The organism is Hoylesella timonensis 4401737 = DSM 22865 = JCM 15640 (assembly GCF_000455445.1).
In the GTDB taxonomy this organism is placed as follows: Bacteria; Bacteroidota; Bacteroidia; order Bacteroidales; family Bacteroidaceae; genus Prevotella; species Prevotella timonensis.
This window is the reverse complement of the sequence record NZ_HG417096.1, coordinates 70,269-127,939: the sequence shown is the minus strand read 5'-3', so window position 1 is coordinate 127,939 and position 57,671 is coordinate 70,269. Positions and strand designations below refer to the sequence as shown.

53 protein-coding genes and 1 riboswitch (1 of these 54 only partly in view) are annotated in these 57,671 nt (G+C 42.5%); of the genes, 15 read left to right on the top strand and 38 right to left on the bottom strand.

The features are described 5' to 3' along the window. Positions 1–180 precede the first annotated feature (180 nt). Complete coding sequence (locus BN35_RS08125; RefSeq protein WP_025071656.1) at positions 181–585, bottom strand: (deoxy)nucleoside triphosphate pyrophosphohydrolase; 405 nt, start codon at positions 583–585, stop codon at positions 181–183. 220 nt (positions 586–805) lie between these two features. Here BN35_RS08125 and coaW point away from each other — a divergent pair, with 220 nt between their 5' ends. Beyond that, complete coding sequence (coaW, locus tag BN35_RS08120) at positions 806–1,639, top strand: type II pantothenate kinase (RefSeq protein WP_025071655.1); 834 nt, start codon at positions 806–808, stop codon at positions 1,637–1,639. A gap of 108 nt (positions 1,640–1,747) precedes the next feature. On the opposite strand, the gene BN35_RS08115 is transcribed toward coaW, so the two are convergent. Beyond that, positions 1,748–2,593: a patatin-like phospholipase family protein gene (locus BN35_RS08115; protein ID WP_028900766.1), complete on the bottom strand. Its 846-nt coding sequence runs from the start codon at positions 2,591–2,593 to the stop codon at positions 1,748–1,750. Positions 2,594–2,810: 217 nt separating this feature from the next. Here BN35_RS08115 and BN35_RS08105 point away from each other — a divergent pair, with 217 nt between their 5' ends. From BN35_RS08105 to BN35_RS08090, 4 genes are all read left to right on the top strand, one after another. Then, positions 2,811–4,220: an aminopeptidase P family protein gene (locus BN35_RS08105; RefSeq protein ID WP_025071653.1), complete on the top strand. Its 1,410-nt coding sequence runs from the start codon at positions 2,811–2,813 to the stop codon at positions 4,218–4,220. A 23-nt stretch (positions 4,221–4,243) separates the two neighbouring features. Then, positions 4,244–5,446: a C1 family peptidase gene (locus BN35_RS08100; protein WP_025071652.1), complete on the top strand. Its 1,203-nt coding sequence runs from the start codon at positions 4,244–4,246 to the stop codon at positions 5,444–5,446. A 354-nt stretch (positions 5,447–5,800) separates the two neighbouring features. After that, positions 5,801–7,537, top strand: a complete 1,737-nt coding sequence (gene recJ / locus BN35_RS08095; RefSeq protein WP_028900767.1) for a single-stranded-DNA-specific exonuclease RecJ — start codon at positions 5,801–5,803, stop codon at positions 7,535–7,537. Between the two features lie 4 nt (positions 7,538–7,541). Beyond that, a complete protein-coding gene (locus BN35_RS08090) occupies positions 7,542–9,458 on the top strand; it encodes a RecQ family ATP-dependent DNA helicase (protein WP_025071651.1) in 1,917 nt (638 codons plus the stop codon). Positions 9,459–9,586: 128 nt separating this feature from the next. On the opposite strand, the gene BN35_RS08085 is transcribed toward BN35_RS08090, so the two are convergent. The 6 genes from BN35_RS08085 to BN35_RS08060 all read right to left on the bottom strand — a co-directional run bounded on the left by BN35_RS08085 (position 9,587) and on the right by BN35_RS08060 (position 16,143). Next, positions 9,587–10,339 (bottom strand): HAD family hydrolase, encoded by a 753-nt coding sequence (locus BN35_RS08085; protein WP_028900768.1) that lies wholly within the window; start codon positions 10,337–10,339, stop codon positions 9,587–9,589. Next, positions 10,336–11,283, bottom strand: a complete 948-nt coding sequence (locus BN35_RS08080) for a CDP-alcohol phosphatidyltransferase family protein (RefSeq protein ID WP_025071649.1) — start codon at positions 11,281–11,283, stop codon at positions 10,336–10,338. Before BN35_RS08080 ends, BN35_RS08085 begins: the two co-directional genes overlap by 4 nt. Further along, positions 11,259–12,029 (bottom strand): ATP-grasp domain-containing protein, encoded by a 771-nt coding sequence (locus BN35_RS08075; protein WP_025071648.1) that lies wholly within the window; start codon positions 12,027–12,029, stop codon positions 11,259–11,261. Before BN35_RS08075 ends, BN35_RS08080 begins: the two co-directional genes overlap by 25 nt. A 39-nt stretch (positions 12,030–12,068) precedes the next feature. Then, positions 12,069–12,818 carry a nucleotidyltransferase family protein gene (locus tag BN35_RS08070; RefSeq protein WP_025071647.1) on the bottom strand — a complete coding sequence of 250 codons (750 nt, stop codon included), beginning with the start codon at positions 12,816–12,818 and terminating at the stop codon, positions 12,069–12,071. A gap of 139 nt (positions 12,819–12,957) precedes the next feature. After that, a complete protein-coding gene (locus tag BN35_RS08065) occupies positions 12,958–13,659 on the bottom strand; it encodes a GIN domain-containing protein (protein WP_025071646.1) in 702 nt (233 codons plus the stop codon). A 162-nt stretch (positions 13,660–13,821) separates the two neighbouring features. Beyond that, a complete protein-coding gene (locus BN35_RS08060) occupies positions 13,822–16,143 on the bottom strand; it encodes a glycoside hydrolase family 20 protein (RefSeq protein WP_025071645.1) in 2,322 nt (773 codons plus the stop codon). A 71-nt stretch (positions 16,144–16,214) separates the two neighbouring features. On the opposite strand from BN35_RS08060, the gene BN35_RS08055 reads away from it, so the two are divergent. Beyond that, positions 16,215–16,403, top strand: a complete 189-nt coding sequence (locus tag BN35_RS08055; protein WP_028900769.1) for a hypothetical protein — start codon at positions 16,215–16,217, stop codon at positions 16,401–16,403. 2 nt (positions 16,404–16,405) lie between these two features. Here the strand turns inward: BN35_RS08055 and BN35_RS08050 are convergent, their stop codons facing one another. From BN35_RS08050 to BN35_RS07995, 12 genes are all read right to left on the bottom strand, one after another. Further along, positions 16,406–17,518, bottom strand: a complete 1,113-nt coding sequence (locus BN35_RS08050) for a YncE family protein (protein ID WP_028900770.1) — start codon at positions 17,516–17,518, stop codon at positions 16,406–16,408. Positions 17,519–17,528: 10 nt separating this feature from the next. Next, the gene (locus BN35_RS08045; protein ID WP_025071643.1) at positions 17,529–19,508 is read right to left on the bottom strand and encodes a TonB-dependent receptor plug domain-containing protein; all 1,980 of its coding nucleotides are present in this window, start codon (positions 19,506–19,508) and stop codon (positions 17,529–17,531) included. A 49-nt stretch (positions 19,509–19,557) separates the two neighbouring features. Continuing rightward, positions 19,558–19,746, bottom strand: a riboswitch (cobalamin riboswitch). A gap of 486 nt (positions 19,747–20,232) precedes the next feature. Further along, positions 20,233–21,021: an acyl-[acyl-carrier-protein] thioesterase gene (locus tag BN35_RS08040; RefSeq protein WP_025071642.1), complete on the bottom strand. Its 789-nt coding sequence runs from the start codon at positions 21,019–21,021 to the stop codon at positions 20,233–20,235. A 164-nt stretch (positions 21,022–21,185) separates the two neighbouring features. Continuing rightward, positions 21,186–22,334 carry an OmpA family protein gene (locus tag BN35_RS08035; protein ID WP_028900771.1) on the bottom strand — a complete coding sequence of 383 codons (1,149 nt, stop codon included), beginning with the start codon at positions 22,332–22,334 and terminating at the stop codon, positions 21,186–21,188. Between the two features lie 293 nt (positions 22,335–22,627). Further along, a complete protein-coding gene (gene folD, locus BN35_RS08030; RefSeq protein ID WP_028900772.1) occupies positions 22,628–23,506 on the bottom strand; it encodes a bifunctional methylenetetrahydrofolate dehydrogenase/methenyltetrahydrofolate cyclohydrolase FolD in 879 nt (292 codons plus the stop codon). A 32-nt stretch (positions 23,507–23,538) separates the two neighbouring features. After that, entirely contained in the window at positions 23,539–24,873 is a 1,335-nt protein-coding gene (ffh, locus tag BN35_RS08025) for a signal recognition particle protein (RefSeq protein ID WP_025071641.1), read from the bottom strand. 218 nt (positions 24,874–25,091) lie between these two features. Next, on the bottom strand, positions 25,092–26,042 hold the full coding sequence (locus BN35_RS08020; protein WP_028900773.1) for an endonuclease/exonuclease/phosphatase family protein: 951 nt from the start codon (positions 26,040–26,042) through the stop codon (positions 25,092–25,094). A gap of 10 nt (positions 26,043–26,052) precedes the next feature. After that, positions 26,053–26,943 carry a DMT family transporter gene (locus tag BN35_RS08015; RefSeq protein WP_025071637.1) on the bottom strand — a complete coding sequence of 297 codons (891 nt, stop codon included), beginning with the start codon at positions 26,941–26,943 and terminating at the stop codon, positions 26,053–26,055. A 44-nt stretch (positions 26,944–26,987) separates the two neighbouring features. Further along, positions 26,988–27,770 (bottom strand): prephenate dehydrogenase/arogenate dehydrogenase family protein, encoded by a 783-nt coding sequence (locus tag BN35_RS08010; protein ID WP_025071636.1) that lies wholly within the window; start codon positions 27,768–27,770, stop codon positions 26,988–26,990. A gap of 154 nt (positions 27,771–27,924) precedes the next feature. After that, on the bottom strand, positions 27,925–28,989 hold the full coding sequence (locus BN35_RS08005; RefSeq protein WP_028900774.1) for a bifunctional 3-deoxy-7-phosphoheptulonate synthase/chorismate mutase type II: 1,065 nt from the start codon (positions 28,987–28,989) through the stop codon (positions 27,925–27,927). 132 nt (positions 28,990–29,121) lie between these two features. Then, complete coding sequence (locus BN35_RS08000; RefSeq protein ID WP_025071635.1) at positions 29,122–30,291, bottom strand: pyridoxal phosphate-dependent aminotransferase; 1,170 nt, start codon at positions 30,289–30,291, stop codon at positions 29,122–29,124. Between the two features lie 502 nt (positions 30,292–30,793). Further along, complete coding sequence (locus BN35_RS07995) at positions 30,794–31,384, bottom strand: hypothetical protein (protein WP_025071634.1); 591 nt, start codon at positions 31,382–31,384, stop codon at positions 30,794–30,796. 132 nt (positions 31,385–31,516) lie between these two features. Here BN35_RS07995 and BN35_RS07990 point away from each other — a divergent pair, with 132 nt between their 5' ends. Continuing rightward, positions 31,517–32,248, top strand: coding sequence for a hypothetical protein (locus BN35_RS07990; protein ID WP_025071633.1), 732 nt, complete (start codon positions 31,517–31,519; stop codon positions 32,246–32,248). A gap of 22 nt (positions 32,249–32,270) precedes the next feature. Here the strand turns inward: BN35_RS07990 and BN35_RS07985 are convergent, their stop codons facing one another. The 9 genes from BN35_RS07985 to BN35_RS07940 form a co-directional block, all read right to left on the bottom strand. After that, on the bottom strand, positions 32,271–34,193 hold the full coding sequence (locus BN35_RS07985) for a heavy metal translocating P-type ATPase (protein WP_028900777.1): 1,923 nt from the start codon (positions 34,191–34,193) through the stop codon (positions 32,271–32,273). Between the two features lie 273 nt (positions 34,194–34,466). Then, positions 34,467–34,676 carry a heavy-metal-associated domain-containing protein gene (locus BN35_RS07980; RefSeq protein WP_025071632.1) on the bottom strand — a complete coding sequence of 70 codons (210 nt, stop codon included), beginning with the start codon at positions 34,674–34,676 and terminating at the stop codon, positions 34,467–34,469. 92 nt (positions 34,677–34,768) lie between these two features. Next, on the bottom strand, positions 34,769–35,386 hold the full coding sequence (locus BN35_RS07975; RefSeq protein ID WP_025071631.1) for a helix-turn-helix domain-containing protein: 618 nt from the start codon (positions 35,384–35,386) through the stop codon (positions 34,769–34,771). A 510-nt stretch (positions 35,387–35,896) separates the two neighbouring features. Further along, positions 35,897–37,267 (bottom strand): MATE family efflux transporter, encoded by a 1,371-nt coding sequence (locus BN35_RS07970; RefSeq protein ID WP_028900779.1) that lies wholly within the window; start codon positions 37,265–37,267, stop codon positions 35,897–35,899. Between the two features lie 129 nt (positions 37,268–37,396). After that, entirely contained in the window at positions 37,397–38,170 is a 774-nt protein-coding gene (locus tag BN35_RS07965; protein WP_028900780.1) for an SDR family oxidoreductase, read from the bottom strand. 77 nt (positions 38,171–38,247) lie between these two features. Next, positions 38,248–39,339: a non-hydrolyzing UDP-N-acetylglucosamine 2-epimerase gene (gene wecB / locus BN35_RS07960; protein ID WP_025071630.1), complete on the bottom strand. Its 1,092-nt coding sequence runs from the start codon at positions 39,337–39,339 to the stop codon at positions 38,248–38,250. Positions 39,340–40,018: 679 nt separating this feature from the next. Further along, positions 40,019–40,969 carry an SPFH domain-containing protein gene (locus BN35_RS07950; RefSeq protein WP_025071628.1) on the bottom strand — a complete coding sequence of 317 codons (951 nt, stop codon included), beginning with the start codon at positions 40,967–40,969 and terminating at the stop codon, positions 40,019–40,021. A 32-nt stretch (positions 40,970–41,001) separates the two neighbouring features. Continuing rightward, positions 41,002–41,454, bottom strand: coding sequence for an NfeD family protein (locus BN35_RS07945; protein ID WP_025071627.1), 453 nt, complete (start codon positions 41,452–41,454; stop codon positions 41,002–41,004). A gap of 423 nt (positions 41,455–41,877) precedes the next feature. After that, entirely contained in the window at positions 41,878–42,798 is a 921-nt protein-coding gene (locus tag BN35_RS07940) for a M48 family metallopeptidase (protein ID WP_028900782.1), read from the bottom strand. Between the two features lie 258 nt (positions 42,799–43,056). On the opposite strand from BN35_RS07940, the gene BN35_RS13725 reads away from it, so the two are divergent. The 3 genes from BN35_RS13725 (at position 43,057) to BN35_RS07930 (ending at position 44,341) form a co-directional block, all read left to right on the top strand. Further along, entirely contained in the window at positions 43,057–43,206 is a 150-nt protein-coding gene (locus tag BN35_RS13725) for a hypothetical protein (protein WP_154653943.1), read from the top strand. 224 nt (positions 43,207–43,430) lie between these two features. After that, positions 43,431–44,057, top strand: coding sequence for a hypothetical protein (locus tag BN35_RS07935; protein ID WP_025071626.1), 627 nt, complete (start codon positions 43,431–43,433; stop codon positions 44,055–44,057). Further along, positions 44,054–44,341 carry a winged helix-turn-helix domain-containing protein gene (locus BN35_RS07930; protein ID WP_025071625.1) on the top strand — a complete coding sequence of 96 codons (288 nt, stop codon included), beginning with the start codon at positions 44,054–44,056 and terminating at the stop codon, positions 44,339–44,341. Before BN35_RS07935 ends, BN35_RS07930 begins: the two co-directional genes overlap by 4 nt. Positions 44,342–44,484: 143 nt before the next feature. Here the strand turns inward: BN35_RS07930 and BN35_RS07925 are convergent, their stop codons facing one another. From BN35_RS07925 to holA, 5 genes are all read right to left on the bottom strand, one after another. Next, a complete protein-coding gene (locus BN35_RS07925) occupies positions 44,485–44,811 on the bottom strand; it encodes a hypothetical protein (RefSeq protein WP_025071624.1) in 327 nt (108 codons plus the stop codon). Between the two features lie 65 nt (positions 44,812–44,876). Continuing rightward, positions 44,877–45,788 (bottom strand): dihydroorotate dehydrogenase, encoded by a 912-nt coding sequence (locus tag BN35_RS07920; protein ID WP_025071623.1) that lies wholly within the window; start codon positions 45,786–45,788, stop codon positions 44,877–44,879. Further along, complete coding sequence (locus BN35_RS07915; RefSeq protein ID WP_028900783.1) at positions 45,776–46,552, bottom strand: dihydroorotate dehydrogenase electron transfer subunit; 777 nt, start codon at positions 46,550–46,552, stop codon at positions 45,776–45,778. The genes BN35_RS07920 and BN35_RS07915 overlap by 13 nt, the downstream gene beginning before the upstream one ends. 261 nt (positions 46,553–46,813) lie before the next feature. Next, positions 46,814–47,281, bottom strand: coding sequence for a helix-turn-helix domain-containing protein (locus BN35_RS07910; protein ID WP_025071622.1), 468 nt, complete (start codon positions 47,279–47,281; stop codon positions 46,814–46,816). Between the two features lie 771 nt (positions 47,282–48,052). Continuing rightward, entirely contained in the window at positions 48,053–49,081 is a 1,029-nt protein-coding gene (gene holA, locus BN35_RS07905; RefSeq protein ID WP_025071621.1) for a DNA polymerase III subunit delta, read from the bottom strand. A 149-nt stretch (positions 49,082–49,230) separates the two neighbouring features. Between holA and BN35_RS07900 the strand changes: the two genes are divergently transcribed. From BN35_RS07900 to BN35_RS07890, 3 genes are all read left to right on the top strand, one after another. Next, positions 49,231–49,680 carry a type I restriction enzyme HsdR N-terminal domain-containing protein gene (locus BN35_RS07900; RefSeq protein WP_025071620.1) on the top strand — a complete coding sequence of 150 codons (450 nt, stop codon included), beginning with the start codon at positions 49,231–49,233 and terminating at the stop codon, positions 49,678–49,680. Between the two features lie 111 nt (positions 49,681–49,791). Beyond that, positions 49,792–51,030 (top strand): sialidase family protein, encoded by a 1,239-nt coding sequence (locus tag BN35_RS07895; RefSeq protein WP_025071619.1) that lies wholly within the window; start codon positions 49,792–49,794, stop codon positions 51,028–51,030. A 68-nt stretch (positions 51,031–51,098) separates the two neighbouring features. Then, entirely contained in the window at positions 51,099–51,914 is an 816-nt protein-coding gene (locus tag BN35_RS07890; RefSeq protein WP_028900784.1) for a DnaJ domain-containing protein, read from the top strand. 277 nt (positions 51,915–52,191) lie between these two features. Here BN35_RS07890 and BN35_RS07885 read toward each other — a convergent pair whose 3' ends face one another. The 4 genes from BN35_RS07885 to BN35_RS07870 form a co-directional block, all read right to left on the bottom strand. Continuing rightward, entirely contained in the window at positions 52,192–53,022 is an 831-nt protein-coding gene (locus tag BN35_RS07885) for a zinc ribbon domain-containing protein (RefSeq protein WP_028900785.1), read from the bottom strand. An 84-nt stretch (positions 53,023–53,106) separates the two neighbouring features. Further along, the gene (locus BN35_RS07880; protein ID WP_025071618.1) at positions 53,107–53,895 is read right to left on the bottom strand and encodes a Nif3-like dinuclear metal center hexameric protein; all 789 of its coding nucleotides are present in this window, start codon (positions 53,893–53,895) and stop codon (positions 53,107–53,109) included. 241 nt (positions 53,896–54,136) lie between these two features. Further along, complete coding sequence (locus BN35_RS07875; protein ID WP_025071617.1) at positions 54,137–54,925, bottom strand: ABC transporter permease; 789 nt, start codon at positions 54,923–54,925, stop codon at positions 54,137–54,139. A 4-nt stretch (positions 54,926–54,929) separates the two neighbouring features. Beyond that, positions 54,930–55,553: an ATP-binding cassette domain-containing protein gene (locus BN35_RS07870; RefSeq protein ID WP_028900786.1), complete on the bottom strand. Its 624-nt coding sequence runs from the start codon at positions 55,551–55,553 to the stop codon at positions 54,930–54,932. A gap of 686 nt (positions 55,554–56,239) precedes the next feature. Here BN35_RS07870 and BN35_RS07865 point away from each other — a divergent pair. Further along, a complete protein-coding gene (locus tag BN35_RS07865) occupies positions 56,240–57,289 on the top strand; it encodes an agmatine deiminase family protein (RefSeq protein ID WP_025071615.1) in 1,050 nt (349 codons plus the stop codon). A gap of 127 nt (positions 57,290–57,416) precedes the next feature. Further along, positions 57,417–57,671 carry the 5' end (the start) of a carbon-nitrogen hydrolase gene (locus BN35_RS07860; RefSeq protein WP_025071614.1) on the top strand. Its footprint extends 633 nt past the window's final position, so only the first 255 of its 888 coding nucleotides appear in the window; it begins with the start codon at positions 57,417–57,419; its stop codon lies off the right edge, out of view.

Sequence of the window (57,671 nt, the reverse complement as noted above, 5' to 3'; positions counted from 1 at the left end):
AATATCACCTCTATCTCCAAGCATCAGCAAAGCAACAAACTTCATTTGCAGAATTATTGCTTACAGAACAACCTAAACAAGGGCGATTACAGAATTTGCAATACCCCAAAAAGAGTGTTGCAACAAAAGAGACTAAAGCGCCCTACCCCAAAGGATTGTGCAGGAGTGTTGAGGTATCATCTATTCCTTTTCTGACAGAAATCGCTCAATCAGCACACGGTCTGCCTCGGTCCAGTTGAGTGATTCCAGTTGGTCGAGGGGTAGCCATTTGTCATCCAGATGCTCCAATAATTTGTAGTCCTCATCGCCTCCTTTGCAGAGATAGGCTGTAATAGAGACTTTGAAATCAGGATAAGCATGCGTCACCTCTCCAATTTTTCGTCCTACAAATACATCCCAATCCATTTCTTCCTTGATTTCTCTAACCAATGCCTCGTGATCTGATTCGCCCTCTTCGACCTTTCCACCAGGGAATTCCCAGTGTTCGGAAAGATAAGAATATTGTGAACGACCTCTTTGCATACATAGATAGCGCTTGCCACGTTGGACGACAGCAGCCACTACATGCGTAACTTCTGTTTTCATGTGATTCATTTTATTATGATTCAAAATTACAAATAATTATTGATAATGTTGTATATTTGCAGAAGATTCGCTTCGCCTCAACATAGAAAGTAAACTTTCTCTGTCTTCGGCTTGCGCAATCTTTGCAGAAGGTTGGCTTCGCCTCAACATAGAAAGTAAACTTTCTTTGTGTTCGGCTTGCGCAATCTTTGCAATAAATTAGTACCAATAATAGAAGAAAATGGCAATAGTTATAGGCATTGACGTGGGGATTAGCACCACCAAGATTGTAGGTATCAATGACGACGGAACAGTAGTAGCTCCTATTCGCATCAAGGCTACCGACCCCGTGACGTCGCTTTATGGCGCATTTGGTAAGTATTTACATGACAACAATATACAACTGAACGATGTTGAGCAGGTGATGTTGACAGGTGTGGGTGCTGCCTATGTCGACAGCTCCGTTTACGGTTTGCCGACAGCCAAGGCAGAAGAGTTTATCTGCAACGGTTTGGGAGCCCGATTTGAGACCGACTTGGAGGACATGATTGTTGTGAGCATGGGTACAGGAACCAGTCTTATACAATGTAAGGGCAATGACATTAGACACATAGGCGGAGTGGGTATTGGGGGTGGAACGCTCATCGGCCTGTCACGCATTATGTTGAAAACGGATGATATCCGACAAGTTTCCTCGCTCGCCATGCGAGGCGACGCCTCAAATATCGATGTTCGTATCGGTGATATCAGTCCTGAACCGCTCCCCAATCTACCCAAAACGGCTACTGCTTCCCTCTTTGGAAATGCCAAGAGCAACGCTTCGCGTGAGGACATTGCATTGGGCATCATCACCATGGTGTTACAGACCATTGGCAGCAGCACGATTTTAGCATCTTTGGGGTCGGGTATCAAAGATTATGTACTCATTGGTAACCTTACTTTACTCCCTCAATGTAAGATGGTGTTCAGTGGGTTAGAGAAAATGTATGGCGTGAACTTTATCAATCCCAAATACAGTGAATTCTGTACAGCGATTGGGGCTGCACTGTTTTATCTAAGCGAAAAAGAGAAATAGACAAGTGCGCAGCTTTCTTCCATGAGATGAGGTTGTCATTACAAAGAATGACTCATGACGTTTACAGTAGAACCTTTGGCGAGGCATGGGCGACGTGTCGCTTCATTTTTAACTAATCTGAGATTGACAGAAGTCGTCTCCTAACATATATCCCTCTTGATATAACCGCTCCAGTTTGGCTGTATCTTTTTCCATACGTCCTACCTCCACTGGGTCTTGTGGACGTATGCAGACAATTTGTCCAGCTGCTTCCAACTGATCGACTAACTCCAACTGTTCGTTATATGCCGCTACTCTACGACTAAGAGCCACGCGAAGACGCGGGTATTTCTTGTAAATGAAATGGGGAATCTTTCTATCTCGCTCACTACTGCGATAGCCTTTGTGACGCGTTAGAATGACAACGTTTTTATGATGACCTGTCTCCATGGAGCGAATCACAGGGATAGAATCTGTGATTCCACCATCAAGCATGGGGATTTGGTCTATCTCTACAATCTTACTTACAAAGGGTAAACTACTCGAAGCGCGCACAATATCCAATGCTCGTTGCTTATTTTGTAGTTCTGTCAAGTAAGCTGGTAAACCCGTTAAGCAATTTGTTGTGACCATTTCGAAGGTAGAAGGAGAAGAGAAATAAGTATCAAAATCGAATGGGACATACTCATTTGGAAATTTATCGTACAAGAGTTTTTGATCAAAAATACACCCCTGAGTCACCAAATGGCGCAATCCTATGTAATCATATTTGGACAACAAATCGATATTAGAGAAGCGCGCGCGACGTGGTTGTTTACTGATATAAGACATACCATTACAAGCTCCCGCCGACACAGCAACAACATACTGAAAATACAAATCATGCTTCATAAAGGCATCCAAGACACCACAGGTAAACACTCCACGCATCCCTCCACCTTCGAGTACTAATCCTGTATTTCTATCAATTTGCATAAATTACTCATTAATTGAGACAAAGTTATATATTTTTCATCACTTTTTATTATCTTTGCAAGAAATAGTGGAAACCAAGCACAAACAGATTTGAGCTGTTTACCTTGGAATCCCATATACATCATCATCATGATTGCTGCTAACTGACTATGACTGACACATTTACAAACAGTATTCAGCATGATTAGAAACGATTAATTCTATAAAACATTATTATATGTTCGACAAACAAACTTATATAAGACGCCGCACACAACTTAAAAAAGAAGTTGGTCATGGCATCATCATTCTCTTCGGTAACAACAACTCCCCTGCCAATGGTCCGTACAATGGGTATCATCCTTTTAGGCAAGACTCCTCTTTCTTGTACTATTTTGGACAAAACAGAGACGGCTTGGTGGGTGTCATTGATATCGATAATGATCAAGAAAAACTGATTGGAGACGATATAGACATTGAAGATGTCGTTTGGTTCGGGTCAGTTGATAGTGTCAAAGATATGGCTGCGCAGGTTGGAATACAGCAGACAGCACCCATGAAGGAACTCTCTACTATCTGTAAGCGTGCACAGGAGAAGCAACAAAAGATACATTTCCTCCCACCGTATCGGCATGACATCAAACTCCAAATATACGACTTGTTGGGCATTCATCCCAGTCAACAGCAAGAAAAGTCGTCCCTCGACCTTATTCATGCGGTTGTCAAGATGCGCTCTGTCAAAGAAGAACAAGAAATAGAAGAGCTGGAACGTGCTGCCAAGATAGGCTATCTCATGCATACCACAGCAATGCGCCTTACCAAACCGGGTGTAACAGAAAAGTTTGTGGGTGGACAAGTGGACGGCATTGCCAACTCTTACGGAGCCATGGTGAGCTTCCCAACCATCTTTACCCAACATGGAGAGATCATGCATGGCAGTCCTTCGCTCAACTTACTGGAGTCTGGAAGGTTGGCATTGTGTGACGCTGGGGCTGAAACTGTGAACAATTATTGTTCTGACAACACCCGAACATATCCCGTTAGTGGCAAATTTACACAACGACAATTAGAGATTTATAGCATTGTTGAGGAATGTCATGACCACGCTCTCGAAGTTGCAAAGCCAGGAGTGAAATACATGGACGTACATTTCTCTGTATGCAAGCTCATGACGGAGCGACTCAAAGAAATTGGACTCATGAAAGGTGACACAGAAGAGGCTGTGCGTGCAGGAGCACATGCCATGTTCTTACCTCACGGACTGGGACACATGATGGGAATGGATGTTCACGACATGGAGGCTTTGGGACAAATCCACGTAGGCTTTGACAAAGAGACACGACCTATCCTTGACCAATTTGGCACCAATGCCCTGCGCATGGGACGGCGCTTAGAAGAGGGATTTGTGGTGACGGACGAACCTGGTATTTACTTTATTCCTGCCCTCATCGATGACTGGAGAGCATCTGGACACTGTAAAGAGTTCTTGAATTTTGAACTTTTGGAAACCTACAAAGATTTTGGAGGTATTCGTATTGAAGACGATATCCTAATTACTAAAAACGGATGTCGCTTCATTGGTGAGCAGCGCATACCATACCATCCCAAAGATGTAGAAGCATTTATGGCTAACAATTCAACTAAATAATTTATTAAAAACTATTCAAAAACATGAAGAAAATTTTGATGTTCGCCCTCTTGGCCATCATGGCAACGGGCGTACAGGCAGGTAAGAAAAAGACTGCCGCTAAAAGCAACAAGCCAGTATTTACTGTTGTAAAGCAAAACAAGATTACAAGTGTTAAAGACCAAAACCGTAGCGGTACGTGTTGGGCTTACTCTACATTGAGTTTCTTGGAAAGTGAAATCTTAAAAAAGACAGGGAAAACGTACGACCTATGTGAGATGTTCGTAGCACACAAAACATACCAAGACCGAGCTGAAAAGGCTGTACGCATGCACGGTGATGTTAGTTTTGCACAAGGAGGTAGCGCATACGACCCCATCTATTGTTGGCAACACTATGGCATGGTTCCCGAAACAGCAATGCCATTGCCTGGCACGATGACAGGTGACTCGCTGGCTAACTTTGGCGAATTCTTTGAACTTCTGACACCTTATGTTGAAACGATAGCAAAAAGTAAGCAAAAGAAAATTTCTTCTACATGGAAAAAAGGAATGGTAGGAATTCTTGATGCTTACCTTGGCAAAACTCCTGACACATTTACATACGAAGGAAAAACCTATACACCACAATCGTTTGCGGCAAGTCTTGGACTGGACATGAACGACTATGTACACTTCACCAGCTACACACATCATCCTTTCTGGACACAATTTGCTGTTGAAGTACAGGACAACTGGCGTTGGCCTTTGAGCTGGAACGTTCCTATTGAAGAGATTTGCAACATCATTGACAACGCTATCAACAATGGTTATACCGTAGCATGGGGCGGAGATGTTTCTGAAGATGGATTTACACGCAATGGTTTAGGTATTGCTTACGATTTGAAGAAAGCACGCGATTTGTCTGGAACAGATGCTGACCGTTGGGTTAAGATGTCTAAATCCTCAAAGAAAGCCAAAGCAGATTCATTAGGTATCAATGCGCCTGAAGTTGTTCCTACACAAGAGATGCGCCAAGAAGCATTCGATAATTGGGAGACAACCGATGACCACGGCATGCACATCTTTGGTATTGCCAAGGACCAAAACGGGAAAGAATATTACATGGTAAAGAACTCTTGGGGCGAAAGTGGCAAGTACAAAGGTATTTGGTACATGACAAAAGCTTTTGTAGCTTACAAGACGATGGATTTCATGGTAAACAAGAACGCTGTTCCTGCAAATATCCGTAAGAAATTAAATATCTAAATAACGCTTCAAGTTGATCTTGAAACCACGATAAGAAAGACTGTTTTTCCACATAGGAAGAATGGTCTTTCTTTTTTATGACAATACCTCAACTCATGGACAGGCAACTAATTTCTTCAGTAAACACATGAGGCGAAAAGGACAAAGCAGAAAAGTTAGATTGAAGAAGAATGCGCATGACCAGACACTTTTTGAAGAATTGCTGGGGAATGATGCAAATTATTTGTGACATTTACGATGCATTATGGTAAATTATTTGTAACTTTACACACAAATAAGTCTTCATTTTTATGAAGACCATTACTCGTATGACCGCATGCGAGTACGACTCGACAAAAATAAAAAACAATATAAATGCATTTCAAATGGAATTATGTACCACCTACATCAGAAGAAACAAAGGCAGCTAAGGAGTTAGGAGATAAATTAAATATCAACACCATACTCGCTTTGTTGCTCATCCGCCGAGGCATTACCACTGAGTCTGCGGCAAAAAGGTTCTTTCGTCCACAACTGGCGGACCTTATTAATCCTTTCTTGATGAAAGATATGGACGTGGCGGTAGACAGACTCAACGATGCTATGGGGCGCAAAGAACGCATTTTGGTGTATGGCGATTACGACGTAGATGGTTGTACATCTGTAGCATTGGTGTACAAGTTTCTCCAACAGTTCTATTCTAATATAGACTATTACATCCCAGATCGATACGACGAGGGTTATGGTGTCAGCAAAAAGAGTTTAGAATATGCACGAGAAACAGGTGTCAAACTGATTATTATTTTAGATTGTGGAATTAAAGCAACGGACGAGATTGCGTATGCAAAAAGTTTAGGTATTGACTTTATCATTTGCGATCACCACGTACCAGACGAAGTAATGCCACCTGCTGTGGCTATTCTCAATCCCAAAAGACCCGATGACACCTACCCCTTTAAGCATCTCTCTGGATGTGGAGTGGGCTTTAAGCTCATGCAGGCGTTTGCCAAAAACAACAACATTCCTTTCTCTCGGCTCATCCCGCTGCTTGACTTTTGTGCAGTAAGTATATCAGCTGACATTGTACCTGTGGTGGATGAAAATCGTATCTTGGCTTTTCATGGATTGAAACAACTCAACCAAAACCCGAGTGTTGGGCTGAAAGCCATTATAGATATCTGCAATTTAGGCAACAGAGACATCTCCATGAGCGATATTGTCTTCAAGATAGGACCGCGCATCAATGCCTCTGGACGCATGGAGAATGGAAAGGAGAGCGTTGACTTGCTGGTGGAAAAGGATATTGCGAGTGCCATACGACAAGCCAAACACATTGACGAATATAACGAGCAACGAAAAGATATCGATAAGCAAATGACCGAAGAAGCTAACCTTATCGTCTCTAAATTAGAAAGCCAAAAGCATCATTCCTCCATTGTTCTCTACGATGAGAACTGGAAGAAGGGCGTTATTGGAATTGTAGCTTCACGATTGACAGAAATTTATTTTCGACCTACCGTCGTTCTTACACGTGATGGAGAGTTCGCAACAGGGTCTGCGCGCAGCGTAACAGGCTTCGATATCTATGCTGCTATCAAGAGTTGTCGTGACTTGTTGGTGAACTTTGGAGGACACACCTATGCGGCAGGACTGACCTTACGTTGGGATGATATCAAAACATTCCGCACTCGTTTTCAAAAATATGTAGATGAACACATTCGTCCCGAACAGACTGAACCAATTATAGATATTGATGCTATCATTGATTTTAAGGATATTACCAAACGTCTACATCAAGAATTAAAGAAATTCTCACCTTTTGGACCTGGCAATCCCAAACCCATGTTTAGTACAATCGGTGTGTACGATTATGGTACAAGTAAGGTGGTAGGGCGCGAACAAGAGCATATTAAACTGGAACTGGTCGACTCCAAATCGAGCAATGTTGTTAATGGCATTGCCTTTGGACAAAGTGCATCGGCACGATACATCAAATCTAAACGCAGTTTTGACATTGCCTATACACTGGAGGACAACGTCTTTAAGCGTAACGCCGTGCAGTTGCAGATAGAAGACATACGACCTACCGAAGGAGAAGATTATCAAACATGACGCCATGCCTGTTCATGACAAATACTTAAGCATTCTGCAGCAATACTGGGGATACAAAGATTTCCGCGGTATTCAGCGTGAAATCATTGAGAGCATTGGTCAACAACGTGACACCTTAGGTCTTATGCCCACTGGTGGAGGCAAGTCTATCACCTTTCAAGTTCCAGCCTTAGCACAACCAGGGATATGTTTGGTCATCACGCCGCTCATTGCCTTAATGAAAGACCAAGTGCAACATCTCAAAGAAAAGGGGATTACAGCGGCAGCGATCTTTTCGGGCATGACAAGAAGAGAGATTCTCAAAACCTTAGACAACTGTATCTTTGGTGACATCAAACTCTTATATATCTCTCCAGAACGCATAGGTTCGGAGCTTTTCTTGATGAAACTTCGTCGAATGAACGTCAGTTTCATTACCGTCGACGAAGCGCATTGTATCAGTCAATGGGGGTATGATTTTCGTCCAGCTTACCTGAACATTGCCGATATTCGAAAAGAAAAGCCAGCAGCTCCCCTATTGGCACTCACTGCAACAGCCACACCCGAGGTAGTTGAGGACATTCAACAACAATTGGGCTTCAAAGAGAAGAATGTCTTCCAAATGAGCTTTGAACGTTCAAACCTCACATACGTGGTGCGAACAGCACAAGACAAGAATCAAGAAATCCTACATATCCTGCAATCACTCCCTGGTTGTGCTATTATTTATGTACGGAGTAGAAAACGCACAAAGGAGGTTGCAACACTGCTCAACGCTTGTGATATTCCTGCCACTTATTATCATGCTGGGTTAGAACACAGCGTGAAAGATGAACGGCAACGTGCATGGCAAACGGATCAGATACGGGTCATGGTGGCTACCAATGCTTTTGGAATGGGCATTGACAAGCCCGATGTGCGTGTGGTGATACACATCGACTGTCCCGACTCGTTAGAAGCTTACTTTCAAGAGGCAGGGCGTGCGGGGCGTGATGGACAGCGTTCCTACGCTGTCTTGTTGTATAACACCAGTGATAAGCATAAACTCAACAAGCGAATCGAAGACAATTTTCCTGAAAAAGACTATATTAAAGATGTGTATCAGCACTTAGCTTATTATTTTGAAATAGGCTTAGGAAGCGGAAGTGGGCACACCTTTACTTTCGACATTGGGAAGTTTTGTGCCATCTTCCATTATTTTCCCATTCCTGTGAACTCCGCTTTGCTCATTCTGTCACGTGCGGGCTACTTGGAATATGATACAGATCCTGACTCCAATGCTCGAGTAATGTTTCTTCTTGATAGAAACGAATTATACAAACTCAATCAGGTTTCCCCACTACAAGAAAAGGTAATCACCTGTCTGTTACGTACATACGGGGGTCTTTTCACTGACTATGTGTACATTGACGAGGCACTTTTGGCTCAACAAACGGGTATCACTCGCGAACAGTTGTACCTTATCTTAAAAGGATTGACGCAAAGAAGAATCCTCCACTTTATTCCTCAACGAAAGATGCCCTTTATCACTTATGCGAAAGACCGCGAGGCAATTGAAAACATGGTAATACCAAAAGCGGTCTACGAAGAGCGTAAAGAACAGTTCTCCAAGCGCATCAAGTCTGTAATTCGTTATGCGGAAAACAATGAAGTATGTCGAAGCAAACAGCTATTGCGCTATTTTGGTGAAGTACAAGCAAAAGACTGCTTGAAATGCGATGTTTGTTTGGATCAAGGTTTACAGCGAAATAACACCGTCACAACAAACGAAATCAAACAAACGATTCTTCATGGACTGGAAGATAAGGAAAGACATCATATCACCGAGCTTGACAAATTAGCGTTTCCTGAAAAACTCTTAGATCAAGTTTTAGAACAGTTGGTTGCCGAAGAAATCATCGTCTTAGAGGGAAGCTATATTTATCTCGCCAACAAGGGATAAAGCCAAAATAAATAGAGTTAACTCCTTTATTTCTAAATAAATACAGTCTGTTTTGTCAACTCATTGAAAAAACCACAGAAAGCAAACACCGCTGAGGTCATTCGGCACTCAAATTACAACCACAAGAATCAGCGTTTTGTTGTAGATGCATCATCCACAATAGATACCATCTCCGACAAAGAAGTTAAGATATAAGTTGGAAGGGTTTCATCGTACTGCTTTTCTATCCATCCCTCACCTTTGAGCCAAGCCGTTTGACACCCTAACTTCGAAGCTGGTTCTACATCTTTATAAAAGCTATCACCAATCACTAACACTTGTTCAGCAGGCAGTTGGAGAGCATCAAGTGCCAGCTTAAAGATGCGTACATCAGGCTTGCGTATATTTACTGCAGCCGATTCTATCACTGTTTCAAATATATCGCCCAAAGAAAATTCCTGCAACACCGTATTCATGTTACCGTAAAAATTCGTTACCAAACCCATTGGAAATCTTTCTTTCAAACACTGTAACATCTTCCGATGTTGCTCTATGATCTGCGTTACATGTTGATAAATTTCTGATAATAGCAACTCTTGGGTGTGCAGCAGTTCCGCTTCGTCCACATCCCACACTCCCATCATGCACAGTTGTTCCAATTCTAATCGTAACTTCACTTCTATTGTCCTACGCAATGTATCCGTTGGCTTCACCAAAGGACTTTTCTCTAACATTCGTTCTCCGTAGACATACGCTTTACGAAAATCATCCTCACACACGGGAACACCTACTTTTTGATACATCTGCCATAACATTTTTCCCCAATGTTGACCATTCGTATCAATAGTTCCACCAAAATCAAAGAGTAAACCGTGAATAGGAGACATAGCAGCTGTTATCATAATTGGTTAGTTTGTTGCGATATTGCAGATTTTGAAAGTAATGTAATCATCTCTGTGCACAATTTTTCGTGCCGCTGATGCATATAAATATAAATCAATTGTAACACCGTAATTTCAAAAATAAAATACAGCCACGGACAGTTCAACAGACAAGTAACGTACAAACAGATAGCTCGTGTGTTGAAGGTTAGAATGTTGGTGTACGGCATAAGAGGTCTGCTACCTTCTAAGAATTGCTGCCTTACAGTGTTATTTGGATATAACTTAAAACGCTGAAAGAACTTTTGAAATGCAGGAGTTCTTCGCTCTTGACTTCGACAATAAGACGTATAGTTGAGATAAAAGAGACGTTTCAGCCAATCACCCTTATCCAAATGCTTATATATAAGGTATTGCTGTTTGGAGTGCCCCAGTTCGCTACCCTCTTTACCTTTAAGGAAATACAAGTGTATCTGTCGGTAATAATCGCCCAATGAGCTTTGTGTAGTATGACACAGCACGCCTGCCACGAGCGCTAATGTCCATATTCCAGCACCCCATGGCACTGTCGTACCAGGCATCAAATGGTGTTGCATCCGTAAGGCAAGTGCCACATAGATGCCCACAAACCATAGACCACTGGCAAAACCATCCAACATACGACCGATAAAAGTGTGCTTCCCCGTGAGTCGTGCCAACTGCCCATCGGTGCTATCGCAAAAGTTGGCTAACATGAGTAACAACACTCCGCACACATTATGCCACACATCTACGAAATAAAAACAATAAGCTGCTCCAATTCCAAGAAAGATAGAGAGAATAGTCACAGCGTTAGGATGCACACCAAGGCGTTTCCATAGCAATGCAAAGACCAATCCTATGGGGCGTGTAAAGTGCACATCGAGCCACTCTTCGGTATCTTTCGACTTCATCGAAGCCTTTAACAATTCCTTAAATCTTCCCATTTCTGCTTTACTAATCGTGCGATGGCCTGCGCTGCCTCTTCTTTACAAGCGGCAAAACTTGGCCAATCGTTAAAGTCGATAATACTAATTTCTCCTTCTCGGTTCACGACACAGTCGCCTCCATACACATCAATGCCGATGATGCGAGCAAGTCTAACAGCTTCGGCCTGCAACAGGTTTGCATCAAAATCATAGCCCCCTGTCTTGATACTGCGATAAAACCATTTGAAAAAATGCTGCCCTATCCCGTAGAATTTGATTAAGTCGCCTTCTACATGTGCGCTTTCTATGCTCGAACAAATACCTCGTTGTCGCCATTCTTCTTTTCTGACAGCCAATTCGTTTTCATCTTTGCAATACACCACATCACTATCCAATTGAGCTTTTGAGTCACCCCTTTTGAGCCAATAGCCATGCTTTCCTCGCTGCGGTGGCATAGGTATATGGTTTTCTCGCATAACCTGCGCCACTTTTTTCCGCGAACACAACTCCACTGCATCGGGACAGTTAATGACAAGAGCGCCACGCTCTTCACACGCACGAAGTAATGCCAATGTGGCTGGATGACGTCCCATGCTTAGGTAAATATCAGCCTCATCCTGCACTGTGAGTTTCAATTCATCAACCATTCGTATGTCCTCACCAAGCTGTTGCATCACTGCAACAAGGATATCTCTATCCTTCTGTTCTGCTTCAAGCGAATAAATGTAATCTCGACGAATAGTTATGATATGCTGATGCTTCATTGTTGTTCAAAATCTTTTTCAAATCTACCTATCCAACTCTTAATATTTATCCTTTGTTTGGCTTGTTGATTTCCGAAGAAACGCCTCAGCTTTTGCAATATCCGATAAATGGTCGATGTCCAAAACCTGCCCCATATCATGCGCCATTACAGTACATTGCTCGGCTATGAGTGCTCGTTGAAAATTACGCATGCGTTGTTCGCCGCGCTGAATGCAACGTTGTAAGATGTCGAAGATATGAGGATGTAGTCCGTAAACGCCTGCCGAAACATATTTGTAATGAACACTATCCTCATCATGAAAGCCCAATACACGCATTGACTCATCAGTTTCTACAAACAAAGGCTTCTCATCGTCCACAAATTTAGTCACACCCATATAGGCATCCATACCTTGTTGCAAGGCTTTCTTAAACTCCTGAACATAGGTCATAAATGCATCTTCTTCGAAAATGGTATCTACTGTAGTTAAACAAAAGGGCGCATCTTTTAACAAAGGGCGCAATGCTGCCAAACTGTGCATAGAACTTGGTGTACTTCTAACCACCATTTTCAGCACTATAGGCTCACCATTTAGTCCTTTTTGTTGTATCGCTTGTAAATGAGTTTGCACGTTGGTCATCTCCTCGTTGCAAATCACGATGATTTCGTCCGCATGGTTTGCTACAAAGATACGTAGCAGTCGGTCTATCAAACATTCGTTTCCCACCTTAACGAGAGGCTTAGGCAAGGACACACCCTCACTACTTAACCTTGACCCTTGACCTGCTGCTATGATAGCATATTTCATTATTTTCTATTTTAATACATGTACAGAAAAAGCTTACTTTCTTTGTTGAGGCGCAGCCTATCTTATGCAAAGGTAAGATATATAATTGAAAAAAGGGCGGAACCTTCAATTATTCCGCCCTTTTCAGCTTTGCTTCCCTCTATTTAGAAAGGATGTGCAGGTCATCGGTGTCAATACTGCCAGTGCCTTGTATTTTCTCTTTATATGTGTTTACCGTCCCCGACACATCAATATCTCCTGTGCCTTGCAAACTACACTGTGCCCACTGACATTTTTCAAAATGCACCTTAATGTCTCCTGTACCCAAGAGCGAAATAAACGCTTGTGATGTAATTACATTTTTAATGTTTATATCGCCCGTACCTTTTAGATTGACCTTCACCTTATCACAAATCAAATCCTTTATATCAATGTCTCCTGTACCCATTAATGAGACAGACAACGTATCCGTATCTAAACGCTTATGAACCTCAAATTCGCCCGTACCCTTTAAGTAAACAGAAACCAAATCGGGAGATGTGATGTAGATATCAACATCCTCTTGGTTGCAAAAATTCAACCATTTATCTTTTTCTTTCCTCTTAATATCCAACGTATTGCCGTCACATGTGATTCTTAATTGCTGGATAGCTTTCTCACTTCCCTCAAAACGAATGCTTGCAGAATCGGCTTGTTCAAAATAAACATTATAGCAACCCTCTATATTCACATTCTTAAAATACTTGATTTTACTCGACTGTGTGATTTTCCGTTCGCTCTTTCTATCACTTTTTGTACAAACACACGAAGCAAATAGCAAGAGTGTGAAAACTGCCAATGTACAATAGATTTTTCTTTTCATACGGTTCGTATTATAGATGAATAATAAATATTACGTGTCTTATATTTTTTATTTTATGCAATAAATTCCTCATCACATTCAAACATAAGACGCAAACAATATTCACAAAGTTGCAAGTGTGTCACTTTTTGATGCAACACACTTGCTACTATATGGGTTAGCTCACTCCACTATCACCTCGTCTAAGAACAAGAAAGCGGTCTGTCCATAGCCATAATGCCATTGGGGCATACTGTGTTCGGACAACACCTTGATGCGTAGATATCGTGCTTTTACGTTTTCAAGGGTTATTTTCTGCGTGTTTACACTGGGTGGCACAACGTGCGGAAGCGATTGTTTAGTGTCCGCAAACACCTCCTTGAAATGCTCTCCATCGTCAGACACCAATAAAGAAACGCCTCGATCGGGAAATATCCAGTTGGATTGTTCGGTGAGTGTGCGTACCGATACACTCTTAATAGGCATCCTGCGTTGCAGATCGATGATGATGTCCATATCGTTTCCCACGAATCCTACCCAGCGTCCAGAGTGAAACGAAGTGTTACCCAGCAATCCATTCACCAACTCTTGCGGACTGTTTCCTTGATAAGCATGGTTGGTTGGCGTGCAAAAACGAACGGGTTTCATCATGGCTTTGTGAACAATGATTTGCTCCTTGGTCACATCACTGTGCAGACTATCGCTATAAGCTATGGCTTTAATGGTAGCAGATCGTTTGAGGCAAAAAGGCTTTTTGTACGGTCTGCTTTGCTCATTAGGCTCACTTCCATCGGTGGTATAGTAGATTTTCGCCTTCCCTGGTGTACTGTGAGCCACCTCCATGGCTTGCCCTTTGGGCGATGGTGTCAGCACCGTGTTCACCGTAAAATAATGTTCAGCATACCGATAACCGCAGGCTTTGTAGAGTTGCAACATGTGAGGCAACCGCTGTAAGAAATTGCCATAATCTTTCTCCTGCTCGCTTGACCACTGTACCTCGCACGCTGCTGCCAACCGTGGCAACATCATATACTCTATGTGGGATAGCGTTTTTACCTGCTCTGTCCACAAATTGGCTTGCACACCAATGATATGCTTTGCCTGTTGTGGCGTCAGCGACGTAGGAACAGGCTGGAAAGCATACACCTTCTCAATGGGCAGATAGGCATTGAAAGCCACAGGCTCGTTGGCTCTGTCTTCGGTTTGGTAATAATCGAAATACATGTTCGAGGTAGGACACATAATGGCATCGTGTCCCAAGCGTGCAGCCTGTTCGGCTCCTTGAATGCCTCGCCACGACAACACCGTTGCGTTAGGTGCCACACCACCTTCCAAAATCTCGTCCCAGCCACACACTTTTCGCCCATGCTGGGTGATAAAATTCGCCATTTCGGTCATGAAGTAGCTTTGCAAACGCTGCTCTTTGGTGTGCTGTGCATCGGTAACAAGTCCCAAACTTTGGATCTTCACCTGACATTTGGCACAGTTTTGCCACGACTTCTTTGGACATTCGTCGCCTCCAATGTTGATATACGGACCAGGAAAGAGCTGTATCACCTCGGCAATCACGTCTTTGGCAAACTGCAAGGTGCTGTCGTTGCCGGCACAAAGTACCTCCTCAGCAATGCCCCACGCTGTTCGTACGCTGTACGGACCGCCCGTACATCCTAACTTGGGGTAAGCCGACAAGGCCGCCACCATGTGTCCCGGCATATCTATCTCGGGCACGATGTTGATGTGACGCTCGGCAGCATACCGCACTATTTCTTTTATTTGTTGCTGCGTGTAATAACCTCCATGGGGTTTGCCATCCTTCTTGTCCGTGTGTCCAATAGCCGTTTCGGGTCGGAATGCTGCTTTCTGGGTCAGCAACGGATATTTTTTTATCTCGATGCGCCAACCCTGATCATCGGTCAAATGCCAATGAAAGTTATTGATGTTGTGCAAGACAAGCATGTCGATAAAGGTTTTGACAGCATCTACTCCAAAGAAATGGCGTGCCACATCGAGCATGGCACCCCGATAAGCATATTGCGGATAATCTGTTATCTCGCCTGCTGGAAACACCACTTTACCCTCTCCATTCAAAGGAATTGCCTTTCTCAAGGTCTGTATACCATAAAAAGTGCCAGCGGCAGATGCTCCCTGAATGGTTATTTTTTCTGCGGAAACACGCATGCTGTACGCCTCCTTATTGGGATGTGGCAACCCCGTACACAACTCAATGTTGTGTGCATCGGTGGCACTGGTTGCTATTTTGAGTTGCATGCCCGTGAGTTCAAAGATATAGGATGCCAGCAATTCGGCATCTTTCTTCAGCACACTGTCACCTGCTGGGTACACAATTCGGGTTTGAGGGGTCAGCACAAAGCCCTTACTCTTCACCATATTGATTTGTCGTGGCAAAGGAATCACACTGTAATTTGCCATGTTTGGAGCACTCTGCGCATATCCCATGGCTGCAAGCAACCACAGGCATACGCTCATCAAGATTGTTTTCTTCATATCAAAAGATTGTTCAAGTTTACTTTTTTGCAAAGATTGCGCAAGCCGAAGACAGAGAAAGTTTACTTTCTATGTTGAGGTGCAGCCTATCTTCTGCAAAGATAACGAAAACAAATCACAAACGAACAAATTGGCAAGCGCATTTGCACGACCCCACCCCTATCAACAACTCGCCACCCGAAACCGTGATGTTCCAGGTGGCGAGTGTGAATATTTCAGGAAAGTTGCGCTGTGACGGACGCCCTATCCCTTTCGAGTAGCCTTATTGGTAGTCGAACACCATGCCCGTAGCTCCTACTCCTATTGCCAAGGTGTGCAGCAACTTGCCCGATGCGTTGTACACGTTTACATAGCCTGCGCCACCATAATCAGCACGATGGGTCTCTGGATTCAGCTTGTATGACATAATGTAGACATAGCCCGTAACTGGGTCTACCGCCATCGCCGATGGTGCTTCCACCATGGTCGTGGTAAAGGTAGCGGTCTTGCCCGTACGCACATCGTACACATTGTAGGTCACAGGAGTGGCTGGGTTGGTGTAGGGTGCATTGATGGTGTAGATTTTTTCTGCCCCTCTTTTGTCATTCACTGCCATTAAAGTAGCATCGCTCACCTTGGTGACCTGCTTGCCAACCACTTTCATGACACCTGCTCCTGTCTGATTCCAATTCTTGTCGTAGCTCCCAGCATGCAATACATAAAGGTCGGAGCCGATGAACTTGGCTGCTACAGGATTGGTGAGATGCTCGTTGACAATCATTGTTGTATCGCCCGATGCCACATCAATCACCGACAGGTTGCCTTTTCCCCTGCCATAGTCGCTATTGCAAACATACAATTTGCCGTTGTGATAGGCAATACCATCAGGGAACGAACCTGCCTGATAGGTCTTCTTCAGTCCAAGACTCGCGGTATCAATGGCTGCCACCACACCACCAAAGGTGGTTACATACACACTACCATTGGCTGCCACGGCACGACGAGGCGACTTGCCCTTATCGTCGCGTAGGAGTTTTTGCAACTCAATGCGCTTGATGGCGTGTAAGGTATTCTTGTCAACGACCTCTACCGAGCCTTCACCGTCTACCACAATATACATTTTCGAGCCATAGATAATAGCATCGTTGACCGTTACTCCAAGATTGCGTCCATTTACCTGACTGAACACATTCTGTGCGGTAGTCCACGTACCCATGTCCACACGCGTGAGTGTTCCAGTGGAACCTATCGCCTGCTGACCAGCATTCACAACATAAGCCGCATGGGTTACTTTTTTCAAATCCCGTGGATTTACGTCATCATCGTCATCCTCACACGAGGTAAACAAACTAACTCCCATCAGGAGTACTGCCAAACTTAATAAATACTTTTTCATTTTTGAGTGATTAAAATTTATAATTCATTGTTATTTCTGCATGGATGCCAGGCATGGGATAGCCTGCCACTATCTGATATTGCTGATTAAAAATATTCTTGATATCGGCTCGCAACTGCAATGGTTGCTCGCACACCCGAAACGTGCGGTATGCCGTCAAGCTCCATTCTTGATATCCTTTCAGGTACGACCCGTCATGATGTTGGTTGTTGAGCCATTTTCCACCTACTCCCACCCATTGCAACGTAAGGTTGAGCCAGCGATTTTGCGCATTGAGCGAACAACCGCCAGCGTGAAGAGGCACATAGGCTATCTGATAATTATAATAAGGTGACGATGCCAAGGTGCGATTGGCGGCTCGCTGATAGCTGTAGTTTGCTATCAACATCAAGGTGTGCTGGGCATTGGCACGCCATGTGGTTCGCAGCATGGCATCGATACCCACAATGCGCACCTTACCCACATTGACCGTTCGCCACACAAACAGATTGTAAGGCACTGCCACTATTTTGTCGGTCACATGGTTCAGATAGCCGTCCAAAGTTGCCCAGAACTGCACATGGGACAACGACTTGTCAACGGTAACTCCCACATTCAACTGATCGGTCTGCTCGGGTTTGAGGTCTTTGCTGCCATATCTGAAGAAATAATTCTCATTGAAGGTAGGCATTCGGAAGATGTTTTTATACGATGCCCTCACATACAAAGGTTGATGAGGAAATGGTGCCCATGACAATGACAACGATGGACTGAGTCGCTTTTGGTTGTCGGCAGCCGTTCCAGCATGTGCACCATTCTGATATAACGAGCCTAACAGCCGAGCTTGCGCTGTCAGTCTTTGTAGCTGATATTTTGCGGTTAAACTTTGCCACACACTGTGTCGATAGGGCTGTATGTCGGTCGTCAAACTGCTATGCAGCTGGTGAAAGGCATAATCAGCGGCATAACTCAATGCCCAATGCTTGTCAGGACTGAACAACAAGCAAAGCGATGTGTAGGCTTCATCTTGATGATAGTCGGCATCCATGGGACCACTATGCGCTCTACTCTCTCGATACGAGGTATTGGACTCATCCCACTTGCCCAGCCATTTCATCCTAAAAAAGCGGTTGACCTGCCACAGATACAGTGCTTGCACAAAGTAGTTGCGGGTGTCGAGCTGCTCGCTACTCTCGTTGGCGTAATAGCGCACCACACCGGGCAGCTGCTGGTGGTTGTCATAGTAGTAAGCCTTGACCTTGAGCAGTTGGTTAGCTTGTGGCATCCAAGCCATATTCCCTTCGGCATGTCCACCCTGCATCTTGCTGTTGTTGCGTGTCTGTCGTGTTTTCAACGTGCCATTGCGCAAGGTATAAGGATAATTGTTGTTGGCAGAAACATAATCGGCAATGACCGAAAAGCGAAAAGGTTGCGACACGTTTTGCTCGTAGCGAAGCGACGGATGGAGATAGCCAAACGACCCTACCCCAAGCTGTGCATCGAAATGCGGACGACGGTCGGCACGACTACCACCCATGGTTTCTATGGACAGCACGGCAGGCGTGGTGGCTTGTCGAGCAGGGATGAAGATGTCCGCATTGTCGCCTATGGTGAGCATGATTTGCGACACGTGTGCCAACGAATAGCGAGAAAGGTCGATATCGCCTGTCTGCATGTTGCTGAGCATCACGCCATCGTAGCTCACCCCCGTGTGCTGTGTGCCAAAACCACGCACCGACACAGTCTTCATGCCACCCGCTCCACCGTAATCACGCAAGGTAATTCCCGGTATACGGTGCAAGGCATCCGCCATCGTGGATACCCCCATGCGCTGCAAATCGCTGTGCTGCAATACGTGTTCGGGCGATGTGCTTTGCAAACTTCGCATGAGTCGCCCCTCGGACACAATGACCGTATCCAACGTATGCACCCGATGCGTCAACGAATCGGTTTGGGCATTGGCACGCAAAAACGCAACTGAACAAAGCAGTATGATAACTACTCTTGGCATGAAATCTAACTATATCAACAGTGTACTATTGGCTTTCCGCGAAACACAATAGCGATGAATAGCAACGGCAGGTCTTCTGACTCGCAGCCAGACATACACTTGCCTTCCCGAAAAATTGTCAGTGGCAACACGATGTGATGTCCAAAAACGACTGCTCACAGCAGCGGGACTATTCGGGATTTGCACCCGATTCCCTTTTCATCTGATTCATTCAGAACCAATTGCTACTGCAAATATACGGTTTTTTACGCAAGAGACCGAATATCTACACTGAAAGTTGCAAGATAAACAATACGACAATCGTTGGTGAGCAACGGAAGATGCCTTTATGTGCTTGGAGAAATGTCAAGAAAAAGTGCCAAAATTTAACACTTCTGAATGTGCTGTTTTAGAAAAAATATGGGGATAAAAAATCGTAAAATATCGCTTTTTTACCTTGGAAACATGACTTTGACTGGCTATATACATGAGTTAATGGTGCTATAACATGCAAATAGAGGCACAAAGTGCATGTAACAAATGGGCTAAAAGGCTGTGATAAGGCACAAAAACAATGAGTTTTCAGGGCTTTCTCAACGATATATCCTTGTAACTCATTTATTGACTGCTACTTAACAAACTTTCAAAATACTACGATATTTTGCAACAAGTGAGACTCTGTTCAGAAATATGCGAAATATGGAGAGCCATTTGTAAAAATTATTCTGAAAAAATAAGTCCTCAACTACAGCTTCTTCGGACGGAGTGTCTCGGCAAATTGCACCTTGCATCGGCACACCTCCTGCTCCGCAGACTGCTCCTTTGCTTGCCTTATAATGCGCACCGCATAGGTGAGCTCGCCCAACGTCTCGACATCGAAATGTAAAGTATCGCCTCCATAGGCTTCAGCGACGTACGCCACATCAATGCGCTTGATGGGGTGCGTGGCATGAAAGGTCATCGGCCAAAGATTTAACAAATGCTCGATGTACTTTACACTGTTGATGTGTCCATTCATGTCCACATCGCTATATGTTGTAACGAGAGTATGCCATCGTTGAATATTGTCGGTCATTTTGACTCTCGAAACAGCATCAATGGGACACAGATATTTGGCATCTGTACACCGCTTGACCCGTCCGTCATCAAAGGCAAGAATGTCAGTAGGCTGTCGCGTGTCGGTATCAATTAACGCCCAGACGCTTCGGCCATATCCATACACCTTTCCACCTTTGCCAAGAACGGAAAAATTACGATAGGTAAACCACTTCATCGTCTGCTCTATCCACGTTTCCACCTCAAACTTGTCGTATGCCAAAGGTATTTCCTTCATCTCAATGGCGAAGCGCGACAGCACCCAAGTTTTGTGCATGGGCTGCAAAACTGTCATGCCGAAACCTCGTTCGTGGGCATGAAAGTCGGCTGCATTGAGCAGGTGATTGCCTAAATGCGAAAGGAATAATCGACCAGAGAAATCGCAATGAAAAGGTTCGGCTAAGAAGGTGTAACGACCAACAGTATCAAGATGGTTCATATGTAGGATGTTAATGGGTTGTGGATATACGTCTTTGCCCTCCAAAAGTTGGTAGACAGCACAAAGATAAGAAGAATTCGGGACTCGCAAGCACGGTAAAGACCTAAAAAATCCCGATACTCACAGAGAGCATCGGGATTTGTACTATAAAATGAATGCAAATATTATTCTACATTGGTGTCATCGTTGAATGTAGCCACACGGTTGAAGTCATATTCCTTGAACAGCTTATCTGTCACACCCATACCAACGACTGTCAAGCGGTTAGGAGCAATCTTATACTTGTCTACGAGCAAGTTCTTGACATTCTTAGCACGATTCTCTGACAGACGTTGGTTCAGCTCCGCAGGACCTTCTGGTGAAGCATAACCCTTGATGGTTATCTTGGCATCCTTATGATTCTTCATGTAGTTGGCAATCATCTCTACATTTGGCATCTGAGAACGGTCTACAACGCTCTGGCCAACACGGAAGAGAACCGTTGGTTGCAGGTTAGTGGCAGTAGCTGGCTTTACATAAGCCTTGCGTTTGTTGCAGTCATCAAGTGCTTTTTGCAAGTCAGAAATCTGACGATCTTTGTCGGTGAGCTGTGCATTCTTACCACTCAAGTCGTTACGCAAGCTGTTGATTTGGGCATTAAGACCGTCAATTTCAGACTGGTCGCGCAGTTTGGCAATGGTAAAGTTATTGGTTCCGTTAGAGTTAGGGAACTTATAAACAAAACCACAGTTAAGCTGTGTGAATGATTTATTCAAGTTATACTCAATAGGTTGTGTACCATCTCCATTGAGAGCCCATACAATTGCTGGCTCTACATAGAACTGCCAAGCCTTGTTTGAACCCAAATTGAAAACAAAGTCGATAGCTGCTTTCGAAGTTAAGTTATCGTGGTTCATTTGGTGGTATGCCTCTGTATTACCAAAGAGGTGTCCCCATCCATAACCGAAGAGACCTACAACCTCAAATCCACGTGGCTCTCCAGGATAACCACCAAACCAATTGCTGAGGTTGACTGTACCCAACAAACTGGTATTTAATGCTCTGACAGCTGTGCCAGTAGATTCGTAGGGCTTATTTGAGAAGTAAGCATTGCTCTCTGCTGTCAATCCAAATACAGGTGTGAAATAACGACCTAAACGGAGACCCGCATTGGGGTTAAGATTATCCATCCAACTATGACCAGTCGATTTTGTTGCTACGCCACCATTAATGCCAATGTAAACATTGTCATACGATTTGCTTTCTGTCACGGTCTGTGCTGAAACAGATGCTGCCATGAAAGCTGCTGTTAAAAGTAATCCTAATCTTTTCATCTTTTAATAATTAAAGTAAATAATGTGTATATCTTGATTATACTATTTACAAAGTAAAGAAAAAAAACGTAAAAAAACGAACAATCGCAAAAATATTTTACATTTCAAGGGGTTAAATTGACATACATTCAGAAATCAAGCCCTATTTTAAGTTCTTTTATTCTTTGTTTTTTAGTTAGTTCAAAAAGAATTGGCTTTGTCATATTTTGAGCTTACAGTCATATAAAACAAACTCAAAATCTGACAAAGCCAATGGATAGTCTCCGCTTAATAAGACTAAGCAAGAGCAACGATTATCGGTAATATTCTTTCTTTCCAGCTGCCAAGGTATTCGTCATCAACGAACAAATGGTCATTGGACCTACGCCACCAGGCACCGGGGTGATATAACTACATTTAGGAGCCACCTCATCAAACTTTACATCTCCATTGAGTCGGAAGCCACTTTTGCGTGTACTATCGGGCACGCGTGTGGTGCCTACATCAATCACCACAGCACCTTCTTTAACCATGTCGGCTGTCACAAAGTTTGGAATGCCTACTGCTGCAATAACGATATCAGCCTCACTACACTCTTTCTTGACATTAACAGACTGGCTGTGACATACCGTGACGGTCGCATTGCCATGCTCTTTTTGCATCATCAACTGTGCCATAGGCTTACCCACGATGTTGCTTCGTCCAAGAATCACACATTTTTTCCCGTTTGTATCAATGTCGTAATGTTGTAATAAGGTCATGATGCCTAACGGAGTGGCTGAGATAAAACAAGGAAGCCCTATGGACATTCGGCCTACATTAATGGGATGAAACCCGTCTACGTCTTTCTTATAGTCCACAGCCATGATGATTTTCTCTTCATCGATATGCGCTGGCAGAGGCAATTGCACAATAAAGCCATCCACATTATCATCATGATTGAGCTTGTCTACACACTTCAACAATTCTTCTTCTGTGACATTCTCCTCATAACGGATAAGGGTAGACTCAAAACCACATTCTTCACAAGCCAACACCTTATTCCTTACGTATGTCTCACTACCTCCATCATGACCTACCAAAACTGCCACCAAATGTGGTCTCTTGCCACCTTTGGCAACCAATTGTTTTACTTCTTCAGCTATCTTTGCCTTGATAGCAGCAGCTGTTGCTTTTCCGTCAATCTTTTGCATCGTTTTACTATTTATTTCGTTCTTTGTTATGATCACATTTTAGGCATACCCTTCATTCGATTCATCATACCAGCCATTTTGTTTCCAGTCACCATTTTCATCATTTTACGCGTCTGGTCAAACTGCTTTATCAATCGATTCACCTCTTGAACATTGGTGCCACTACCCTTAGCAATGCGCTGTCTGCGAGAAGTGTTGAGTATTTCTGGATTCGTTCTCTCCTTGGGAGTCATACTCTTGATGATAGCCTCAATGCCTTTGAAAGCATCGTTATCAATATCAATATCTTTGATTGCTTTCCCGACTCCCGGTATCATGGCAGCCAAATCTTTGATGTTACCCATCTTCTTGATTTGCTCTATCTGCTTAAGGAAGTCGTTGAAATCAAACTTGTTCTTTTGTATTTTCTTCTGCAAGCGTTTCGCTTCTTCTTCATCAAACTGCTCTTGAGCACGCTCTACCAAAGAAACGATGTCGCCCATGCCTAATATTCGGTCTGCCATACGCGATGGGTGGAATACGTCAATGGCATCCATTTTCTCACCAGTTCCTACAAACTTAATAGGTTTGGTAACCACTGTACGAATAGAGAGGGCTGCACCACCTCGCGTATCGCCATCCAACTTGGTAAGTACAACACCGTCAAAGTCCAATCGGTCATTAAACTCTTTGGCAGTATTCACTGCATCCTGACCTGTCATTGAGTCAACAACGAACAAGGTTTCATCAGGATGAATGGCATTTTTGAGTTGAGAGATTTCATTCATCATCTCCTCATCAACAGCCAATCGACCAGCTGTATCAACGATAATCACATCGTTGCCTTTGGCTTTGGCTTGTTGAATGGCTTGATGTGCAATAGCGACAACATCTTTATTATCAAGCTCGCTGTACACTTCTACACCCACTTGTTCACCAACAACCTTTAACTGTTCGATGGCAGCAGGACGATATACGTCGCAAGCAACCAACAGAGGGTTCTTCTTTTGCTTAGTCTTTAGCATGTTCGCCAACTTACCTGTGAAGGTTGTCTTACCCGAACCTTGCAAGCCAGACATCAAGATAATGGCGGGTTTGCTATCTAACTGAAGTCCTACAGCTTCACCGCCCATCAGCTCTGCCAACTCATCGTGCACAATCTTGACCATCAATTGTCCAGGCTTCACAGCCGTAAGCACATTCATACCCAAGGCTTTTTCCTTCACCTTATCGGTAAAGTTCTTTGCTACCTTATAGTTCACATCGGCATCCAACAATGCCCTACGGACATCTTTCAAAGTCTCTGCAACATTAATCTCAGAGATTTTTCCCTCACCTTTCAGTATTTTGAATGATCGTTCTAATCTTTCACTTAAATTCTCAAACATAGCTTTATTTATCGTTTTCTGTTATTCCTCTTCATTTCTATGCACGATTCTGCACCCATTTTGTATGACTGTTGGAGAGGATGAATTTATTTTCTCTTGGAACAAGCGCTACAAACCGCAGATATCTGTTCCCACTATACGCTACAAAAGTAATACTATTTTTTCATACAACAAGGGAATAAAAATAGAAAAACGCCAAAAGAGATACACCACAGCCTTTACTTTTGCCAGTTGATGCGCATCACTAAGGGCAGATGATCACTAAACCCATTGAGATAACGAGGCCCTTGATAATTGCGACGGGGCTTCACTCCTCCGTATTTTTCATCCTTCTCTAACAAGAATGGTGCATCGTGAACATAACATTCTTGTACCAATGCCGCAGAAGATTTATCCAAAAAGATATGGTCTAAACTACCCCACTCGCCCCGAAAGCGATAAGTTGCTTTTGCTCCGTGTGTGCCTTTCGCATTTGCCGATACTTCAACAAGCCCACTTTGGACAAGCCTCAAGATATTTTCATCAGATGAATAATCGTTGAAGTCTCCCATCACCAAGATGCGAGGATGGGTAGATACTGACCGTATGGAATCAATCGTTTGCAACAAGGTATTGCCCACAATTCGTCGATGACTTCGAGTGAAGGTTTCTCCTCCCATTCTACTGGGTGCATGTACCACGAAGACGTGCAACGTATCACCCGTCACAACCCTTCCCTTCGCATACAATACATCTCGTGTAGGGCGCATATCCTTAACAGGATGAATAGGAATGGCATGCCAATCAAGCAATTGGAACGAGAATGGACTATACAACAATGCCACATCAATGCCACGCTCATCGGGCGAATGTGTCATCACATACTCATACCGAGCATGACGTAAAAGCGAACGACGGGTCAATGCAACGAGGCAACTATCGTTCTCTACCTCGCATAAGCCCACCATATCGGGCAGCGACCACCCGTTGGCAGACTCGCCACAAGAAAGAATGGTTTGTCCTATACGGTTTACCTTAGTCCAATAGCGATGTGGTGTCCAATGATAATCAGAGGTAGACAGAAACTGTTCATCATGCTTCAGACTGTCGTGTTGACAATCGAAAAGGTTTTCACAGTTCAGTTCCACCACTGTGAATATTCCTAACAACAGGCTCAGCACATACGTCATCGCAACTCCATTATATGGATTTTCCGAAACGTAAAGGCTGCTTTCGACTACTTAGATACAAACCCGTTAATATCAATGCCGTTCCCACAACAAAATAAACAGTTATCTCCTCGTGTAATATCCATGCTGCAAAGATAATTGTAGTGACAGGGTTCACATACACATAATTAGTAGCCTGCAATGCTCCTAAGCGCAACATCACCCACGTCCACAACCAGAAACAGAGCATAGAAGCAATTGCTCCAAGGAACAAGAGATTGTACAATATCTTAGGTTGCATCAATGTCTCGACACTGGGAAATCCAGGTTCGAAAGCATAATAAGGCAACACGGTGAGCAAACCGTAGAAAAATACCTTACGAGTAATGAAGGTGGTTGGATATTTCTCATTGGCTTTTTTGAGCAATAACGAATATACTGCCCAGCTGACACAAGCTAACAAAGCCAACGAATCACCGAGTGGAGAAAGATTAAGCACCAATTGACCATTGAGAACTACGGCTGCCATTCCCACAAACGAAAAGGCTGTGCCAATGATTTGCCACTTACCAAGCGGCTCGCTCCTGAACCATATCCGATGAAGCAGCATGGTGAACAGCGGACACGAACACACAATAAGTGACACGTTCATAGCTGTTGAGTAACCCAACGCCACGTTTTGTGCCAGGAAGAACACCGTTCCGCCTGTCAATCCCAGTCCTGCCATCAGTAATTCATCTTTCCATGTACGAGCAAAAATATGCTTATGAAAAAACAATAACATCAGCACATAGGCTATTAAGAAACGCAATGTGTACACCTCTGCTGGTGAAATGCCACTTTGTATCAATACTTTGGTGGAGATAAAAGTAGACCCCCATATCGCTACCGTTAGGAAAGCAACAACGTGATAGAACCACATGATATAAATATATTTAAGCTTTTAAGTTAATTTGCGATGCAAAGCTACAAATCTTCTCTCATATTTTGCCTTATTTTAGTAAGATATTTTTTCATACCTTCGGCATCTTTGTCATCAATCACCTGCAAAAGTTCTTTTAATTCCTCTCGTATCTGCAACACTTGGTCGTGCGTATAGGGGTTGAAAAGTATTTCTTGTAACAAGTAATCATCTTCGTTCAACACCCCACGAGCTATTTGCATGTGTCGCTTAAAGGTCGTTCCTGGCGCATCTTGATGCTTCATCACGGCAGCAAAGACAAAGGTGCTAACAAACGGAATGCTCAATGAATAAGCCACCGTTTGGTCGTGTTCGTCAAAGGTGTATTCGTAGATATTTAATCCTAATCCACGGTATAGTTCCTTAAAGAAGATGCGGCCCATATAGTCACCCTCACTAATAATAATTGCATTTTCTTGACTTAGCTGGTGTAAATTGGCAAATGTGGGACCAAACATAGGGTGAGTAGACACGTAAGGATGGGGAGTTGAGTCATAAAAAGCTTTCAATCCTGTCTTCACCGAACTAATATCACTCAAGATACACCCTGTTGGCAAATACGGCATCACCTCTTGGAAAGCAGCAATCGTGTACTTCACCGTAACGGCATTGATAACCAATTCGGGTTCAAAATCACGAATCTCCGCTAAAGAAGTAAACCGCTGACAATTGTAAGTAAACCGCATACGCTGGGCATCTTTTTCGTATACTGCTACTTGGTGGTCGAAACTTAGCAGGTCAATGAAGAAACTTCCCATCTTACCTGCACCCATTACTAATATTCGCATAGCTTGTTTTAATTCATCATTCATCATTCATAATATAGTTGACAAGTTGACGAGTTTACAAGTTCACCAGTTGATAGTCTTATAAGCAATAAGTTTATTTACTTGTATCCTCGTCAACTTGTAAACTCATAAACTCGTCAACTTGTCAACTATATTATGAATTAATGATTTTCAGTTGTTGCCTCACGCTCTCTTGGTGTATCTCTTCAAAGATATTTGCCACACTCTCTGCCGATAGTCCATATTGCACACCTTGCTTTCCACGCTTGTCTAAGATTTCACTGTATCTATTTGATTGCAAAACGGTTAAATTGTGTTCCTTCTTATACTGCCCTATTTCACGACAAATGCGAAGTCGTTTACTTAACAAATTCATCAGTTGGTCGTCTAACTGGTCTATTTCTGCTCGCAAATTTTGCAAATCATCGGTTGTTGTATATTCATCTCGCACCACCAGCTTAGACAAAATGGCATCTAACTCCGCTGGAAGAACCTGCTGTTTTGCATCGCTCCAAGCAGCATTAGGGTTGCAATGTGACTCAACAATCAGCCCTTCGAATCCCAAATCCATGGCTTGTTGACAAAGTGGAGCTATCAGTTCACGCTTTCCACCCATATGACTGGGGTCGCAAATGATTGGAAGCTGCGGGATGCGGCGATGCAACTCAATGGGAATTTGCCACATAGGGAGATTGCGATACATAGATTTTTCATAACTTGAAAAGCCACGATGTATGGCTGCTATGCGTTGAATACCTGCCCTATTGAGACGTTCCATGGCTCCCATCCATAACTCCAAATCTGGATTAACAGGGTTTTTTACAAACACGGGGATATCTACTCCTTGCAGTGCATCAGCCAAAGCCTGCATGGCAAAGGGGTTAGTTGTCGTGCGAGCTCCTACCCACAGAAAATCTAATTCATATTTCAAGCACAACTCTACATGCTGTGGTGTAGCCACCTCGGTAGACACTAACATGCCTGTCTCTTGCCTTACACGCCTCAACCATGACAAGGCTTCCTCTCCTTTCCCTTCGAAACAACCAGGTTTGGTGCGAGGTTTCCACACACCAGCCCTAAAATTATGGCATCCTTTCCTTTTCAATTGCCATGCTGTCTCCATGACCTGTTGCTCTGTTTCGGCACTACAAGGTCCCGCAATGACAAAAGGACGCTTTACATCGCTTTGTAAATTGAGTGGTAATAAGTCTAATTCCATTTCATTTTTCTATTTTCTATCACCTTTGACACAATGGCAAAGGTAAATATTTTATCCATATAAATATTTCTAATTGCTCGTTTTGTTCAAATTCTCCCATTGATTTTGAATACTTTGTTACATCATAACCGTCTACCATGCCATTGCCTGAAGGCGCATCAAGGCTTCGTTCATCTTTGTTTCTTTAGCACAAAGTGATATTCGGATATAGCGTTTCCCGTTGCTACCAAATATAAATCCTGGGGTGATAAAAACGTTCGACGTGTGCAACACGCGTTCGGTGAGTTGCTCGGCATCCTTATATTTGGCAGGAATACGCCCCCATAAAAACATCCCCACTTGTGCATGATCGTAGCTACAGCCCAAGACTTGCATGATCTTCTCAGCTATCTTGCGACGCTCTTTGTACACCTTCACATTATTTATATAATGCCACATTTCGTCATTGGTATTGTATGCCTCAGCTGCAGCCAACTGAATACCGCGAAAGGTGCCACTGTCCATGTTGCTTTTTATCTTGAGAATCCACGAAATATACGTTGCATTCGATGCGCACAAGCCCACTCTCCACCCTGGCATATTAAAGCTTTTCGACATAGAGTTGAACTCTATGCAGCAATCTTTGGCTCCCTCTACCTGCATGATTGACAAGGGACGGTCGTTGAGTATGAACGAATAAGGATTATCGTTGACAATCACAATATTATGTTTTTGCGCAAATGCCACTAATTTCTCATACGTCTCCAATTGCGCATTGCCACCCGTAGGCATGTGAGGATAATTGGTCCACATCAGTCGAACCTTTGTCAAATCCATTTGTTCTAACTCTGCAAAGTCGGGCTGCCATGCATTCTCCTCACGTAAGTCGTAATTGAGTACCTGCACTCCCAACAATTTACTCAGCGAAGTATAAGTAGGATAACCCGGATTGGGAACTAATACGACATCACCCGGATTGCAAAAAGCCAGCGTGACGTGCAAGATACCCTCCTTACTACCAATGAGTGGCTGTATTTCGGTTTGTGGATTGAGCCTCACGCCATACCACTTTTCGTAAAAACGTGCCATGGCTTGGCGCAATTCTGGCGTACCACAGGTGGGTTGATAGCCATGTGTAGAAACGTCGTTGGCTACTTCGCAGAGCTTTTGAACCGTTTGATGTGAAGGCGGCATATCAGGACTACCTATGGCAAGTGAGATAATATCGTTTCCCGAGGCTTGTAGCTGTGCTACTTCTTTCAGTTTCTTACTGAAATAATATTCTTGTATTTGGTTCACACGTTGTGCAGGTTGAATGTTCATTTTGTTGTTGATTTTATAGTTAGACCACGAACTTATCGTTCAAACTTCTTCATCTTTGCCTTTTCAACCTTATGGTGACAGGAAGAATTGTTTTGCTTTCTCTTCATATCCTTATTTGTTTGATGAGGCATTACAAGCGAAAGCCCCGCTTTCACATATAGTGAAGCGGGGCTTTCATGGGATTATTTTTTTGAATTGACTATGGCACACAAAATTCCGCTTCACAAGTATTTGTAAAGTAAAGATAGAAGTAATAAAAAGATGCGCACACGTAGTTCAACATATTTTTTCTCTTTTTAATTGCTTGCAAATGTATAATATTATTTTGCAACTCACAAACATTTTGCTCGAAAAATAAGAAAACAACAGACAAAAAGATGCTTTTAGTGCATTCGTACTATCAAATATCAACACTTCGTAACCTTAGTTGGCGTCTTCTTGACAATATTCTTCTGTGCTTTTTGATTGACTTCCGAGTAGTGAGCGAAAGATATTGATACCTTTATAACTTTAATAGTTGCTGATAGACGGATGTTGTTAGGACATCTGTACGTTCCCATTTTGGCCATTCAGCAACCGAGCGTACAAAGTCATGTCCCACCTTTTTAGATTGACCATAAGTAAACTTGGCATTGATATATCCTTCATCGCCATCACGAGCAATAATGAAACAATGCAAAGTCTTTCGATAGCCCACTATTTCATCGTCCTTTTCTATCTTTTCTAAAGTCCAATCTTTCTGTGGAATAGCAACGGACAGGATGTTTGCCTTGGGATATTTTTGTCGAAACAGTTTGGTACACTGCGTGCGAAACGCCAATGCAGAATCACCTTTATACATATCGGTGCTGTACAAGGGCATATAGTAAGAACCATTCACCCGTAGCAAATCTGACTTACTGTACAGACGATCATCGAACCCGATAGCATCACCGAGTTCATGACCTGCTTGTTCCAACTCTTTTTGGGTTTGTTTCACGAACTTGGAGACCTTCTCTTCAAAAGTCTTTTTCTTTTTATTTGGCTGCTGTGCAGACATATTCGAAGTGGCTCCTAATAACAAGAAAGCCAAAAAAATGGTTGTTTTTTTCATTGTCATCTCTTCTTTTTTATGCTGACAAAAATAGTACAAAACAGCAAAGGAGCAAAAAAATAATTGATAATTAAAATAAAATTACCCTTAAAAGTTTTGTTGTATAGGCACAATCATCTATCTTTGCTCACCATGAAGAAGTGGTATATTCTCCCCTTGATAGTGCTATTTTGCATGCCTATAGGTGCGCAAGAAAACAAGAAACAGTTACCGTCGAAAACCGAAAAGACCGACACTGTAACCCTTGTCCAGCCACATACTGCTGGCGCATCAGCCCAACCGCTGGTGAATGGCTATCTGCCAGCATTGTCAACCACAGACAGCGACTCACTTCATTTGCCAACTCTCAACCTACAAGGGCAGGTGATGTCCAACTATTGGTATCCCTATTACGGTACAGGCTGGTATGGTTGGGACTTGCATCAAGGGCTAAACGTGAATTTAGGGGCTTCTGTTTTCGGGTTTATTGGCAAGAATGCACCGAGCGGAGCAGGCTTTACACAAAGTGTATCGGCAATGTATGCCATGCCGTTGAACAAGAATTTATCACTGGCAGTGGGTGGCTATCTCAATCGTCTCAGGTGGAGTCACCAGTCATATCATGATGCAGGACTCTCTGCCGTATTGGGTTATCGCTTCAACGAACGGTGGGAAGCCTATCTCTATGGTCAGAAATCACTGTATCAAACCATGCCCATGTTTCGCCCTCTCTACGATATGACGTCAATGGGCGACCGCTTAGGAGCGGCTGTGAAATATCATTTCAATCCTTCGTTCAGCATACAATTGTCGGTAGAACGTGGGTGGATGCCCAACAATCGTCACACTTACTTTGACCAATATAATTATCCAGTGCCAAAATAATTTGCAAAAGCTTAAAAAACTTCTACTTCTTGTACTTTAATCGCAAACTATTCAGCACCACACTTACACTTGAAAATGCCATTAAAACACTTGCCCACATGGGGGTAATCTGAAAGTTAATGCCAAAAATGTACAATACTCCTGCCGCCAACGGAATGCAACTCAAGTTATAAACAAATGCCCAAAACAAGTTTTGCCATATCATCTGTACCGTTTGTTTGCTCAAGCGTATGGCTTGCGGTATGCGCCTAAGATCATCACCCATCAAGGTCACTTGTGCTACATCCATTGCCACATCGGTTCCTTTGCCCATTGCGATACTCACATCTGCCAATGCCAAAGCTTGCGTGTCATTGATGCCATCGCCCACCATGGCTACCTTTTTGCCCTCATTCTGCAACTGGCGCACCAAATTCTCTTTATCTTGGGGTAGCACTTTACTATAAAAATGCGATATGCCTGCACGCTCTGCCCAATATTTTACAGTATCGTGACGGTCACCACTCATCATATACACCGCTATGTTCTCTTGCTTTTGCAATATTTCCATGGCTTCACGAGCATGCGGTTTCAAGGTCTCTCGTGCCTCGAAAGATAAATCATCTGCCTCAGTAAAGTCTATTTGCTGGTTGGGAATAGTGAGTGTACCTGTCTTATCCACAACCATGGCATCTACACATCGCAAGGCTTCTAAGGCTGTAGCATCCTTGATGAGCACATTCATCTGTGCTGCCTTGCCCATTCCCACCATTAGTGCGGTAGGTGTTGCCAATCCCATAGCACAGGGACAAGCAATGACCAATACCGAAATGGCAGACAGTATCGCATGCGGCAACAATGCGTTGCCACCTACAACCCACCACAAAACAAACGTAAGCAAAGCCAACAACAACACTACAGGAACAAACACCAGTGCCACCTTGTCTACAATACGCTGCACGGGAGCTTTGCTTGCCTGAGCCTGTTGCACCATTTGTATGATTTGTGCCAATGCTGTATGCTCACCCACCTGACGAGCTTTGAACTGAAACTTGCCTTGCGAGACCACTGTTCCTGCCAAGACGTCTCCGCCTTCACGTTTCAATACTGGCGTTGGTTCGCCTGTTATCATACTTTCATCCACATAAACGCCATTGCTGTTCATGAAACTTGTTGCCGATGTTACAATGCCATCTACTGGTATCTTCTCACCTGCACGCACTTCTACCGTATCACCTATTTTAATGGTGGCAAGTGGAACCTCTTGTATGCTGTCTCCCTGAACCAAATGTGCCGTCTTTGGAGAGAGTCCCATCAGCTGCCGTATACTGCTTGCAGCACTGTTTCGAGCCTTTTCCTCCAACAATCTTCCTGTCAAGACAAAGGTGATAATCATCACCGAAGCATCAAAATAGGTGTGGCATTCGATGCCTCGACTGCCCCAAACCTGCTCGCCGACAAAAGTATTGATCACACTAAACAAGAATGCAATGCCCGTAGAAAGTGCCACCAACGTATCCATATTGGCAGAACGATGTACCAACTGTCGCCATGCGTTGGTGAAAAATGCTCGTCCACAACATATGAAATTGGCGAGAGCCAAAAGCAACGCTACCTGATTAACGATATTTTTTGCCCCTAAATCAATCCACCTCATCGATACAGCCATGCACAACACGGCAAAAACCCAAGAGAGAATGACCTTTCGCCTCAACAGGCTATATTCATTCTGCTCTATTGCTTCCACAGATTGTTCTTCGTCTATCACGAGGTCATAACCTATGTTATTGATGGCACGTTTCATCTCTTCGGGTGAAATCACCTGTTCATCATAGTCTACCAAGGCACTTCTACCAGGCAAACTAACCGCTGCCGAGTGTACCCCTTGCAAGGAATTGAGCGTTCGCTCTACATGGGCAGAACAAGCCGCACATGCCATTCCCACTACTGGAATTGTTTTCTTCATCATGTTGTGTTAAAAAGTTGATGAGTTACTGAGTTAAAAAGTTGACAAGTTGGCAAGCTAAAAAGCTGAAGGCTGGTTCTATAAATTAGCTTTGTTAGATTTTGGTCTTATTTTTGAGATCAAAATGTAAGTGAGTAAAGGAGTGTAGCGAGCTACACGACTGAGCGAACTTATATTTTGAGCCAAAAAGAATCCAAAAGGTAACAAAACGTATTTCGTAAAATTTTCTCACAATAATACGGTGGTAATTTATAGAACCAGCCTAAAGAATGTTCACACTTGGAAGTCGTAGCCTGCCTCGTCTACTGCCTTCTTCATCTCCTTTGGGCTTATTAACTCCTCATCATAAGCCACCTCGGCAGTGTGGTGTGCCAAATCAACCTTTGCTGACTCAACTCCTATTAAACACGATAAACGCTTTTCTACCATAGCCTTGCAATGCTCGCAAGCCATTCCGTTGATTGTAAATGTTTTCTTTTCCATTGTTCTATGTTTTGATTGAACACTGCAAAGATACATCCTTTATCCGCAAAGCGTGTTATGGAATTTTGGGAGAAAATTATAAAAAAAAGATATCAGATAGTGTCCAATCCTCTACGCATGTTTTTCTTCAACGCCTTGAATTGCGAGGGTGTCATGCCCGTGATTTGCTTGAATTGACTCGACAGATAAGCGACACTCGAGTAATTGAGTTTATAAGCGATTTCGGTGAGCGACAACTGGTCGTAAAAAATAAGCTCCTTGACACGTTCAATGCGCTGCAGAATGAAATAACGCTCAATGGTGATACCCGTAAACTCACTAAAGAGTTTGCTCAAACTGCTATATTCACTGTGCAACTGTTGTGCCAGATAGTCGGAGAGGTTGAGCTCGGAGCGGTTGTCATGATAATGAACCAGATCGACAATGAGGGTCTTGATGCGGTCGATGGTTTGCTGCCTTTTGTCGTCAAGTAGCTCAAACCCCAGTTGCAGCAAATCTTTTTGAAGCATTTCCAACTGTTCTTTGCTGAGTTCTTCAGCCAATCTTACCACCCCTAACTCTACAGATTGAAGTGCGATACCCATCCTTTGTAGCAACTGCCGTACAGCCATGATGCAGCGGTCGCACACCATGTTCTTGATGTACAACACACTTCCACCGACAGATGTTCGTTTCCTATCGGAATTAAATGACTTTTGCTGATTTTTCATCTCATTTCTCTCTTTCCTTCAAACAGCATGAAGTATCTCCTGCAAATTTAGTGAATTAGTTTGTAAATGCCATGCATGGCGTTTGTATTTTTGGTTCGTTCTAACCAACCTACGGCTTAAGAAGCATGCCTACTCATGAACCAGCCCCATGGAAGAAATAAAAATTGAGCTTTTGGATGATGGCGATTTTTCTTGATAACACACCGCTTAACGCTATCCATATTCTCAAACTTTTGAGTCTCTCGTCACAAATACGTCAAATATGAACTAACAACGAAAATCTCTGCATTTCAATACACTAAGATAACAACAAACCGACATGTATTTAACTCCCATGCAATTTCAAGGGAAAAGCATTGTTAAAAGCCACGAATTTGCATGCCGTTGGTGGGCAAAACAGACTGTATTGTACTCCAAAATAGACTGTTTTACAATGAAAAACAGACTATTTTGCTCACGTGAGGGCTTATTCTTTTACCACAAATATCATTCCATGCACTTGCAACCTTATCAAGATGTCCGGTGGGTGGCATCGCTCTTCTGCGCCTGCGTCAACTCCCTAAACGTAGCATACAGCAATGGCAAGGTAATGAGAAGCGAGCAAATATCGCTGCAAGCCTGACTCATCAGCACGCCCTGCAATCCTAAAAATTGAGGTAATATTACTACCAAAGGAATGAAGAAAAGACCACTGCGCGAGGCAGCCAGCAGATTTGCACGGAACGTCTTACGGATGGTTTGCATCAACATATTGGACATAAGGAAAAACGCCATGGCAGGCAATGACACCAATTGCCAGCGTAAGGCTTTCGTCCCAATATTGATCACTTCAATATCGTTCCTAAACAGCTCCACAATACCATCGGAAAACACCCACCCTAACACGCTACAAGCCAACAAGAAACAGGTTCCAACCTGCACACTAAACCAAAAACCACGTCGAACACGACTATATAGGTGTGCTCCATAGTTGAATCCACAAAACGGTTGAAACCCATGTCCTAACCCAATGACCGATGCCATGACAATCATTGTAAATCGATTGGCAATAGACATGGCAGCAACGGCTGCATCGCCATATTGGGCAGCAGCCACGTTTAACAAGATACTGGCAACACTGGTGAGCCCTTGACGCGACAGAGAAGGTGTACCACCAGCCAAAATTTCCTTGACATAGACCCAAGAAAACGAGAAGTAATGAAAACGGATGCGCATACTACCGCCATAACGGGTCATGTACAGTAATACCAAGAAACTGGTCAACTGTCCCAACACCGTAGCCAAAGCTGCCCCCGTGATGCCCCAATCAAACAGAAAAATAAAGATGGGGTTCAGTCCTACATTGATAATAGCCCCCGAAACGATGCCCCACATGGCAAACGATGCGTTGCCTTGAAAGCGCATTTGATTGTTGAGACACAACGAACCTGTCATCAAAGGGGCGCCTAACAAGATGATGCCTAAGTATCGTTTGGTATAAGGAAGGATAGTAGGGGTACTACCCAGCCACACCGACAAAGGCTCTAAGAATAGCAAGCCTATCACCATGATGACCAAGCCCGAAGCAATGGCGTAGACAAAGGCAGTAGACGCCATGATTTGGGCATGATGCCGTCGTTGCGCTCCCAACTCGCGAGCCATGTAATTGCCAGACCCATTGCCAAAAAAGAAACTGAATGCCTGAATAACGAACATCACAGAGAACACAATGCCCACAGCTGCAACCGCCTGTGTGTTAATCTTTCCAACAAAATAGGTATCGGCAACGTTGTACAAACTTGTCACCAGCATGCTGGCAATGGTAGGTACTGCCATGGTAAGAATGACACGCCGAATGGGTCCTTGCGTCAGGAAGGTATAATTGTCTCTACGCTGTAGCATACGATATTCACAAATTTTGGTGAGCAGCGGACGATGAGAAAGACACGCCCCTGCTCCTACTTTGTCACCCCAGCATCATGCCTTGGTAACACAGACACGGTTGCGATAGGGACACAACCACCCCTATGGTTAGGATAAGGATTCTTTTCGGTCGAGATTACGACTGATAGTGAATCCATTAGCTTGGTGAGTAGCCAGCACCAACACTTCGGCTATCTGCACATGTTGGGGAGCTTGAGCGGCATAAAGCACCACATCAGCAATGTCCTCACCAGTGAGTGGCTGGATGCCCTCATACACATGATGTGCTCGGTCTTGGTCACCATGAAAGCGAGTAACGCTGAAATTGGTTTGCACCAATCCCGGTTTGACGGTTGTCACCCTCACTGCAGTATCCACAAGATCTACTCTCAGTCCATCACTTAAAGCCTTGACAGCGGCTTTGGTGGCACAATACACATTGCCGTTGGCGTAAGCAACATCTCCAGCCACTGAACCTATGTTGATAACATGTCCACGATTGCGAGCCACCATACCCGGTACAATCAATCTGGTCATCGTGAGTAATCCCTTGATATTGGTGTCTATCATCGTGTCCCAATCGTCGAAACTTCCTTCATATTCGGGTTCCAATCCTAACGCCAATCCAGCATTATTGATCAAGACATCAATGTTACGCCACTTTTCGTCAAGCGACTCTACGGCTTTGGTAGCTTCCTCGCGATGACGAACATCAAAACAAAGGCACAAAACTTCGATAGGGAAGGCAGCTAACTCTTGTTTTAGCGCTTCTAAACGCTCTTGTTTGCGACCTGTTAGAATGAGATGATAACCACTCTTAGCAAATGCGAAGGCACAAGCCTGACCGATACCGCTGGTAGCTCCTGTAATAAATGCAATCATAGAAATAGATTTTGAAAAGCCCTCCCCTGTTGAGCGAAGTGAATTGCGAACAGAGTAGGGCTGGTAAGTTGTAAGATTTATTTGTGTTCTAATAAGATTTGTACAATACGTTCGGCACTCCGCCCATCCCATCTATCAGGTATGGAGCTCTTTTTCCATTCTCCTGCCACCATCTGATCCATGGCTTGTGCCAAGAGAGTGGTATCCTCGCCCACCAAGACATTAGAGCCTTCCTTCACCGTCTCAATATGCTCGGTGTACCGATTGAGCGTGATGCAGGGCACACCATGAAACGTTGCCTCTTCTGCCACATTACCACTGTCGGTAATAATGCCGCAAGCATGGGCTGTGAGATAGCCAAATTGTAAGTATGTAAGGGGTTCTATCAATTGAAAGGCTGGGTAATCGTTACCAATAAGTCGCTTAACAACCTGCGCTGCTCGACCACGTAAGGGAGCTATAATCTTTCTGCCACCACTTCTATCGCCTATCACACGGAGTAATGAGCGTAGCAATTCTTCATTGGACAGCAATGCCTTTCTATTCAACGTGAAGACGAGATACGACCCATCCTCAATATTTAACTGACTAAGGATTGTAGGGCGTTGTAAACGATTGCGGTTGTAACGAAGGGTATCCATGAGGATATTACCCACTAAATAAATCTTCGATTGCTCTGCTCCTTCACGAGTGGCGGTACTGTTGCTTTTCATTCCAGCGGTAAAGAGCAAATCACTAAGCCCGTCAATGACCAACCTATTGATTTCCTTTGGCATGTTGATGTCAAAACTTCGGGTGCCTGCCACCAAGTGGGCCAATGTAATACCTTGCTTTTTGGTGACGATAGCAGCTGCTAATGTCGAGGCTAAGTCGTCCACAACAATAACAACATCGGTGGGATGACTTTGCAAATAATGCTCAAAACCTGCCATGACGCACCCTGTAAGCTCGTTGAGATTGTCACAATCTACACCTAAAAAAGTATCAGGACGTGGCATTTGCAAGTCGTCGAAGAGTGAGTTTTCCAGTGTAGGGTCGTCCTCCCTGCCCGCATAAACCAGTTGGTAAGTAATATCCCTACCCTCATTAGCTGCTTTGTTGATAGCCCTTATAATAGGTGCCACTTTGATGAAATTGGGGCGTGCCCCTGCTACGATACAGATATTCATTACAATATTTTTCTACAAAGTTAGACTTTAATTTGCTCACTTGCAACGGATAACACAAAAAAACTTGAAATTTGCCTTTGAAAATATGAGCAATACCGCCATTGCTAAATCACATTTTCCTTGCCACAGCTGTAAGTTTCAATGCTTTGTACTCCCTATTTTTTCACAAATTCCCATGGCTACGTCATAACATCACCCCTTGGCAGCATCAAATACAACCTCATCAAAATCAAAGAATCTATATTTCTTGATGAGCAATGGCAAGTCTTTCCCTGTTTGTCTTTCACCACTTAAAATAATTGGGGTAAAACCAAAGATTTCTTTACCTCCCTGTGGATATACTCTTGGCTGTTTAGATGTTGGAGCAAAGCGAACCACCCTCCCGAGACGTGCGTATTGCAGAAAGCAACATTATAGATGATGTGTCGGCACTATTGCCAAGAGTAATGCGCAACATCATCTGTTTCAAGCTTTCCCACCTATATTCGCTATGCGGACGAATCTCTATTAAAAAGATGTGGCAGAGTGACGAACGATGAGCCTATCATCTGTATCACTCTGCCAAATTATTTTATTCTCAAGGTTACAAAGACACGATATTCGCAGTATGGAAGAAGCTACTGGGTTTGCTTATTTTCGCTTCATTCCACTTTGGTTTATCGGGAACAATATTGAATTTCTATTCTGTCTTGAACAAATCCTTAATACCTCCAATGCTTCCGAGCAAGTTGGTAGCCTCGTAAGGCAAGTAGACTGTCTTGGATTGGTTACCAGACGCCAACTCTTGCATCATGGCGATGTACTTCTGTGCCAAGAGGTAATTAGCAGGATTGGTACTCTGCCCCACTGCCTCGGTAATCTTCTGAATGGCAATCGCCTCAGCCTCAGCCTTGCGAATGCGCGCTGTTGCCTCACCTTCGGCATAAAGAATCGCCTGCTGCTTGGTAGCCTCGGCACGGTTAATAGTGCTGGTTTTCTCGCCTTCGGATTGCAAAATGGCAGCTTGCTTCTCGCCCTCGCTGGTCAAAATGGTAGCTCGTTTGTTACGCTCTGCCTGCATCTGTTTCTCCATCGCCTGCAACACACTCTCAGGAGGTGTGATGTCTTGCAATTCGACGCGGTTCACCTTGATACCCCATTTATTAGTGGCATCATCGAGAACGGCACGAAGTTTGGTGTTAATCGTGTCGCGCGAGGTAAGCGTTTGGTCCAATTCAAGTTCACCAATAATGTTACGCAAGGTTGTTTGCGTCAGCTTTTCTATGGCGTTAGGCAGGTTGTTGATTTCGTAAACCGCTTTGAATGGATCAACAATTTGGAAATACAGCAATGCATTGATTTGCATTTGGATGTTGTCTTTGGTAATCACATTCTGCTTGTCAAAATCATATACCTGCTCACGAAGGTCGATACTGGTACTGTAAATATATCGTCCTCGAGTCATGGTGACTATCGTTTTGGCACGATCGATAAAGGGAATGATGACATTAATGCCTGGACTAAGGGTGGCATAATACTTTCCGAGACGTTCCACTATTTTGGTTTCAGACTGTGGAATGATGATAATTGCTTGCTTGACAAAGATTAACGCCAAGACTACAATTGCTACTAATACATAAGTTGCTATCATAATTTATTGCTTTGATTAATATTCTATGATTTTTATAGACAAGGTTCCACTGTAACAATGATGCTATCCATCTTGATGACACGAACACGCTCTCCTGATTCAATTTGTGACAAATCACTGCTGACGGCTTTCCACACATCACCGTCTATTTGGACATATCCGCTGCCATTGGCATGGATAGTCTCGACAACTGTCCCCTTCCTGCCAATGAGTGCCTCGGCATTGCTGACTCGAGTCTCACCCGAAGCATGTAAAGCATGTAACAATGGAGGACGAATGAAAACGATGCTGAGAACAGAACCGACAGCAAAAATAATGACCTGAAGCCATATCGGCAAGTCAACCAGTGCGCCAATCATGGCGACAAGAGCCCCCAAAGCAAAACAAGTGACAAAGAAATCGCCCGATCCCAGTTCGATAATCAAGCACAGCATGGTAATGATAATCCAGACCAGCCATAAATGTTGCGATAAATATTCAAACATTGGTTTAAGGATTTGAAGTACTATAAAAATTGAAGAGATAAGTCATACCTTGAGTAAGTAAAAACTTCCAACATGAGGAAATGATTGCTCTTTTGACAAAGATAATTATTTTGATTGGACAGTGCAAGAGATTTTTCCATTTTTTACGGTATCGTTCTTACAAAAAATCGCTAAAACTGCAGAGGAAGTGCTATTCGTTGGCTGTATCTTTTCTAAAAGAGAAATCTTAAATTTTGAAATAACATGACAAAAAGTGCACCTTTTGAGTTGACTGTAGGCAGATAAATAGAACTGTGTGAAAGGTTCATAAAACTAAAAAACTATGGCAGATGATGAGGTCTACCATAGTTGAATATAACGGTTGCGCATAGGACGATGATTCAAGACTCGACTCCCTGCGAATCCATGAAATATTGATGCGTATTATTGAGCATTCTTATACAAGTCGGAAACAGAAACAGACTTCACGTTCGAGTTAGACTGTGACTTAAATCTTTGTTTTGTACTTTTTTTCAAGACGGGTGCAGCAGTCTTGCCATGACCATGATAATAAGTTAACGCTGTAGGCATCTCACGCTCTAAAGCTGCAATACGCTTACTGTCAGAGGGGTGCGAACTGAACATGTCACTATGTGCTTGCTGCCCTGAAGACATGCGTTTCCAAAATGGAATGGCTTCACGAGGATCATAACCCGCCATGGCTGCAAAGATAATTCCCATCTTGTCGGCTTCCGTCTCATGCGCACGAGAATATTTCAAGCTTCTGAATTGTAAGCCCTGTTGTGCCACTATTTGAGCCAATTGCGTGGTGGTGGAACCCACTCCCATTGCTCCTAAAGCACCACCTAACACCTGGACGCCCACGTTGTTACGAATTTGCGCACTCATTTGCTCTGCACTGTGGCGCGCAACAGCATGTGCTATCTCGTGACCAAGCACCACGGCAAGAGCCGCCTCGTTTTGAGTATAGGGCAACAAGCCTTCATATACTACAATCTTTCCGCCAGGCATACAAAAGGCATTGATTTGCTTGTCAGCCACTAAATTGAACTCCCAACTATAATGGCTCAATTCATTGGACAAGCCATTTGTACGGAAAAAGGTTTCTACCGCATTCGCTAACTTATGACCTACACGCTTCACCATCGCTGTCTGGTTGGCATTTGAAGAGAGTTTTGCTGACGCAATAAACTTACGATATTCCTGATTACTTAAACTAAGCACCTGCTCATCAGACACCATCAAACTTTGATGACGCCCTGTGATAGGTACTGTACGTGTAGTTCCACAGGCTACAAGAAGCGTTGTAACAAGCGAGAACAATAAAATCTTTACTTTATTCATAACCTCCGATTTAATACTTTCGATATTGCAAACTTACAAAAAAAATGATACATGCGGACAATAGTTCATTAAAATTTGAGATAAAGCTGGGAAAGTGACAGGTTGTACTGAACCTAATTGATGCACTAAGCCCAGCTGAGGTTGAAATTCGTTTTGTAGACCTGCTCGCAATGGGTTCCGTAACATTCCTTCTGAGTGGAATTTATTTTTCTTTGTATCGCCATGTACGATATTATATTAGAATTAACGGAGTATTGATTGCATAATAAAGACGAAAAGAAAGCCTTGCAGCTCTATGAAGAGCTGCAAAGACGCAAAGCCATGTTCTATCTGCCAGGAGAAACGGCTATGGCACTAAGCATTGTCGAGCAAATAGCAAAAGCACAGCCGGTTGTAAACAAAAGTTAAATGTCGAATATTTTATTGCAAATCATTTGGTTTATAAAATAAACTTATCTAAATTTGCAACTGTAATCATCAGTGTTCGAAGAGAATAATGCTAGCTAAAGCAAGTGAGAGTCGACCTCCTTGCTTCTCTTTTTCCAAAGATGGTTTATAAAATAAACTAAATGTTTAACCAGACACATCACGCTTGATATATGCAATAAGTGTGTCGCAATAACGTAACGAAAATGGAAGAGAAGAAGATTTCGGAGCAGGAGAGCCTTGAGCTTATCACTCGAATGATAAACCAGACAAAGAAGGATTTATCTGTAGGCAATGGTGACAGTTTCCTTATATGGGGCTACCTTAGTGCTGCAATATCGTTGGCAGTAATTGTCATGCTGCGCGCAACCAACGACCCAAAATGTGGTTGGCTTTACTTGGCCATACCGATAGCAGGATTCGCAGTCTCAAGTATAAAGACCTACATGGCAAAGCGCAAGAGTCATGTGGCAAGCACTTATGCAAGCAACACTATAAATAAAGTGTGGGCTATTATAAGTGCAATGTTTGCAGTCTACGCCATTGACTGCCTTTTACATTTCGGAGAAGTAAGGAGTTGGAACGGAATGTTTTTGTTGGGTATGTTGTTGCCAGGTATAGGCACATACACCTCTGGCGTAATACTCAAAGAGAAGTCGATACAGATATGCGGACTTCTTGGTGTAGTGATTGGCACTGGATGGCTTCGCAACTTTGTTTCTGGTGACCAAGTTATAAGTATTATGCAGATGGGACTGATGGTCTTTTCCTTTGTCATTACCCTTGTCATCCCCGGACATATCCTTAACTTCAAAGCAAAAAAGCAACAATAATGAAAGAGTTGGATCCATTACTCCATAGCCAGTTGCGTCTTGCCGTAATGTCGATTCTGCTGAATGTAGAGAAAGCAGACTTCAACTATATCAAAGAAAAAACTGAATCGACGGCAGGCAACCTTAGTGTACAGTTGGATAAACTGGTCACAGCAGGCTATATATCAAAAACTACAGATGGCTCGGGCGTAAAACCCCGAACTATCTGCAAAATGACAGACACGGGGCGTAATGCCATGACGAAATATGTGGAGGCATTGAAGACGTATTTTGCAGGGTTGTAATAAGCGGTTGTAGAATGTACTTATATGATATTCGTATTTGACATGTAAAATCTGTGAAAATCCGCAATACAAACAAATGAACGATGGTATGACTAATTAGGGTCTGCTCAATAATGACAACCCATGATTGTTGTACCATCAGTTTATTCAGGTGTGTCTTTATCCATAACAACAATAACTTTCGTAGAACGATAGACTTTAATTGTCTGACTATGATCTATAAATCCTTTTTTGGAAAAACTAAATTTTGTGTCTATACCTCGGCTTGTTGTAGGTAGCATTATCATATACCTAAATCTTCCTAACGAATCTGTACGCATACGAAAATTCATCAGATCGTCTGAAATTAAAACACTATCTAAAGGAACATTATGAACATCCACCACAAGCCCTTCCAAACTTTGTACTCTCTCGCATGAGCATAAAAAAGAAGCAAAGGCTATGCTGATTAATATACATTGTATTTTCATAGAAATGTTTTTTTAGAGCCTAATCGGATTCAGCAGATGAACGAGATATGCAACATTAAGCCGGGTCAATCGTCCAATGCGCCAATAATTTCGGTTACAGAAGCACAACCATGCTGCTCCAGCCATTGGTTAATACCATCACGGACCTGAAGGGTTATGGTGGGATCAACAAAATTAGCTGTGCCTATCTGTATCGCTGTTGCGCCCGCCATCATAAATGCAATGGCGTCTTCTGCCGATGAAATACCTCCCAGTCCAATGACAGGAATCTTGACTGCTTTTGCCACTTGCCATACCATTCGCAAAGCTACTGGCTTCACTGCAGGACCGCTAAGTCCTCCTGTCGCAATACTAAGAATAGGTTTGCGACGCTCAATATCAACCGCCATACCCATGAGGGTATTGATTAAGGAAACGCTATCGGCTCCTTCAGCCTCACAAGCCATAGCAATATCTGCAACATTGGTGACATTGGGCGACAACTTGACGATGAGTGTCTTGTGATAAGCCTGTCGAACTGCTTTTACAACACTGGCGGCTCCAGCACATGTCACACCAAAAGCCATTCCTCCAGCCTTTACATTGGGACAGGAAATATTCAGTTCGATAGCGGGAATCTTGTCCAACTCATCAATGCGAGCAGCGCAGGCAGCATAATCATCGGGGGTGTTCCCACTCACATTGACCAACATGTGGGTATCAATGTCCTTTATCTTTGGATAGATTTCACGACAAAAATAATCCACTCCCTTATTCTGAAGCCCCACACAATTCAACATGCCAAAAGGTGTCTCTGCCATTCGTGGGTAAGGATTTCCCTCCCGATGATGAAGCGTTGTACCTTTCACAATGATGCCACCAAGCTGATCTAAAGGCACCAAATCAGCATACTCTAATCCATATCCGAATGTACCCGAAGCGGTAAGAATAGGATTTTTGAAGTCAATATTATTTATTTTTACATTTAGAGCGGCCATAACAACTTCTTTATATTTAACACAGGACCTTCTTTACATACACAAATATGCCCTTCTGTCGTGTTCTCTACACAGCATAGACAGGCACCTAATCCACAAGCCATATCATTTTCAAGGGATACTTCACACGTTATATTTTCTCTTTTGGCATAACGAGCAACAGAGAGCATCATGGGCTTGGGACCACAAGTCGCAATTCGGTCAAAGCGTTTCTGACGAAGAATTGAGTGTCCTGTAACGAAGCCAGACTCGCCTTCCGAGCCATCTTCGGTCGTGAGATACAACTCGCCATACTTTCTAAACATGTCTTTTTCGAGAAGTTCGCTGGATGTTCTTACTCCTAAGAGGAAAGTTGGCTGCGCTCCCATTTCAGCTATTCGCCTGCCTAAGAAAAGAAGAGGAGCAGTACCAACACCGCCACCAATCAACAGACAGTTTTCTTTGGGACTGGAAGGCATGGTAAAGCCGTTACCCAATGGGTACAAGCAGTTAACTCGTTCACCAGGTTGTAAGCGCACTAACTGTCGTGTTCCCTCACCAACTGCTGCAATTAGCAGCAATAGCTCATTCTTTTCGTAATCTACCATATTGATTGAAATGGGACGCCGCAAATAGGTAGAGGGGGAACGATCCACTCTAACCTGTACAAACTGCCCTGGCACCATCTCTGGAAGCTGCGAAGATGACCGTAGGCGCATTAACCAATGTCTGCTACTTAATTGCTCGAGAGAATGAACAAGCAAGTCTTCACAAATTTTCTTCATCAAATAAAGCTTTATTTGTATATATAAATATGTGTACAAGCATCACCAAAGTTTCAAAGCTGATTGACACAAAAAGAAGTATTCATTCGTTACGCCTTTCAAACCCTCAGTGCTACACTTCTTAAATCGATACAAAGGTAACATAATTTACGAGGTTTGGCAAACGAAGAAACTAAAATAATGCCCTCATCAATGAAGAGATTGGAACGTAAAAACTATTAAAAAAGGAAGCATAACAATTAAGGAAAAAGATTGCACACTTTACTTTTTAGGTACAAAAGTCTCCCAAGTTTGGTCATCATAAAATATTCTGATTTCAGTAATCTTTCGTTCTTTTTTGTCAAGAAAATTCATATTTATTTGTTGAGATGAAGAAGCAGGATTTGTACTTATAGGAGGTACTGATGCAACTTGTCTCGTAGAAGGGTGGGTATCTATAGAAGAAGTATCATCAAAGTCTAAAGTTGGTTGTAATTGAGTAGAGACATTTGAGCTTTTTAGGTCGTCATGAGAATCGCCATCCAGAAACATTGAACCTTTTCCATACATCAACCAATCTAAATTTATAGAAGGAAATTTACTTTTAATGGCATCAATATGATTAAGTGTTGGTTTAGTTCGATCATTAAAAATGCTACTCAATGAGGCAGGGGATATATCTAACACCTCTGCAAAACTTTGTTGATTCATGTGATGAGCCAACATTAATTGCCTAATTCTATCCTTCATTTCGTCCATAAGCTTGCTTTTAGAGGTTAATTCACTAATTTTCGTTGATTTTACAAAGGTAAACATTAAATTGGACATACAATTCATTTTCCTAAACTATTTTCAAACAGCAAATTCGTTTATATAAACATAAACCATTTGCATTTGTAAATCAAAACGAATTGATGGTATTTGAATTCTTAATTCATAAACATAAACCGGTCTTTTAGTCATATAACTTTGTATAACGTAAAAATGCTAATAACTGATTATATTTCACTTACGTGTTACTTTTCAGTGTTTATTACAAAGATTCTAATGTCTTTTTGCAATTTATGTACCTATTCACTGTAAAATGCTTGATAAAATACACGTAAGTTATTTGTTATCATAGTAAAACATGTGATTGTATTGTACGTATAATTATGAATACAGGAAACTAAATCTATATATTTACATATTTGAATTATTACAACAAACTACTTTTTGTTTAGAATATAGAAATATAAATCAACAAAACGATAAAACAAAATATACATTTATATAATTTAGAATACAAAAATAAAGAAATGGAAACTATAATAAACGTTAATAAGAAATCGTAAGCATAAAATTAGTGCTTATTTTCTCATAACTCTCATATTCTGGACCATCCCTCAAGTTGCTCTTAAATATGCGAATTTTGAGCATACTAAAAACACTTAAAGTCTTATTATATCGGGCTTTAAGGGCAAAAATGGCGAAAAAGAAAAGTTTGATTATAGAGAAAAAGTAACGAAAAAAGTATGTTTATCAGTGCAAAATGAAGAAAATAAGCTCTTTCATCAGGTCTCCCGTTGACGTATTTGGGTTGTTGATACCTTTTGATTTGGCATCAATCTCTCTAAACTTAGAAATAATCTGCATGGTTTTCTTACCTGAGTAATTTCTCATCCCACTCATATAATCACGAGCAGCCCAACCTCCTCTTAACTCTAAATATTGAGCCACGGCATTATCTGTTTTAGAGGGAGCATAATAAGCAATCATCAGATTTTGGAAATAATTAAAAAGTAATGGAAGAAAGGAATAGATAGATCCTGCCTTTGGATTATTGTCAAAATATTTGATAATTTGATTTGCCTTAAAAATATCACGATTTATCAAAGCAGCTCTCAATTCAAAAGCATTAAAATCTTTGCTCACTCCTATTTGCTTTTCAATTAAAGTAGGATCAATCTCTCGAACATTTTCAGGAAGAGATATAAGAACTTTTTCTAAAACAGATATGAGACGATTTAAGTCAGCGCCCACATGATCTGCTATCATAACACTCGACTTAAAATCAATAGCAATATTTTTATTCTTTAGATAAGAGAGTATAAAGTTGGGGAGATCACTCTCACGCATCTTTTTACTTTCAAAAACAATTCCTAAGGCATCTGCTTTTTTTATAAGTCGCTTACGACTATCAATAGTACCATTTTTATGACATAGCACCAAGATCGTAGAACGAACAGGATTCTCGAGATATTTAGCAATCAGCTCCGTATCTTTTAAATTCTGTGCCTCTTTCACAATGACTACACGATAATCAGCCATCATGGGGTAACCTTTTGAAAGATCTATAATTTGTGCAGCGTTGACATCCGCTCCAAATATAATATTTTGATTAAAATCTCTCTGTTCTGGTTGTAGAACATGCTCAGCAATGTAGTCCGCAATTTTATCAATATAATACGACTCATCACCCATTAATATATATATAGGTGAAAAATGACGAGCTTTTAATTCTCGCATTACTGACTCGTATGTGACTCCTGCTTTTGGCATGTCATTCATAAAAGAATGAAAAAGAGATACAAGTTCAGCAGAATTTATTTTTGAAAACGTCTCAAGTAATCACCTGAAAAATGTTCACAAAGTTCTTACTAATCTCTTTTACCTTCTTCTTTTTTATTAACTTTGTATTTGAATGCAAAATTACTAAAATGTTTCGATTAAACCTACCCCAATACCAAATAAAATTAGGGGGTACAAAGGACAAGCCCACTATTTTTGATATTCTTCGAAGAAGATATGTAGCACTCACTCCAGAGGAATGGGTTAGGCAGCATTTTATTCATTATCTCATTGAACACAAAAACTATCCAATGTCACTTTTAGCAAATGAAGTTTCGTTAAAGATAGCCGATAAGACCTTGCGCGTTGACAGTATCTTATTCGATCTTACATTAAAACCCAGAATGATTATTGAATATAAAGCGCCTCATATCCCCATTACACAGAAAGTTTTTGACCAAATCTCTACCTATAATTTCTTACTTCATGTCGATTATTTAATTGTTAGCAATGGTATTGAAAGCTATTGCTGCAAGATGAATTATGAACATAAAAATTATATGTATTTAGATAGCATCCCTTATTATCAAAATCTTTAACACCTATCACAGATACTCAGCTTTTTTACGTATATTTGTAAACAAGAAGTAAAACTCTTATGGACAACTCAATACGTGATTTTATTATATAACAAAAAAACACCACTACTTATGAAAATTTTTAGATTGATATCTTTTTTATGGTTACTTATAACTGGTCTTGTTGTACAAGCCTCAAACAACCAGCATCACCAACAACTGCTTTTTGAAACAGATTCAGCCAACGAAATCCCATATCGCATTCCTGCCATTGCTCAATGCAGAAATGGAAACTTGATTGCTGTTTCTGATTTCCGCTATTGTGGTTCTGATATTGGTTACGGTGCTGTGGACTTAGTGTACCGCATCAGTAAAAATAATGGCAATACTTGGTCACCCATTACCAAACTTGCTGACGGACATGGTGATGAAAATCGCATTCAGTGGGATTACGCTTTTGGCGATTGTGGTTTGGTAGCCAATCGCACCAACAGCGAGGTGTTGGCTGTTTGCGTAGCGGGCAAAACGGTTTACTTTCAGGGCAAGCGTGACAATCCTAACAGAGTGGCAGTGTTTCGCAGTAATGACAATGGAAAGACTTGGGACAAAGGACACGAGATTACAGAGCAGATTTATCGACTATTTGATGGTCGCAAGCAAGGTCCAATTCAGTCTTTGTTCTTTACCTCAGGCAGAATTCATCAAAGCAGATACGTCAAAGTAGGAAAATATTATCGCTTGTACTCAGGTCTTTGCACGCTCTCGGGCAATTTCATTGTTTATAGCGATGACTTTGGGTATCAGTGGAAAGTTCTTGGTAATATCGACGAATCTCCCTGCAAAGATGGTGATGAAGTGAAATGTGAAGAGCTTCCTGATGGTAGTCTTATTCTAAGCTCAAGAGCAGAAGGCAGAATGTTCAACATCTTTACCTTTACCAATATCAAAAAAGGTGAAGGTCATTGGGACAGCCGACAAACAACACCCGATATGGCTCATATCAAGAACCAATGCAACGGGGAAATATTGGTTTTACCAGTCGTGCGTAAATCTGATGGTCAGGAAACATATTTAGCTCTTCAATCGGTACCTTTTGGACCACAACGTACAAACGTGGGCATCTTTTACAAAGAAATTGGAAAGAAACACCTATCAGCTCTCGAGTTTGCATCCCATTGGAAAAGAGGGATGTTGGTTCATCCTGGACCTTCATCTTATTCCACTATGATAGCTCAAAAGGACGGACGAATAGGATTTTTGTGTGAAGTTGGGCAGAAAAATAATCACATTTCCTATCAATCGCTTGACTTGGAAGAGATCACCAACAACGAATTTGTGCTTTCTAAAAAACGTTTCAAGAAGGGCTACTAACTCATATGGCTGAATGAAACACATTCAGCTATGAAGACAAAACTAAAAACACATTATACAACAGATATATGGCAACAGGAAAATGGATTGGCGGACTACTTGGATTTTTACAAGGTGGTGCTCTCGGAGCTTTGGCGGGGTTCGCTTTAGGATGGCTTTTTGACAATGAAATAGATGCCGTTAACGAACCTTATCAAAATCGTGAGCATGGACAAACACAGTCTCACGCCAACCAACGAGGTAGCCAATGGCAGCGCGTGCAAGCAGAACGCCAACGCAATTCTTTCCTCTTTTCGTTTTTAGCACTAGCCTCCTATATCATTCGAGCTGACGGAAAGGTGATGCACTCTGAAATGGAATTACTACGAAACTTCCTACGTCAGAACTTTGGAGCTATCGCTGTAAAGCAAGGAGAGGACATTGTTCTGAAACTTTTTGAACAACAAAAGCAAATGGGGTGGCAACGATTCCAATCCACTATCCAACAGGCATGCTTCGAAATACGTAGCCAAATGGCTTACCCAGAGCGTCTACAACTGCTCAATTTCTTGGTCATCATGGCACAAGTTGATGGTCATGTTGTAACCGAGGAAATCAATGTGCTCAAAGAAGTTGCCATCAATTTGGGACTTTCTGCCACCGATGTAGACTCAATGCTCAACCTCAAAGACAGTTCTTCCAGTCTGGAAGCTGCTTACCGTGTGTTGGGCGTCTCTCCTTCTGCCTCCAATGAAGAGGTAAAGAATGCGTATCGACAAATGGCTCTGAAGCATCATCCTGACAAAGTTTCCACTTTAGGGGACGATGTTCGCAAGGCTGCGCAAAAGAAATTTCAAGAAATAAACAATGCAAAAGATAAAATCTATAAGGCAAGAGGATTATAAACTGTAATTTACCTCATAGATATTTGCAAATAAGGTGCCATCTACAAACAAAATTTTGCCCATATCAATCGGTGTCACTGTATAAGTTCTGTTGATAAATCGGCACAAAATAAACCAAGGAAAAGATGCCTTTGCTTTACCAAACGAATGACAGAACACTGTCAGATAAAGCTGTCCACCTTTTCCTTGGTTTTATATTGAGTGGGAGAAGTTGTCGAAGCTTGCATATTAGCGAACCTTGACGAGTGTACTCCTCCACCACCTTTATAGCATTTGGCTAAGCTTCATCAGCTTTTTTTGTTGTCTTCCTAATGCTACGCTTGCGCTTCGGCTTTTCTTCAACCGCTGTTTTTTCTACCTCAACACCAGCTAATTCGGGGTCAATCATAATACGGCCACAGTACTCACACACAATCACTTTCTTGTGCATCTTGATATCCAACTGCCGCTGAGGTGGTATTTTGTTAAAGCAGCCACCGCAAGCATCTCGCTGTACATAGACAATTCCCAATCCGTTACGTGCATTTTTACGAATACGCTTAAAGCTGGAAAGCAAACGAGGCTCTATCGTCACTTCTAAACCTTTGGCTTTTTCCTTCAGTTCCTCTTCCTCATCACGAGTTTCTTGCATGATTTCATCCAGCTCACCTTTCTTCTCTTTCAGCGCAACCTTTCTATCACTAAGCAGTGCTTCGGCTTCTTTTAAGTCGGCTTCTTTTTCCTCTATCTTTATGAGTGCTTCCTTAATTTTCTTGTTACAGAGTTCTATTTCAAGACTCTGAAACTCTATTTCCTTGGTCAGCGTGTCGTACTCACGGTTGTTCTTCACCTCATCGAGTTGTTTCTTGTAGCGCTCTACACTCGATTCCGCATTGGCAATATCAGCCTTTTTTTGAGATATAGCCTTCTTAAATTCATCTATTTCAGTCTGAATTTTTTCCATACGAGTAGTCAAACCTTCTGTCTCGTCCTCTAAGTCCTGGACTTCTAAAGGCAACTCACCACGCAAAGCACGCTTCTCATCAATAGACGAGAGGGTTGTTTGCAATTCATAGAGAGTTTTCAACTTCTCTTCTACCGATAAGTCTGTAGGATCTTTTTTTGCCATGTTTTATTGTTGTTATTGAATAATTGATACTATGTAATTCAAAATATACCACTACATTTCTTCTTCCACAATGACATTTTGGTTTTAGAAATAGATAATGGGATTCGTGTTGATACTGGATATACAGCAATGTGCTTCTGGAAACTCTTTTTGAATAATCTCCTTAAAAATCTCACTCGTGAACTGTTCACTTTGATAATGACCAATTACTGCTAATTGAATGCGCTGCTCCATGTCAAAGAAGTCGTGATAACTCATTTCGCCTGTTACAAACGCATCAGCTCCTGCTTGTAGAGCCTCACTCAACAAAAATGCACCAGAGCCTCCACAAAGCGCAACACGCTTGATGGGGCGACGCAATAGTTGGTTCGCCTGTACACATTCGACCTCAAAGACACGTTTCAGTAGAGAGATGAAATCATCGGCTGCCAGTCCTTCAGCAAAGGTTCCAACAACCCCCTCACCTCCTGTAACACCGTCAACTATTTGCTCTTTGCCTATAAAAGACAAATTTTGCAACCCCAACTTTTCGGCTATTTTATAGTTTACGCCACCCTTAGCACTATCCATATTGGTATGCATCGCCACTATTGTGATGTGGTTCTGTATTGCCTTCATGACAGTACGCTGCACATAGTTTTGGTTGGAGATGCACGACAGCTTTCTGAATATCAACGGATGGTGTGCTACAATTAAATTACAGCCAAGCCGAATTGCTTCATCAACAATCGGTTCGGTCACGTCTAAACACAATAAAGCCCCTGATAGTTCCGCCTCTGTCAGTCCAACTTGCAACCCAGCGTTATCAAAATCTGCTTGCAAGGGCAAAGGCGCGAATCGTTCAAGGGCACTCACCACTTCTTTTATCTTCACGCTATTATTCGATTAGATGCTGCAAAGATACTGCTTTTAGCTCAATTATGCAACTCCCAAGGCATTGTTTAACTTTATTTTCTATTCTGTCATTTATCTCTTTTGTAATTTTACCAATGTCTTTTTGGTTCTATTTTTTTCTTTGAACCAATTCTCTACGAAGAGACAATGATTGATAACGTAGGACAGTTACGGACAAGGAACTATCACAAAAACTACACGCATCTTTAAACAAAACAGTTCATTCTGCTTGTTGATGTGGCTTATCGCCCTTCAATTGATGATAATCATCCAACAAATATCTGCGTGACACCATCACCGTAACAATGACAGAAATCATCGAAGCACTAAACATGGCTATCAACAACACCAACTGGAAAGCTAAGGCAGTAAAAACGCCTGCGCCTGCTAACATCATACTCCATAAAACAATAGGAGATACACCTATTAACATCCGCCCCATAGTGGAGATATTAGGAAGTGCTGCTCGCTCTATGGTGCGTCGAAACAGATAGCCAAGAGCCTGAGAATGCTTCATGCCATTCCCTAATAGATAATGGTAGAGCTGGCTGTGATGACGCAAGCCCATGAAATAAATGTGCAATGCCTGACTGTTCACTTGTATCAAATGCCCCGTCAACAAACCGACAACAGGAATAAGGAAACGAACTTCCAATGGATTTCTTACACCCACGACAAGCCACAAAACATAAAGCCCAACTACCAAGACGCCTGTGAGCGTACCAGCCATTACGGGTACAAACAACTGCCGAATAGGTAATTTAGCACGTCTCATCGTGAGTATCGCACCTATCGTCACCATGAGCAAAGCGAACAAAAGGGTTATGCCCCACTGGTTCAGTGCCATCACTTCATACAGCAGAAATCCTAAGACAAGGAGTAGCCCCATCATCCTAACGGTGGCTCTCACTGTCTTTGTGAGTAAGGTAGAATGATATAGATACAGCACATAACACGGGATAAGCAACAGCAAAAATCCCCACACATATTGCATGAACGTGATTTCCATTTCTTTACTTTGTTAATTTTACTATTACATCAGCCACCTGAGCACTCTCCTCGTCCATGGTAGTGAAACATACGACGCTATCTTCTGACCTCAAACTTTTTATATACGTGGTAACAATCTTCAGACTTTCCTCTGTTTGATACAAAGTTGGCTGATTCATAAGAATCATTTTTCGGTCTAACATTCCTGCCACCGATAGTACGATGCGTTGCTGGACATCAGCAGGGAGAGACTCCCATACTGCATCATAACAACTTCTCTCAATGGCTAAAGCTTCCCATTCTTTCCAAAGTGCTTTCTTCTGCTCTTTCATCATTGACAGAGAATTACCCATGAGCGTGCACAAGAGTTCGGATACCTGCATGTTTTCAAAGGCGAAATTTACAGGAACATACGCTATCTTCTGCCTAAAAAAAGATGCAGAGAGTGGTATTATTTCTTCACCGTCTATGGATACATACCCCTTATTCAAAGGAAGAAAGCCCAAAAAGGCGTGTACCAAGGCAGTCAATGCCTCACTCTTACATCCCACAATAGCTGTTATTTGTCCTTCTCTTGCCATAAAAGAACAATCCTCGAGCAGCGTCTTTCCTGCTACGGTAATGGTGGCATCCTTGATTTCTATCATACATTGGCAAATTTACACAAAAAAAATAAACTGATTGTCAACTAACTTACAAAAACGATATGAATGTTTCTTTTCTGTGTGAATATCTGTGTGAAGAATTGGAGGTACGCTGCTTGGAAGGAAATAAAATGCTGAATTTTCTTTACAAAGTGCCTCTCATAACTCGCGTGAAAACAACCAACGCCAAAGTTGGTCGCAAATACGCGAGAAATGAGCGACTTTCATAATCCATTGTTATTGAGATCATTACGTTTAAGTTTTCTCTTTTCATTCGTCTTTTTACCATTTCTTGCCGATTGAAGCATTAAGATAAGCTTACTATTTGCATGCTTTAAGCCGGCTGAAGCATGTGAATAACACCTCTAATGCGTGTTTCCAAGACCGTAAAATCAATGTTTCAACTTGAAAAGGCATCGTTTTTGATAAAATCAGCCCATTTTTGCATGTCGTTTACCTATTGATTTTTTCTATTTCGCAGATTTTAGATGGTCGATTTTTGGTAAAATGATAGGACAAAAACAACGTATATCTCTACCAAATAATAATATTAAAAAAGACAATTCTTTTCGGTATGAGTATTCGTAAAAATATAATGCACCAAACATAGGTTTTTGAAGAAATCGCACCACAACTCATTTTTTTCATGTATATTTGTAACAATTATTAAAAGCATAGTTTATTTGTAAATGGATTTACAAGACGTAAAATACTACCTGCCAGCTGAATGGGAGCCGCAAAAAGCCGTGCAATTGACATGGCCACATGCCCATACCGATTGGCAACCCTATTTGCAAGACATCATTGACACCGAAATACAACTGGCAAGGGTGATTGCAAGATATCAGGAGGTGCTCATTGTCACACAGGATGTGGCAGCGACGAAACGTCACTTCACGGCACAGGAATGCCAACGAATTAGGTTCGTAGAATGTCCTCTCAACGACACATGGGCTCGCGACCATGGTTTCATCACCTTACTGTCCAAAGACGACAAGGCTGCTCCCCTACTCTTAGATTTCCAATTTAACGGTTGGGGAAACAAGTTTGAAGCTTCCAAGGACAATCGTATCAACAGGCAGCTTGTAGCGCAAAACGCTGTAAAAGGCGAATATGTAGATTACAACGACTTTGTCTTGGAGGGCGGTTCCATAGAAAGCGACGGCAAGGGAACTATCCTGACCACCAGTCTCTGCTTGCTCGCTCCAAACAGAAACCAACCGCTGACACAGCAAGAAATAGAACGAACGTTGCTCGACAGATTGCACGCCGACCGCATTTTGTGGATAGACCATGGAAAGCTGGTGGGTGATGATACGGATGGACACATAGACACCACCGTGCGCTTTGCCCCAAATGACACCTTATTATATATAGGTACCAATGACGAGGAGGACGTGCAATACAACGACTTCAAAAAAATGGAACAACAGTTGAAAACTTTCCGAACGATTGATGGAAAGCCTTATCGGCTACTGAGACTTCCCATGCCCAAAGCCATCCACTACCAAGGTGAGCGTCTGCCAGCCACTTACGCCAACTTCGTTGTCATTAATGGGGCGGTGATAGTTCCTACCTATCAACAAGACGAACTGGATGAGCAAGCACTCGACATCATTGGGACAGCCTTCCCCCACTGCGACATCATTCCTATAGATGCCACAACCGTGATTAAACAGCATGGCTCGCTTCACTGTCTCACCATGCAACAACCGATAACTTTGAACTTTGAATATTGAGCTTTGAACTTTATGATTGGCAAAGCTATCAACTCGTGAACTCGTAAACTTGTCAACTAAAAAACTCATGAACTCGTAAACTTGTCAACTAAAAAACTCATAAACTCATAAACTTAAAAACTAAAAAATGAACGAAATAAGAATAGGAATACTACAATTGCGGAACACAAAATGTGTAGACGATAACAAAAAGAAAATAGCCGAGAATATCACCGACTTGGCGCAGCGTGGCGCACAACTTATCGTGCTGCAAGAGTTGCACAACTCGCTCTACTTCTGTCAGGTGGAAGATGTAAACAACTTCGATTTGGCAGAACCGATACCCGGTCCATCAACCGAGTATTATGGCAAGCTCGCCCAACAATTAGGTGTCGTCATCGTT

What these genes read in the sequence shown, in the direction of transcription:
- BN35_RS08125 (WP_025071656.1), bottom strand. Translation starts at nt 585, where the DNA reads ATGAAAACAGAAGTTACGCATGTAGTGGCTGCTGTCGTCCAACGTGGC.
- coaW (WP_025071655.1), top strand. Translation starts at nt 806, where the DNA reads ATGGCAATAGTTATAGGCATTGACGTGGGGATTAGCACCACCAAGATT.
- BN35_RS08115 (WP_028900766.1), bottom strand. Translation starts at nt 2,593, where the DNA reads ATGCAAATTGATAGAAATACAGGATTAGTACTCGAAGGTGGAGGGATG.
- BN35_RS08105 (WP_025071653.1), top strand. Translation starts at nt 2,811, where the DNA reads ATGTTCGACAAACAAACTTATATAAGACGCCGCACACAACTTAAAAAA.
- BN35_RS08100 (WP_025071652.1), top strand. Translation starts at nt 4,244, where the DNA reads ATGAAGAAAATTTTGATGTTCGCCCTCTTGGCCATCATGGCAACGGGC.
- recJ (WP_028900767.1), top strand. Translation starts at nt 5,801, where the DNA reads ATGCATTTCAAATGGAATTATGTACCACCTACATCAGAAGAAACAAAG.
- BN35_RS08090 (WP_025071651.1), top strand. Translation starts at nt 7,542, where the DNA reads ATGCCTGTTCATGACAAATACTTAAGCATTCTGCAGCAATACTGGGGA.
- BN35_RS08085 (WP_028900768.1), bottom strand. Translation starts at nt 10,339, where the DNA reads ATGATAACAGCTGCTATGTCTCCTATTCACGGTTTACTCTTTGATTTT.
- BN35_RS08080 (WP_025071649.1), bottom strand. Translation starts at nt 11,283, where the DNA reads ATGGGAAGATTTAAGGAATTGTTAAAGGCTTCGATGAAGTCGAAAGAT.
- BN35_RS08075 (WP_025071648.1), bottom strand. Translation starts at nt 12,029, where the DNA reads ATGAAGCATCAGCATATCATAACTATTCGTCGAGATTACATTTATTCG.
- BN35_RS08070 (WP_025071647.1), bottom strand. Translation starts at nt 12,818, where the DNA reads ATGAAATATGCTATCATAGCAGCAGGTCAAGGGTCAAGGTTAAGTAGT.
- BN35_RS08065 (WP_025071646.1), bottom strand. Translation starts at nt 13,659, where the DNA reads ATGAAAAGAAAAATCTATTGTACATTGGCAGTTTTCACACTCTTGCTA.
- BN35_RS08060 (WP_025071645.1), bottom strand. Translation starts at nt 16,143, where the DNA reads ATGAAGAAAACAATCTTGATGAGCGTATGCCTGTGGTTGCTTGCAGCC.
- BN35_RS08055 (WP_028900769.1), top strand. Translation starts at nt 16,215, where the DNA reads ATGTTGAGGTGCAGCCTATCTTCTGCAAAGATAACGAAAACAAATCAC.
- BN35_RS08050 (WP_028900770.1), bottom strand. Translation starts at nt 17,518, where the DNA reads ATGAAAAAGTATTTATTAAGTTTGGCAGTACTCCTGATGGGAGTTAGT.
- BN35_RS08045 (WP_025071643.1), bottom strand. Translation starts at nt 19,508, where the DNA reads ATGCCAAGAGTAGTTATCATACTGCTTTGTTCAGTTGCGTTTTTGCGT.
- BN35_RS08040 (WP_025071642.1), bottom strand. Translation starts at nt 21,021, where the DNA reads ATGAACCATCTTGATACTGTTGGTCGTTACACCTTCTTAGCCGAACCT.
- BN35_RS08035 (WP_028900771.1), bottom strand. Translation starts at nt 22,334, where the DNA reads ATGAAAAGATTAGGATTACTTTTAACAGCAGCTTTCATGGCAGCATCT.
- folD (WP_028900772.1), bottom strand. Translation starts at nt 23,506, where the DNA reads ATGCAAAAGATTGACGGAAAAGCAACAGCTGCTGCTATCAAGGCAAAG.
- ffh (WP_025071641.1), bottom strand. Translation starts at nt 24,873, where the DNA reads ATGTTTGAGAATTTAAGTGAAAGATTAGAACGATCATTCAAAATACTG.
- BN35_RS08020 (WP_028900773.1), bottom strand. Translation starts at nt 26,042, where the DNA reads ATGACGTATGTGCTGAGCCTGTTGTTAGGAATATTCACAGTGGTGGAA.
- BN35_RS08015 (WP_025071637.1), bottom strand. Translation starts at nt 26,943, where the DNA reads ATGTGGTTCTATCACGTTGTTGCTTTCCTAACGGTAGCGATATGGGGG.
- BN35_RS08010 (WP_025071636.1), bottom strand. Translation starts at nt 27,770, where the DNA reads ATGCGAATATTAGTAATGGGTGCAGGTAAGATGGGAAGTTTCTTCATT.
- BN35_RS08005 (WP_028900774.1), bottom strand. Translation starts at nt 28,989, where the DNA reads ATGGAATTAGACTTATTACCACTCAATTTACAAAGCGATGTAAAGCGT.
- BN35_RS08000 (WP_025071635.1), bottom strand. Translation starts at nt 30,291, where the DNA reads ATGAACATTCAACCTGCACAACGTGTGAACCAAATACAAGAATATTAT.
- BN35_RS07995 (WP_025071634.1), bottom strand. Translation starts at nt 31,384, where the DNA reads ATGAAAAAAACAACCATTTTTTTGGCTTTCTTGTTATTAGGAGCCACT.
- BN35_RS07990 (WP_025071633.1), top strand. Translation starts at nt 31,517, where the DNA reads ATGAAGAAGTGGTATATTCTCCCCTTGATAGTGCTATTTTGCATGCCT.
- BN35_RS07985 (WP_028900777.1), bottom strand. Translation starts at nt 34,193, where the DNA reads ATGAAGAAAACAATTCCAGTAGTGGGAATGGCATGTGCGGCTTGTTCT.
- BN35_RS07980 (WP_025071632.1), bottom strand. Translation starts at nt 34,676, where the DNA reads ATGGAAAAGAAAACATTTACAATCAACGGAATGGCTTGCGAGCATTGC.
- BN35_RS07975 (WP_025071631.1), bottom strand. Translation starts at nt 35,386, where the DNA reads ATGAAAAATCAGCAAAAGTCATTTAATTCCGATAGGAAACGAACATCT.
- BN35_RS07970 (WP_028900779.1), bottom strand. Translation starts at nt 37,267, where the DNA reads ATGCTACAGCGTAGAGACAATTATACCTTCCTGACGCAAGGACCCATT.
- BN35_RS07965 (WP_028900780.1), bottom strand. Translation starts at nt 38,170, where the DNA reads ATGATTGCATTTATTACAGGAGCTACCAGCGGTATCGGTCAGGCTTGT.
- wecB (WP_025071630.1), bottom strand. Translation starts at nt 39,339, where the DNA reads ATGAATATCTGTATCGTAGCAGGGGCACGCCCCAATTTCATCAAAGTG.
- BN35_RS07950 (WP_025071628.1), bottom strand. Translation starts at nt 40,969, where the DNA reads ATGATAGCAACTTATGTATTAGTAGCAATTGTAGTCTTGGCGTTAATC.
- BN35_RS07945 (WP_025071627.1), bottom strand. Translation starts at nt 41,454, where the DNA reads ATGTTTGAATATTTATCGCAACATTTATGGCTGGTCTGGATTATCATT.
- BN35_RS07940 (WP_028900782.1), bottom strand. Translation starts at nt 42,798, where the DNA reads ATGAATAAAGTAAAGATTTTATTGTTCTCGCTTGTTACAACGCTTCTT.
- BN35_RS07935 (WP_025071626.1), top strand. Translation starts at nt 43,431, where the DNA reads ATGGAAGAGAAGAAGATTTCGGAGCAGGAGAGCCTTGAGCTTATCACT.
- BN35_RS07925 (WP_025071624.1), bottom strand. Translation starts at nt 44,811, where the DNA reads ATGAAAATACAATGTATATTAATCAGCATAGCCTTTGCTTCTTTTTTA.
- BN35_RS07920 (WP_025071623.1), bottom strand. Translation starts at nt 45,788, where the DNA reads ATGGCCGCTCTAAATGTAAAAATAAATAATATTGACTTCAAAAATCCT.
- BN35_RS07915 (WP_028900783.1), bottom strand. Translation starts at nt 46,552, where the DNA reads ATGAAGAAAATTTGTGAAGACTTGCTTGTTCATTCTCTCGAGCAATTA.
- BN35_RS07910 (WP_025071622.1), bottom strand. Translation starts at nt 47,281, where the DNA reads ATGAAGGATAGAATTAGGCAATTAATGTTGGCTCATCACATGAATCAA.
- holA (WP_025071621.1), bottom strand. Translation starts at nt 49,081, where the DNA reads ATGAATGACATGCCAAAAGCAGGAGTCACATACGAGTCAGTAATGCGA.
- BN35_RS07900 (WP_025071620.1), top strand. Translation starts at nt 49,231, where the DNA reads ATGTTTCGATTAAACCTACCCCAATACCAAATAAAATTAGGGGGTACA.
- BN35_RS07895 (WP_025071619.1), top strand. Translation starts at nt 49,792, where the DNA reads ATGAAAATTTTTAGATTGATATCTTTTTTATGGTTACTTATAACTGGT.
- BN35_RS07890 (WP_028900784.1), top strand. Translation starts at nt 51,099, where the DNA reads ATGGCAACAGGAAAATGGATTGGCGGACTACTTGGATTTTTACAAGGT.
- BN35_RS07885 (WP_028900785.1), bottom strand. Translation starts at nt 53,022, where the DNA reads ATGGCAAAAAAAGATCCTACAGACTTATCGGTAGAAGAGAAGTTGAAA.
- BN35_RS07875 (WP_025071617.1), bottom strand. Translation starts at nt 54,925, where the DNA reads ATGGAAATCACGTTCATGCAATATGTGTGGGGATTTTTGCTGTTGCTT.
- BN35_RS07870 (WP_028900786.1), bottom strand. Translation starts at nt 55,553, where the DNA reads ATGATAGAAATCAAGGATGCCACCATTACCGTAGCAGGAAAGACGCTG.
- BN35_RS07865 (WP_025071615.1), top strand. Translation starts at nt 56,240, where the DNA reads ATGGATTTACAAGACGTAAAATACTACCTGCCAGCTGAATGGGAGCCG.